The sequence below is a fragment of the Streptomyces sp. NPDC037271 genome (assembly GCF_055603605.1).
The window spans coordinates 94572-138438 of the sequence record NZ_JBVJVN010000021.1; the positions used below are offsets into that span (position 1 = coordinate 94572).

Here is a 43867-nt window from a genome sequence, read left to right on the forward strand (position 1 = left end):
CCCCGACGACTGGGACGACAACGGCGGCCCGTCCGGCCGGGGCCGGTTCGACTCGACCCTGACCAGCCCGGCGGTGGCCGTCCCGCCCGGCACCCCCACCCTGCACCTGGGCTTCGACTCCCACTACCGGCAGGAGAGCCCGCAGGAGGCCGAGGTCACCGTCGAGTTCGATTCCGGCGGCAAGGTGCGGCTGCTCCACTACAGCGCCGCGACCTCCGGGAACACCAACCAGGGCCGGGACCAGGAGAACCGCCTGGTCCGGCTCTCCTGCCCCGTCCCGGACGGGGCCACATCGGCGAAGGTGGCCTTCCGGGTCTTCAACGCGGGCAACAACTGGTACTGGGCGATCGACAACGTCCGCCTGGGGACGGCCCCGATCACCGACGCCTGACCCGCCCACGCGGCCGCCGAGGGCGGGGTGGGAGGTGGGACAGGGCAGCACCCCTCCCGGCATGCAGAAGAGGGTGCCGAGGGAGCCGGCGGGGGAGCGACAGGTCCACCGCCGCGCCCGGGTCGGAGACGACACGAGGCGGAGGCCCCGGCGGGTCGTGCCGTGGTCTGCTCCGGGTGAGGGCGGCGCAGGCCGGTGGCGAACGGTGCGGTCGGGCGTGCGGTCGGACAGCTTCGCACCCAGACGCATGACCGGAAGCGGTATCCCGGCCGGCGGTGCAGCGGGAGCGCGGTCCGCGGGCTCGAGCCACGCCGCGGGGCCGTCTCGGCCTCGATCGGGCACCGGTGGGACCTGCCCGGCCCGGGGCGCCGGGCGGGAGCTCGGGGACGGCCCCGGGCGCCGGCCCGGTGCCCTCAGGAACGGCCACCGCCCTCGGGCCGGTGCGTCACGCGGATCTTGGACTGGCCGTGCCCGAGGTCCTCCCAGTCCTCCATGAAGCGCGCCGCGAGGCCGTGCTCGGCGGCCAGGGCGATCAGCGTCTCGGTCCGGTAGTAGAAGTCCTCCCGCAGCACGTGATGTTCCTCGCCCTCTGTCCGGTCGAAGGTGAAGTCGAACCAGCCGCCCGGCGCCAGGACGCGGCCGATGTGGGCGAAGCACTCCTCGATCACCGGTAGCGGGGAGTGCGAGAACACGCTGTGCGCGTGCACCACGTCGAAACGGCCCTCCGGCAGGAAGCCCAGCGTGAGATCGCGGACCGGCGTCAGCGCGGGCAGCCGGTCCTGAAGGCCCTGGGCCTTGAGGGTGTCCTGCGCGGAGACGAGTATGTCGGGGGAGATGTCGACGCCGTAGTAGTGGCCGGCGTCGAGGTACTCGATGAAGCGCCAGCCCGCCCGCAGGTTGCCGCAGCCGATCTCCAGCATCCGGTGCTCCGGACGCAGCCCGTGGCGCAGCAGGTAGTCGAACTGCATCTGTCCCAGCGCGAGCCAGCGCTCCCGGCTGCGACTGCCCACCGCGGCGTCCGGGTCGCGGCGTGTGTCGGACCGCATGACCGCCCGGTAGTAGGAGACATGGTCCGGCGAGCGGTACCGCAGCCACGCGTCGCGAGCGGTGCGACGCAGGTGGCGCGGCACCCGGCCGGGGTGGCGCACTGCGTAGGACAGGCGGTGGGTGAGGGAGGCGCGGTTGGCCGTGAGGTTCATGGGCATGCGGTGCTCGATCTCCGTAGGGGCCGTGCGTGTCCCAGCAGTCTCACCGCTGTGCCGGTCCCGCTCTTCGGACGTACGGCTGGTCCGAGGAGCCGGCGGGACCATGCGAAGATCAGCCGATCGGATGACGCGCCTCACAGGGTGCGCCTGTATCTGTGGTGAGACGGGGATCGGCGAGACGACGGGGACACGGTGGAGCGAGACGCCATACGGCCGGATCCCGAGGCGCGGTGGCTGACCGCCGCCCTGCACGTCGCCTTCGTGCTGCTGCTCGGCGGCGCGATCGCCCGCCTGCTGACCCACGACCGGGGCGACGGCGCCCGCACCGCCGTGACGCTCGTCCTGTTCCTCCTGTTCGGGGCGCTCTACCTGCTCGGACTGCGGTGGGCGCCCGCGCCGCGGTACGGGGAGCGCCCCGCCACCCGGCATCTGCTCTGGCTGAGCGCGGTACTCGCCGTCTGGATGGTTCTGCTCGCCCTGGAACCGAGCGCCACGTGGTGCACCATGCCGCTGCTGTTCACCGGACTGCACCGTTTGCCGGTGCGGCTCGCGGTGCCGCTCGCCGCCGTGCTCGTCGCCCTCGTGGTGGTCTCCGAACTACGCGTCCTCACCGGCCCGTTCAATCCCAACCTGGCGATCGCCCCGGTCGCGCTCGGTACGGTCGCCACGGCCGTCCTGGTCGACAGCAGACAACTGACCGTCCGGCAGCGCCTGCTCATCGACGACCTGGTGCGCGCCCGCGGCGAACTGGCCGCCACCGAACGGCACGCCGGCATCCTCGCGGAGCGCCAGCGCCTGTCGGCCGAGATCCACGACATCCTCGCGCAGAGCCTGTCCAGCCAGCAGATGCTGCTGCAGGCGGCCGACCGCCGCTGGCACACCTGCCCGGACACCGCGCACGGGCATGTGCGCGACGCCGCCGCGGCAGCCGAGCGTGCGCTCGCCGAGGTCCGCCGGTTCGTCCGCGACCTGACGCCGCTGGACCTCGCGGAGAACACCCTCGTGCAGGCACTGCGAGCCCTCGCCGCGCCGGACGGCGGAGCGGAACCGGGACCGGCCGTCGAGTTCCGGCTGGACGGGACCCCAGACGCCCCCGGCTCTCTGCCCGGGCCCGTCGAGGCAGCCCTGCTGCGGGTCACCCAGCAGGCGCTGGCCAACGTACGGGAGCACGCCGGGGCGGCCCGGGCCGTCATCACCCTGACCTGTCTGGAGGACCGGATCACCGTGGACATCGCCGACGACGGGCGCGGCTTCGACACGGGCCGGCCGCCTCGCCGGGGCCGGGCCTCCACCCGCGGTCACGGCCTCCCGGGCATGGTCAGGAGGGCCCGACAGGCGGGCGGGACGCTCGCGGTCGAGTCGGCGCCCGGTGAGGGGACGGTGGTCACGATGTCCGTGCCGCTCGCCGAGAACGGCGCCGGAAGGCAGGCGTGGTGACCCCGGCCGCCGCCCCCGCAGTCCGTGTACTGCTCTGCGACGACCACGCCGTCGTACGCGCGGGACTGCGCGCCCTGCTGTCCAGCACCGGCGGCATCGACGTGGTCGGCGAGGCCGGCAGCGGCGAAGAGGCCCTGGTGATGGCAGCGCGGCTGAAGCCGCACGTGGTGCTCATGGACCTGCAACTGGGCGCCGGCATGGACGGGGTGGCGGCCACCGGCCGGCTGACCGCCCAGAGCGGTCCGGACGGACCCGCCCCGCGCGTGCTGGTCCTCACGATGTTCGACACCGACGCCGACATATCCCGTGCCGTGGCGGCGGGTGCCACGGGCTATCTGCTCAAGGCCGAGCGGCCGGAGCGGCTCTTCGCGGCCGTCCGGGACGCCGCCGCGGGACGCACCGTGCTGTCGGGACCGGTCACCGACCGGGTCGTCGCCCGTCTGCGCACCCCGGGCCCCGCCCTCACCGAGCGCGAGCGCGACATCCTGGGCAGGCTCGCCGAGGGCCTGGGCAACCGGGAGATCGCCCGGGCCCTGTTCCTCAGCGAGGCCACGGTCAAGACCCACCTGGGGCGCGTGTACGCCAAGTTGGGTGTGCGGACCAGAGCGGGCGCGGTGGCGGCCGCGGCCCGCCACCGTCTGCTGCCGTGAACGACGGCGGGCATGGGACGCACGACATCCGCGACCGCCGCGCTCACCGGGCTGTTGTCCGCCCGGCGCGGCCGGCGACATGGAACCGAGGCTCCTGGAGGGAACGGACATGGGATACAACGGGGTATCGGAAGAGCGCCCTGGGCGTACGCGTGCCGAGCGGGTGACCGAAGGACTGACCGTCGCCGTGGCGTCGGTCCTCTCGTCGGTCCTGCTGACCGGACCGGCCGTGGTGTTCGGTACGACCGCCTGGCACCTGGTCACCGACCCCGGTACCACCGCGTTCAGCCGGTTGTTGACGCCGGTGCTCTTCCTCGCTCTCGTGGCGCTGCCGCTCGTCCTGGCCCGTGTGGCCTACCGCGTGGGCCGGCGCAAGGGCAGGGAGCGGCTGACGGCGGCGGTCCCGGCGGTGCTGACGCTGCTCGGCGCGTCAGTAGTGCTGTTCGCGGCCCTGTGCCTGGTCGTCGTGTACGCGGACTGACGGTGCTGTGGCTGTTCCTGCTGGTGACGACCTGCGGGGCGCCACAGCACGCCGCCGGCATACCTCTGCCAGGTCCGGCTCGACGCGGAGCCGTGATCAGTGCGGCGCCGACGGCGCAGGAGCCCGTTGACGGTGCTGACCACGACACGGTCCGGACGCTCGGCCCGGCTGGTCCGGATCCCCATCGGTACGGCCGTACACACACCGTGCGCCGGTCGTGGTGCCGGGTGGGGCGGAGGTCCGGCGGCCCGGCGATCCGGGCCCGGCGGGCAGGGGCCGGTGCTCTGGCGGGGCAGGCGGCCCGCGGGCGCGGGTACCGAAGGCCGCCTGGGACGCGGGCCGGGTGAGCCCTTTCGGCGGGCTCGGCTTGCTCCCACGGCGATGGCAGGTTGGCGGTGGCCGGGTCGGCCCCCGCCGGGCGCAGCCGGGCGAAGACGGCGATCACCGGACAGGTACACCGGCCGGCCGCCTCGGGAGTGGGGACCTTCGGCCGTGCCCACCCCAGTGTCCGCCCCAAAAAGCCGGATGGTGTGCTCAACGTCGAAGCGCCGCCACAAGACACGCCTTACCGGGCCGACCTGGGGGTTCGATGGCATCGGGCCCCGATCACCACGACCACGACGGCTTCGGGCTCGCGCCGCCGGCCGGATTTCCGCCGGGTGGTGACGGTGGCGGCGCCGTCCCCCGGCGCACCATGAGTCCAGCGGTACGGTCCGGCAGCTGCCGCCTGCTCCCATCGCGCAGGTCCGCGCCCGTGTCCGCCCCCGGCCGCCCGCATGGACGGTCACCGCGATGACGAACCGTACGGCAGGACGCTCGGCCCCCTCGCAGCACAGGTGCCTGTGCGTCACCGGCGGGTGCGAGCCGCATCGGGCAGAGTTCGCAGGGCGGTCAGCCTCTGCCGGGGGCACTGTCGGTCGGTCCTTGCGGGCACAGTGATCGGCTTGGCTTGCTGTACTTCGAGTAACAAGATCACTGTTGTGTGTGCCTCGCGCGACCAGGCGGGGCAGCCCTCCCGTGTGCCCGCGAACGTGGTGCCCGGACCACCAACAGGAAGCCGAATGAAGCCGTCATACGACCGCCTGGAGCAGGCGCGCGCGGACTACGACCACCACCTGCGGACCTGCCGCCAATGCGAGGCGGACGGGGCGAGATGTCCCGCGGCCAAGCACCTGAGACGCCTGTACAACAACCTGCTCCGGACGACATGACCTCGCATCCGGTGCTGCCGGGCCCGGCATCCTGAACGCAGCCCGGGTCGCCGCCGGTCACCTCCGGCAGAACCCGGTAACCGCCGGCGCGCGGAGCGTGAGCCGTGGCGACTGCCCGAAGGCTGCCGCCGTCAGGGCTGACGGCCTGTCGAGCGATGCCCTCGCTGACCGCGGGAGCGGCAACAGGGCGATGTCACCGACCGAGGCCGTATCCGCGAACGTCACGTGTCTTCCGGTGCCGGCGTCGGCCGGTTCACCTCATGCCTTTGTGCCGTGCACGGAGTGCCGGGGCGGGTGGCTGCCGAATTGCTCCTCGTACATCTCGACGATCATGTCGGGATGCAGGCTCGGCCACGTCGTGACGCGGCCGTTGCGGCGGTCGATGATCCAGTAACTCCCGCCGGCGGACCGCGGCGGGCCGCCCGCGGCGTCGCGGTCCGGGGAAGGCGGGGGGTGGACCAGCCAGCCCAGGCCGAACAGGTGGAGTGCCACGACGGCGTGCCGGTCCGCCCCGTCCCCCACCACCATGCGGCGGGCCAGTTCGGCCGCTTCCGCGGCGTCCATCGGACGCTCGGGCAGGGGCGCTCGCGGCGGTGCCAGGTGGACCCGGGCAGGGCGGCGACCCTGGACCAGCGCGCTCAGCGCGGCGTCCATGGAGTCGGCGACCCGCCACAGGTCGCCCCACCACAGGTAGACGCCACCCTCCTCGTCCATCGCCAGTCGGCCGCGCCCCAGGTCGTACTCGCCGAGCGGCGTCAGCGCGGTACCCAGTGCGGCTCCGTAGCCGGCCAGCGTGGCCGCCGCGTGGAGACCGGTCATGGGGTCGATCCGGAACGGCATCCGGGACATGTCCACGCCCGGCCCGTACTGGTGCACCGTCATCCCCCCGAACTCCCTCAACGCGGCGGCAGCGGCAGGGGGCATGTCGGAACCCGCGGCCTTCAACGCCCGGAACCACCGGAGGGTTTCGCCGTCGTCGACACGGACGCCCTCGTACCGTCCGGCGGCGGAGAGTACGGCCGCGACATCGGGCGGGAAGCGGCCGTCCCCGCTCCGCCGCGAGCCCCCGGCGGGCCCACCCCGTGCCGCGCTCACCGGGGGTGCCGGCCCGTCGAACCGGACGCCGAGCGCGGTGAGGGCGGGAGCGCAGGAGGAGCAGGGCGGGATCGGCCGCCCACCTGAGGAATCGTGCGGCTCGCGCACCAGCACCGCCGTCAGCAGCGAATCCCGCAGCAGCGAACGCATCTGCTCCAGCACCGCCCCGAAGGCCGGTGCCGGGTCCTCGGCGGCCAGGGACGCCTCCGCCTCGGCCGCGACGCCGGAGAGCAGCGGCACGTCCGGGCAGCGCCCGTGGAAGACCGAGCGCATCGCCGGCTGTGTGCGGTCCAGCAGGGCAAGGACCGCTGGGTGCGCGACGACCGCGTCGGAGTGCGTGCTCACGGCGTGTTCGGGGCGTCGGCCCGGCCGGTACAGCGTGGCTCCGACTCCCGGAGGCATCGGCCGAACGTCCATGACAGCGCTCACCTCTCCGTTCTCCCGAGGGGGGCAAGGCGTGGTGGGAGTATCGGGCAGTGAACCGCGTGGCGTCCATACGATCGCCGTCGATCTCTCTCGGCACACCGTCCAGAGCCCTCCGGGCCGGCCTGCGACCATGGCCTCCCCGCTCACCGGGGCAGGTTCTCCTTCGTCCGTTCGGGGAGCAACGGCAGCGACCCCGCATCGCCGGCTTCGAGCCGCGCGGAGGAATGTGAAGTCGATGACGCAGCCTACGACGGCTTCCTCCAGTACCCCCAGTCGTGAATGCCGTTGATCCGCTGCCGGGGGAGTGGGGCGCTCATGAGATCGGCTCTTTGCCCTCGGTGGGTACTGATTGCGGGAAGGCGTCCGGTTCCGCGAGTCGGCGCCAGAAGCCGAGCCGGTGTTCCAGGGCGTAGTCGATCGGCCCGACACTGTCCGGCGCCAGGTACTGGGTGTGCGGTACGGCTCGGGCCGGATCGAACCGGGGCCACCGCGGAAGACCCGGCCGGTTCGGCGTGCCGGTGCGGGCGAAGTGCGCCCAGTGGTCGGTGATGATGTCGGACAACCGCACCTGGGCCCGGGTGAAGTGCTTCTGGGCGTCAGGGTCCTCGAAGACGTACGGGGTGTCACCCGCGTGATAGGCCCCGAAGTCGAAATCGCCGGCAAAGGGGAGGTACATGGGGGCGTCCCGGTCGGCGAACTCATAGGCGTAGGTGGGCGTGTGACGCCCGAACGCGACTGCCTGGGCGTAGGTGCCCCGGGCCCACATCCGGTCGGTCACCACGGTGGCCCAGGCCAGGGCGGGCGAGGGGAAGTCCCCGACCGGGTACTGCGCCTTCACCGTGTCCGCCTGGCGACCGAAAGCCGTGACGAGCGCTCGCTCGTACTGGTCGGCGGTGAAGGGGGAACCGACCGCGTCGTGTGCCATCCCGACGAACAGCCGGTGTTCGTCCCTGGTGCCGCCCGACATCAACGGGATGCGCGGGAAGCGGCCTTCCGCCAGAACCTTCTCCGGCAGTTCCGGAAGCACCTCGCTGCCGTAGGCGAACGTCTGGAAGGCGTTCATGATGTCCGGGACCGCCAGCAGTTCCTCCACCGGCAGTGCGCGCAGGCACCGCAGCGCACGCTCGGGGTCGTGCCCGGCGCAGCCCAGTGAGGCGGTCATCTCGACTCCGGCGTCGCGCACTTCCTGCTCCGTGCGCCAGGTGTAGTACGGGTACGCCGGTATCCCCTCGCCCATCGCGCCGGCGGGCATGTCCATCATGCCCTCACCGCTGGCCAGAACGGCTCGGTGGAACAGTCCCCGGGCCCCCGGTGAGGTGAGGTGCCCGCTGATGGCGGCCGCGCCGAACGAGGACCCGGCCACCGTGACGTTGCCGGGGTCGCCGCCGAACGCGCCGACGTTGCGCCGCACCCAGTCCAGTGCTGCCTGCTGGTCCTGGAGGGCGAACGTCCCCGACCCCTCGAGCCCTGGATAGCCGAAGCCGCCGAACACGCCGAGACGGTAGTTGACCGTGACCACGACCAGGCCGCGGTCGGCCAGGCGCCGCGCGTCGAAGAGGCTCCCCCCGCCCACACTGCCGTCACCGTGGATCCACACCAGGACGGGGGCGGGCCGTTCCGCGGAAGCCGGGGCCGGCACGGTGACGTTCAGGACCAGGCAGTCCTCCTCCGGACTCGGAGCGCCCGCGTAGGGCGAGGCGACCTGTGCGCACAGCGGGCCGGGCTCCGTCGCGTCGCGTACGCCCTTCCAGGGCTGTACCGGACGTGGTGCGGCCCAGCGGTACGCGCCCTCGGGCGGTCCCGCGTAGGGGATGCCCCGGAAGAGGGTGTGGGTGGCCGTCCGCAGGCCCCGGACGAGGCCGCTGTCGGTGCGCACCGTGGCGGCGGCACTCGCGGACACCGGCGCCCGCGTGAGGTCCGGGGCATTGGCGTACACCATCAGGAAGGCCGTGCTCGCGAGGGCCGCGATCACCGCCGTGCGCTTCACTGCCATGGCTGCCTGTCGTGTGTCGAAATCACCGAGAACACGGAAGGGATACGAAACACATCTACAGCCGAATCACTGGGAGTGCGCGCCCATGACCGGCCGAAGAAGGCAGACGCAGCCGCGCATCCGAGCGAAACGAGCCACGCCACCGGCATACGGGCCAGGGGGCACGGAGGGATCCGCCTGAGCGGCGGAACGGGCCGCGGTTCGGACTGGACGGCGTACCGGCCCGAGATTCTCCGAGGACATCCCGGCCGGGTCACCGCCTCGGCCGCCCACGGATCTGGACCCTCTTCGAGGCCGGCACGACGAGTGTCCTCCCTGTGGGTGACGCTGCTCAGTACGGCCTCCTTCGCGCTGGGGAGCGGTTCGGCCCACGGGGATGATCCCTCGTTGTGCCTGCTTCACGAGGATGAAGCCATGAAGCTGAAGATCCTTCACACGCCCCCGCCTGTCAGTGACACCGAGCGGCCGGTTCCCCGCTGGGCCGTGCGCCTGGCCTACACGCTTCCCCTGCTCCTGCTGCCGTCGTGCCTGTGGCGGCTTCCCTTCGCCCTGCACTTCGAGATGGGGCAGATCCAGGAGCTCGGTATGCCGCCCTATTGGGTGAGCATCCCGTACGTCCTCGGGCTCAGCGTGTTGTCGGAAGTGATCGCGATCTTGGCCATCGGGCTGGTCAGGGGCTGGGGAGAGGTGGCGCCCGCCTGGATCCCGGTCATCGGCGGCAGACCCATCCGGCCGATGGCGGCCTTCGCCCCCGCCGTCCTCGGCGGTCTGATCCTCACCCTGCTGTTCACCGACGTCCCGATCGGTGACGGTCGCAGGCTCACCCTGTACGGCGTCGTCGACACCGTCGAATACACCAATGACGTCTGGCAGACGCTTGCGACGGCGTGCCTTGCCCCGCTCGCCGCATGGGGACCCATCACCATCGCGCTCGCGATCGCCTACTACCGTCGCCGCACCCGTGCCGTCGCCGGGTCAGACCGGTGAACTTGCCGGGGCGCCCTCCGCACCCTCTCGGCAAGGCGGTCAGAAACAGGCATGGAAAAGGCGCTCTGTCCCACCAGGGTTGTCCGGTCCGAGGTTCGGGTGTCGCGCCGGTTCGGGGTGCCATCTCGGGTGAGTCGACGGCTCACGGGGACGATCACCGTGACGTGGATCGCGGCTCCGGAGGCCGGCGCCCGCCCGCTCGGTCAGGTCGCTGCCGGTCGTCCCGGCGTCCGCGAGGCCTGGGGCGACGGCGCTGTCGCACCAACGGGGGCGACTCGACCGGCGTGTCCTCAGGGCTCCCGGCCCGGCTCCGTCGGCCTGGCCTCGCCCGGGTCGAGGGGCGCGCGCGGCGGGGGAGCAGGGGAGGCGGTGCCACCCCGCCACACCGGGCTCACCCGGACGCAGGTGAAGCGCCAGTCCCCGCCCTCCCGGCGGTAGGTGTTGTCGTACCAGCCGCCGACCGACCACCAGTGGGCGAGGTCAGACCCGTCGGGCACGTGAACCGCCTGAAGGTAGGAGCGTGATACCGCCTCCTCGGCCCGGACGGTGATCTGATGGTTCGCGCTGAGGTGATGCGTACCGTGGTAACGGCCCAGATCTCGCCTCACGAACGCGGCGAGCCCCGCACGGCCCCGGTGCGTGGCGCGGGGCAGCACAAGGATTCCGTCCTCGGCGAAAAGAGCCGCATAGCCTTCGAAGTCCTTCTCGTCCAGGCACCGGGCAAAGGTGAACAGCAGGTCGCTGATGGCCGCGCGGTCCATGAGCAGACGTACGTCCTTGTCGAGGGACATCGCGGGGGTCTCCTGAGCAGCTCGGGTCAGATCACAGCGGACAACGCGCGACTTCGGGCGCCTGGCTGGCGAGGGTGCGGCCCACGGCGTTGTGACTCCCAACGCCGTCAGCACAACACACTCATACCCGGGACCGGTCCGTGATTCTCATCGATGCTGCCATCTGCTCCCGGCGGTGACCATGTCTCGCGGAAGGTCCGGGGCGCGGGCGATGTGCGGGAGCACCGCTTCAGCGTCCGTGTACGTGCCGTGCGCGGAGCCCGGCAGCGTCACACAGCGGAGCCACGCGCTGCTGTGGCGGGCCGGAGCGGCCCAGGAGGGCACGGTGGCAAGGTGGTTGCCGTCCTTGCCCATCAGGGGGAACGGGCGGTCCAGACCGTACCGCGCCACGGGTGAGCAGTGGCCGGGGGCGCCGGCCTCCTGGACGTACGCGAGCACGCCGTCCAGGTTGGCGCCTGCCTGTGGCCGGCGGTCGTCGTGCATCGTCTTCAGGGCTGCGAACCCGCCGGCCGAGTGGCTGGACATCCCGGCGCGGGACAGATCTGCCACACGGTGAATCCCCTTCGGCAGGGCGGAGGCCAGCACGTCACGCCGGGCCCCTGTCGCCGGTGCGGAAGCGTATGAGCTGGAGGCCTGAGGGGAGGGCCGTACGCCGGTCGTAGGCCAGCCCGGCCGTCTCCGCTGCCGCCCTCAGCTGGGCGAGGCTGCGTTCCTTGCCGCCCAGCAGGAGGAACATGCGCAGATCCATGGAGGTGATGGCGCGGGTGTCCGCCTCGTCGGCGAGTCGCTCGCCCACGATCACCGTGCCGTCGGGTGCGGCGGCCCGCGCGCAGTGGCGCAGCAGCGTGACGGCCTGTTCGTCGCCCAGGTTGTGCAGGACGTTGACGAGCGTGTGGACGTCGGCGCGCGGCGGAGGAGTGTCGAAGAAGCTGCCGGGCGAGGGGGTGAAGCGACCGTTCAGGCCGGCGCCGGTGATGCGCCGTGTCGCGGCCGCCACCGTCTCCGGCAGATCGACCAGCGTCGCGTGCAGGCAGGGGAAGCGGCGCAGGAGTGTTTCCAGCAGGACGCCGGTTCCGCCGCCGACGTCCACCACGTGGCCGACCCGGTCCCAGGGGAAGGCGTCGGCGATCTCGCCGGCGAAGCCCTCGGCGTGGGCCTGGCGGAGATCGTCGAACGACGGGCCCGAGGACCGCGCGGCCAGATCGGCGTAGAAGGAGCCGCCGTGGAGCCGGTCGTAGGGGCAGCGGCCGGTGCGTACTCCCTCGGAGAGCGCGCGGACCGCCTCGTCCATGCGGGCGCCGACGCCCCGTTCGTCGAGCCAGGCACGCAGCCGCGCGGGGTGCCCCTCGAGCAGCAGGGCCGAGAGCGGCGTGAGGGCGTAGGTGGCCGGGACGGATTCACCGAACACTCCCCGGGCGACGAGGAAGCGCAGCAGACGCTCCAGCACGTCCCGGTCCGCCCCGATCCGGTCGGCCAGACGGGGAACGGTGTCGAAGCCGGCCGCGATGTGATCGGCCAGGCGAAGGGTGGCCGCCGTGCGCAGCGCGACCGGAGCCAGCCCGTCGACCGCCTCGGAGAACTCGGTCTCGAAGCTCACGTGATCCCCTCCTCGGACCGTCGCGGATCCCCGCCGTCCTGGAATCGGTTGCCGAGGAGCCGCCGGTAGCGGGGGCTGGTCCGCGCGAGTTCCTCGTGGGTTCCCGAGGCGACGATGCGGCCGTCGTCCATCACCAGGATGCGGTCCGCGTCACGGACCGTGGAGAGCCGGTGCGCGATGACGAGCACGCCGGTGGTGCGGGGAAGTGCGCGCAGGGCGTCCACGACGGCCGACTCGTTCTCGGTGTCGAGACTGGAGGTGGGTTCGTCCAGGAGCAGCAGCGCGGGCCTGGTCAGCAGGGCTCGGGCGATGGCCAGGCGCTGCCGTTCGCCTCCGGAGAGCGTTGCGCCGTGTTCCCCCACCGGCGTGTCGATGCCGTGGGGCAGGGACGCGACGAGTGTGTCCAGGTTCACCTGGCGCAGCACGCGGGTGATCTCCTCCTCGTCGATCGTCCTGCCGAGCCCCAGGTTGTCGCGCAGCGTGCCGTGCAGGACGGGCGCGTCCTGCTCCACGAGCCCGAGCAGGCGGCGGCACTGGGCCCGCGTCAGCACCGAGGAGGGGCGGCCCAGGTAGGAGACGGTCCCGCCGGACGGCTCGTGGAAGCGGCAGATGAGAGACAGGACGGTGGACTTCCCCGCACCGGAAGGGCCGACGACGGCGACGCGGGAACCGGCGGGGACGTCGAAGGAGACGCCGCGCAGCGCGGGCCGGCCGGGCCGGTAGGAGAAGCGGACGTCCGCGAAGGACACGACGGGCTGCCCGGGGCGAGGGCCCGGCAGTGGCTGCGGCCGTGCGGGTTCCTCGTCGGGTTCCACGGCGAGCTCCAGGCCCTCGCGCACCCGTTGCAGCGCTCCAGTCGCCCGCTTCATCATCGTCAGCCCCTCCAGCAGGTTGCCCAGCGGCATCACCAGGTATGTGGCGTACAGCAGGACCGTGACGAGGTCGCCGATGCCGAGGTCGCCCGACGCGACCCGCATACCGCCCAGGACCAGCACGAGCAGGAACGATCCCGAGGCCGCCAGCTGGATCGCCGGCTGTGCGGCCGCGGCGAGCCGCGCGCCCCGCACCCCGGCCTCGTACGCGGCCCGCGCCGAATCGGAGATCAGCCGCGTCTCGTGCTCTTCCGCCCCGTGTACGCGGATCGCGCGGACGGCCGTCAGCCCCCGCTCCAGGTCCGCGCTGAAGGCACCCACGGCTGTCTGGGCCTGCTCCCCCGCCACGCGGATGCGGTTGAGGACGAGGGCGACTCCCGTCCCGGCGGCGGCGAACACGCCGAGCACCACCACGAAGACCAAGGGGTCGACCATCAGCATCAGCACCGTGGCGCCGACGACGGTCAGCGCACCGACGCTGACGTCGACCACGCTGCGGGTCAGGCTGTCCCGCAGGGCGCCGGTGTCGTTGCCGGCGCGGGACATGAGGTCGCCGGTGCGGTGGCCGGCCAGGACCGCGACCCGCACGCGCAGCAGCCGGTGGACGAGAGCCGTACGCAGCCGCAGCACGACGCTTTCACTGGTGCGTTCCAGCAGGTACCGGCCGACGGTGTCGACGGCCGTCTGGGCGACGAAGAGGGCGGCCAGCGCGATCGCGTAGGGCGCGACCGGGGACGACGTGCGGACGCGGTCGATGATGTGGCCGGCGAGGACCGGCTGGGCCAGGCCCAGCCCGGCCGCCACCAGGACCAGGAGCAACGCGGGGACGACCACGGGGCGGTGCGGCCGCAGCAGGCGCAGCAGGTCGGGCAGCCCGACCGCGGGCCGAGGGGTGTCAGCCGCCAAGTCCGGCCTCCACCCGCATCAGGGCCCGGTACGCGCCGGGGGTACCGGGCTCGGCGACGATCCGTCCGTCGGCTTCGAGCCAGGCGTGGGCGGTGAAGGGAAGGGTGACGCGTACGCCGGTGCACCAGGCGGGCCAGGTGCCCTCGGTGCGGCACAGGAGGCAGACGGCGATGGACCGTGGCAGGCAGCCCTGCCAGCCGGCGCAGTGCGGGCTGGCCGCCGCGACGGCGTGGTAGTGGGATTCCGCCTCCGTGTATCCCGCGGGCCGGGCCCCGGCCGCCGCCCTGCGCAGCACGCTGCGCAGCCGGCGGGGCGAGAGTCGTGCCAGCACCAGCGCGACCAGCACGACGGCCCTGGTCCTCACCCGTTGCCACGGGCCGCCGGCGGCGCCGTCCGGCATGGTCATTCTCACGCTCACGACTGCACCAGATTCCTGTCCCGCAGTGTCCGGACGAGGACGGCGACGTCCTCCCTCGCCTGCCCCTCGTCCACGTCGTACTCCTGTGCGATGCGTTGTGCGATGGACTCGAGGGAAGACCGGTCGGCCAGGCCTTCGGCGACGATCGTGGCGGTCTCGTTGAGCTGGAAGTACATTCCGGACTTCTCGTCGAGCAAGACGGAACCGTACTCGGTGTGCACCAGCGAGACGTGGTCACACAGCTGCGGATTCATCAGTACGTGCTCCCTTTCGTGTCGGGCCCTCACAGGGTGCGCAGCCATGTTTCGCAGGCGACCGTGGTCAGGAGCCCTCCGTCATCGAACTCGGGTGAACCGGGAACCCGGCACAAGGACTTCAGACGCGCCGCGTCGACCAGTCCCAGGTCGGCCAGGCGGGAGTCGCTCCACATCCCCACCAGCGTGTGCGAATGAGTGCGCAGGCCCAGCGCCTGGGCCAAGTTCCCCACGCCCTTCGTGGACCGGCGCAGCAATGCCTCGGGAACGACGTCACGCATCGCTTCGGCGAGCAGCGGTTTGTAGCGGTGGGGCTGGACCTTGTCCTGTATCCGTACGCGCAGGGCCGCCTCGATCACCCGGTCGTCGAAGAACGGCGCGGAGAGGGGGAGGCCGGCGCAGGCCGTGATGTCGGTCAGTGCCCGCACCAGGCGGGCCCCGTCGCGCAGCCCGTCGAGTTCCAGGTGGCGGCCCGGCCCGGGCGCCAGTGCGCGGGCCGTACGGGCCTCCTGGCGGATCGCGTCACGGATGAGGCCGGCGCCGTGGGCCGTGGTCCAGGGCGGGATCGTCGCTCCCAGCCCCCAGGTCAGGATCGGATGGCGGGGGTCGGCTCCCGTCCCGGAGACGCCGTGGGAGGCCAGCCATCTGCGATACGGAACCCGCAGGAGGAGCTGGCGCGCGATCTCGGTTCGCGGCCACCGGAACATGCCGCGGTAGGCCCTGATCCGCCGGGCGGCCAGCCAGGGGTGACGGGGCAGCAGATCCGCGCACAAGGTCGCCAGGCCGACGAAGAGGTGGTCACCTCCGTGCCCGGTCAGGTGGACGTCCGCTCCCTCGGCGCGGCCCGGTTCGGTCATGGCCAGCACGCGCGCCCGGCTGGCGACGGCGATGGAAGGCTCGTCCAGCGGCTCGACCGCCCGACGGAGGTCCGCGTACACCAGCGGCACGTCGTGTGCCGGGACGACGCGGTGATCGACCCGCCCGCAGTGCCGCGCGGCCAGCAGGGCCCATTCCGTGTCGTCGTCCAAGGGGTCGCGGCTCGCTGCGGTCACCGCGACCACCGGCCCTTCCCGCGCCGCCAGGAACATCAGCGCGGTGGAGTCGAAACCCCCCGACAGTTCGCTGCTCACCCGTGTGCGGTCACGGACGTGGTGCCGCACCGAGGACCGCAGGGCCTCTCGCACCTCCCGGGCGCCGGCCGCGAGCGGAGTCTGCGGCTGAGGTGGCCGCCACCAAGGGTGTACCCGGGGTTCCGCGCGGCCGAGGTGGAGCCAGGTACCGGGGGGAACGGGGTGGACACCCGTCCACAGGGGTCGTTCGGCCAGGGGGTGGGGCACGGGTTCCAGCAGACGCAGGGCGAGGGCGGTGGTGTCGAGTGAGGCGTTCGCCAACCCGGCCAGGGTCCTGGCGCGGTCGGCCGCCCACCAGGCGCCGCGGCAGCGCGTGTAGAAGACCTGCTTGGTCCCCGAGGCGGTTCCCTGGACGCGTATCCCGTCACTGCCGATGGCGGCTACCACGTGGAAGAGACCGGGCAGCGCCGTGACCACCTGGTCGAGGTCCGCGGCCGTGCGGCAGGCCGCGATCGCGCGCGTGAGGGCCGGCGTGGTGGGATCGGCGGGACCGATCAGGACGACGGTGTTCCCGTCGGCCCGGATCCGGACCAGGGACGAGGACACGAGGCGGGCCAGGACCCATGGTCTGCCGGAGGGGTGGTCGATGGTGTGGGTCGCTTTCCAGGAAAGGCACCCGACCGCAGAGGCAGCTTCGTGATCAGGTGCCACCACAAAGTGTTCCATGACGATGCCGGGTGCCTTTCTCGATCATGTTGCGCCTTACGGGATGAATCGGCCGACCAGCTGGTCGGCGAAGAACCGGCCGAATCCGGCCGTCGCGGTCGCGAAGGCGCCGCGCTCGATCAGAGTCGGGGGCTCATAGGTCTTCTTCACGGATTTCACCTCCTTTCTGTTTCAGCGGACGCCCACGGAAGACGCCCGACGCTCAGCGTTCCTGAACGCTGTCTCCCCGTCGCCGCAGGCGCGTTAACGAATTGTCGGGCAGCGCGCGGAAGCATGGTGGTGTCCATTTCGCGCTCCCGGCACTTTCTTTCTTTACCTGTCCGCCCGCGGAGATCGGCCCGGGGTGCACGGAGGAAACGAACCGGCGCGGCGACCTCCATGGAGCTGGACAAGGAAACTGAAAATGCGTTCGAAAAGGTGGTGAGGGGATATCCTGCGATGCGCCGAGGTGAATGCGCGCCGATTTCGGGGCGGTAAGGAAAGGCCCACCGCCTCCGGTGGTGTCGGAACACCGCATACCGGCGATGTCCGTGCAGGGCCCTGCCCTGGGCCCGTATCGACCGGGCCCTTCACAGGGGAATGGGCAGCAGGACGGAGACGACGTCGGGATGGGCAGCGCGCAGACTGGCGTGGGCGACGCCGCCCGCTCCGGTCAGCAGCCCGCACCCGGACGGCCAGGGGCCGGGGTCGCGGTAGGCGCAGAGCGCGGTGGTCAGCAGGCGGTCCCTGACGGCGCGTCGCGCCGGGGCATGTGTCGGGGGGAGCAGGGTGAGCAGGTCGGCGAGCCCCGCGGCGCCGTGGCACAGGGACACGTCGTGACCATGGCGCGGGAACGCGGCGGCGGCCCGGTGGGTGGCCTGCACCGCGACGGCCGTCTCCTCCACGAGGGCGGGGTCCGTGCTCACCCGGGCGACCCGGGACCGGGCCAGGGCGATACCGGGTGCCCCGTAACACCACTGGTAGCGGTCCCGGCGTGCGCTCGCGAGCCCGTCTCCGGCGTCGCGCAGATCCGCCCAGTTCCGCTTCCTGGGGTCGAACCAGCGGCGCTCGTAGGCGCAGGCGGCCTCGGCGGCCTCGCACCACGCGGGGTCGCCGGTGACCTCGGTCAGTTCGGCCAGAGCCAGGGCGACGCCGGAAGCGCCGTGCGCCAGTCCGACCGGGGCGGGGCGCCCGCCGTCCGGGTCGTCCCACCGGAGTCCCGCACCGTCCCGGGATGCCGCCCGCACCATGTGGTGCCCCAGCTCCACAGCCACCTCCGCCGCTCCCGGCGCGCCGAGCCGGTGGGTGCCGAGGAGCGCGAGGACCGTGCCCGCCGTGCCGTAGAGCAACTCGCAACGGACCTCCCGCGCGCCGCCGAGGAAGCAGGTGGCCGAACGCCGTGTGAGGTCCGCGCCGGCCGTGAACAGCGTGTCGTCGGCCAGCTCCCGGGCGGCCAGGGCGACGCCCCATCCGACACCGGCGGTACCCGCGTACAGTCCGGGCGTCTCGGGTGCGGCACCCGCCTGGCCCAGTGCCGCGCGCAGGGCGCCGTAGGCGTGGCGGCGGTGCGCCGCGGAGCCGGTCCGCCGCGACAGCGCGGCCAGCAGCAGCCCGATCCCGGACAGCCCGTCGTACAGCTCCGGGCCGGCCGGCTTCCACATGCGGGCGGAGCCGGTGGCCGGTGCCCCCAGCCAGGTGCAGTGGCCGTGGTGCCACAGGGCCTGTCGGGTGATCCGCTCGCCCAGGGCGTCCGCCTCCGCGAGCCAGTCGGGAGTGCCGCCGCGCCGCTCCCCGTGGCCCCCGCCGAGAGAGGGCCGGGGGTGGGGGAGAGCGCTGTGGGGCCGTGTCTCCCCGGGGGTGGGCGGTAGACGGGTCGGGGTACGAGGAGGCCGCGGCCCCGTGGCGCGGGAGCGGCGGAGGAAGTCCAGCCCCGGGCTGTCCGGGTTGAGGTAGGGGGCGTGCAGGGACAGGCCGGCCTCCTCGAACGCGTCGGACACGGCGCCGACACGGCGGGGCAGCTCGTCGTGTCCCGCGCGGTGGGCGGCGACCAGGCCGCGGGCGACGAGGCGCGAACGGTGCATGCCGAAGCTGGTGTCGTGACCGGGGTCCTCGGCCACGGCCAGCCCCCGGCCCAGCCGCAGTGTCAGCGCGGGTGCGGCTGGGCGCAGCCACGGCCCGACCCGCTCACGGACGTCCTCCAGCAGCGGCCACGCGGCTTCGGCGTGCGGGGCACTCAGGTACAGCACGGCCGGGTCGGCCCGCCGGGGCCAGGGCTGGTCGGTGTGCCGGACCTTGAACTCGAACGGGACCGCCGCCGTGTTGAGGGTTTCGGTGAGGGCCGCCACCAGCTCGGGCGCGCCTTCGGCGGTGACGTTCCAGTAGAAGCGCAGGACGCGTTCGGCGTGCCGCGGGCGCGGTCCGGAGTCGCCCAGGAACAGCAGGTAGCCCGGGGAGGTCAGCAGGACCCCGGGCATGTCCAGTTCCAGGCGGCCGTCGTCCCCGGCCGTTTCGGCGATCGTGCCGGGCACCAGGAAGTCCACCCCGGCGCATCGCACGACGCCGTCCCCGTCCGCCTCCCGCCGCAGCAGAGGTGCCTTCCAACGCCAGGTGCCCTTGCCGGCGTTGGCCCGGACGAGCCGTTCACAGAAGCGGGCGGAGGCGCTGCGGGGTGCCGGGCGGTCCACCTCCCCGAGGTCGGCCAACGGCTCGCCGAACACATAGAACGCCTGGTACAGCAGCTGGGACAGGTGCAGCGTGAGGGCGTCGTCGGTCACCGCGGGATGCGTCACGCGCAGCGACTGCGTGGGCGCGCCGCACCAGGTGACACGGTCGTCGTCACCGATACGTACCGCGCCTGCCGCGGCCCTCACCTGCCGGACGTGACCAGAGTGCGTCATCGTCCCTCCGGGGCCAGTCCGAGGAGGCAGTGGGCGGCGGCGGCCGGCCGGGCGAAGGTGTTGGCCGCCAACTGCAGGAGCTGGCGCGCCGCCGCGGTGACGAAGGCGGTCTGCTGCACGGTCTCGAACGCCGCCTGGACCAGCCGCGCGGCGCACCACCGCATAAGCACCAGCGGGTCGATGTCCTCCCTCCGATGGCTCCGATAGGTCCCGAGGTAGGCCGCCGTGAACCGGCGCACCGGCGTCAGCGTGGTGACCGCCTCCGCGCCCGGTACCCACAACTCGCCGTCGGTCAGCCACCAGCAGAGGCGTTCCGCCAAGGGGCCCGCGAGGTCCCAGTACGGGTCTCCCCGACCGCCCAGCTCCCAGTCGATCAGATGGACCGTGCCGTCGTCCGGGTCGACGACGAGGTTGTCACTGCGCAGATCGTTGTGCGTCAGTGCGCTGGGTCGCCAGTCGCGGCTCAGCGCCGCGAGCGCGTCGCACAGGGCCGGGTGTTCTTGCAGCAGGCCGGTGAGTGCGAGCGAGGCGCTGCTGCGGTAGCCCACGCTGTCCAGTCCGGGCCGGAAAACGGTGAGTACCGGGGGCGCCGGCTGAGGAGGCAGCAGAGCGGGATCGTGCCAGCGGTGCGTCCTGGCCAGTACGCTTCCCAGGGCGCCGGCGAGACGCGGGTGCGTGTCGTCGGAGCCGCCGAGCCGGTGCTCGGCCTCCCGAAGCGGCAGCCCGTCGAGGTGGGCGACGACGAGCAGCGAGCGCCTCGGGTCCGCGTGTACGAGCCGCGGTACGGGCAGGCGCGTCGTCCCTCGGGCGAGAGCACGGTAGATTTGGATCTCGTGCCGGACCGCGCCCGCGGTGTCGGCGGTCGTGCCCTGCTTGAGCACCCATCCCCGGCCGTCGGCGCGCACGATCAGACATCGGCTGCGCCGAGAACGGTCCTCGACCGTGAGGTGAGGGCTCAGCACCAGTCGGGTGCCCAGCTCTCCCAGCTCCACCAGCAGCCGGAGCGCGGACAGTTCGTCCACCAGGTCCGTCCCGGAAGGGACGGGGACGCCCAGCCGCTCCCTCCCGGCCGGAGACGGGAGAGTCGTCGTCTTCGGCGCCGCCGGCCGTGTCACGGCGCCGGGCACGGTCCGTCACCCCTCTTCCGTCGGAGCCGGCGGCCGGCACCAGCCCGGCGGAACTGGCGTCGGTTCAGCATCCGAAGCAGCTGAGCACGACGGAGCAGGACGTCAAGGTGAGGATCGTGATCGACACGGTGCCGCACAGAGGCTGGACATCGGCGGCCAGTTCCAGCAGCCGTTCCCGCTCCACGCTCCGGTCCGAGATGTCTCCCCGCAGGAACGACATCATCTGCTCGGTCGCTTCCTCCTTGCTGATCTCGCCTCTGACGAAACGATCAGCGGCGTTGGTGAACTGACCGATTCCCGGAGCTGCTCGAAGCTGTTCGTCGAGTTGCTCCAAGATGTTCACGGAGTTCGCTCCCGCGGACTGTGCATCGGCGCTCATCTGTCACCCTCCTGATTCTCTGACGCTCCTGGACGGGGCGAGCGGTCGGGTGAGCCGGTGCAGTGCGAAAGAGCGGGAACGCGAGGGGATGGGGCCGACCGCGAATGAGGCCCGAACGGCATGAGCCTTTCGCCTTTATCAATTTATCCGGCCATGGAGAAACAAGACCAGACGATGAGGGAAAGTCATATTAACGACCTCGCGTGAGGTCGGCGGTGGGACGTCGAGGAGCACGTTCGGTTGCGTCCTGGTGTTGTTGCTGTTGAGTGTGGTGAGGAGCGTGTCACGTATGCCGAAATTAATGCTGGTGCGAGCCGTGTTGCGCATTGGCTGCGTGAGCAGGGTGTCGGTCCTGATGTCCTGGTCGGTGTGTGCCCGGCGCTCTGTGGAGCTCGTGACCGGTCTGCTCGGTATTCTCAAGGCGGGTGGCGCTTATGTGCCTATCGACCCGGACTACCCGCGGGAGCGTATCCGTGCCCTGGTTGCGTATTCCGGTGTCGTATCGTGCTCAGCCAGTCCTGTCTGCCGGCGGGGTTGTTCGCCGGCGCGGGTGGGGGTGAGCGTCTGCAGGGCGTCCACCTCGATACCGGTGAACGTGCCGGGGACGGCACGCAGTTGCTTGCCGGCCGTCCCGAGGACGACCTGAAGCGTGCCGGGTTCGGTCTCACTCCCGAGCATCTGGCCTACGCCGTCTTCACCTCGCTCCCAGCTCGCGGGCCTGCCGGCCCGCACCGCGCTGCGCACCGACTACCGGCGGCCCGGGACCAAGTCGTACCAGGGCTCATCGGTCGAGGTGGACGTCCCCGCCGCCGTGCTCGACCAGCTCAAGCGGGTCGGCAACGAGCACGGCGGCACGCTCTACCTGACGCTCCTGTCGGCGTACGCGACGCTGCTCGGCGCCCGTACCGACGACCGGGAGCTCGCCATCGGCTCACCGGTGACCAACCGGCCCCGCCCCGAGCCGGAGCGCCTCGTCGGCTACTTCGTCAACGTGCTGGTCATGCGCCTGGACGTGCGGCCCGAGCGGGCCTTCGGTGAACTCCTCGCGCAGGCCCGGCAGGTCACCGCGGCCGCCCACCAGTACAAGGACGTCCCGTTCGCCGGCCTCGTCACGGCCCTGGTGCCCGAGCGGGACCCGGCGCACTCGCCGCTGTTCCAGGTCATGTTCAACCTGGTGCCCGCCGCCGACGCCGCTCCGGCGGATCCCGCAGGCCTCGGCTTCCTCCCCCTGCCCACCGACAGCGGCACGGCGAAGTTCGATCTCAACCTCGTCGTCCGGGAGACCTCCGAAGGGCTGCGCGGCTACCTGGAGTACAGCACCGACGTGTATGCCCGGAGCACGGCCCGGGAGCTCGCGGCCATCTACGAGAGACTGCTGCTCAAGATCGTCACGCAGCCCGCCGCGAGCGGAGGGCTTTCCGCCCGACGCGGTCCTCGGCCACAGCCTCGGCGAGTACGTCGCAGCCACCGTCGCCGGGGCGATGTCCTTCGAGGACGGCCTCGACCTCGTGATGAAGCAGGCCCATCTCCTCGAGTTGCGCTGCTGCCCCGGCGGCATGCTGGGCGTCCTCGCCCCGCCGTCCCTGTACCGGCGGCGGCGCGTCCTGTTCACCGGTCTCGCCCTGGCGGGCGTCGACTTCCCCACCGAGACCACCGGCAACTTCGTCATCGGCGGGGAGGCGGAGCGTGTCACCGAGGCCCGCGCCGTGCTCGACCGGGAAGGGGTGATCGCCGTCCGCCTTCCCGTGCGCCACGGTTTCGACTCCGCCCTCGTCGACGGCATCCGCCACGCGTGCCGGAGCCTGGGACACGCGGTAGCGGTGAAGTTGCCCAGCCTGCCGGTGTATTCGTGCGCGTACGCGGGAGAGCTGGACGGCGCGGCGCTGCCCGGACAGGACGACTACGCGTGGGACGTCGTCCGAGGGCGCGTGCGCTTCGACGAGCTGATGGCAACCGCGTTCCGCGACCCGGCGCGCCACTACTTCGTCGACCTGGGCGCCAGCGGCTCCTTCGTCACTTCCTCAAGCACGGCTACGGCCCCGACTACCGGGGCGCGTCCGCGATCAACCAGTTCGGCAACAACGCGGCGTCTCCTTCTGACGCCGGCTCTCCGGCCCGCTGGAGTCGACGTTGCGCACTTCGACCGACGCGCCCGAGCGCGGCAGGCCGAGCACGTCCTCGTACCGGGTGACCACCCAGAACCCCAGGGGGTGCGGATGGATCGGGCGGTCTCGCGGAGCGTCGCGTACTGCGGATACGGATTCGGTGAACCCCTCGGCGAAGGGGTTGAACAGCGGTATCTGTTCCTGGGGGAGAACGTCTTCGGTCATCCCGTGCTCCTTGTAGTGGCACCGGTCGCGGGGACCCCCGGCGGCCGGTCCCGGTGGAACCGCCGCGGCTGCCATCGGCCCCGGCTGGATAAGAGTTCGCAGGTCACAGTAGTGCGGCCGGAGGCACCAGCGGCACGAGACGAGGAGGGAAGCAGGAGAGTACCCGGCGTAGCCGGGCGGGGAGGGACACGTCAGGCGGCTTGCGGGAAGCCGGTGGCCGCTGCGGCGCGTCCGGGGCCCGGCACCACCGCGGACGCGGAGGCCTGGCGGGACTCCGGCCTGACTGCGCATTACGAGGGCGCCAGGCCCCGGAGGCCCCTGCTGCCGGGCGGGGGACAAGGCCGGACACCGCAGGATCAGAGCCCGTGTGGAGCACGCCTTCCGCACGAAGCACTCAAGATGCTCCGCGACGCACGACAGCGCGGCACCGGCCCCCACGACGCCGTCCGGGCCGTCGCCCGCCTGCGTGGCCTTGCCCTCGCCGCGTGACCGGACCGGCTCCGGCAGTCTGCCCGGGCCTGCCCGGACGCAGCCTTCCGCAACACGCTTCAGGCCGCCCAGTGCGACGGGCGCTCCAAGGGGTGGGGGACCTTCGTGCGGGCGTCGCCCCGCGCGGCGTTCAGCTGAGGCTGGGTGAGGAACAGCGCGCCGCGCAGGTCTGCCCCGCACAGGTTGGTGTCCCGCATGTCCGCGCCAATCAGGTCGGCGTCGCGCAGGTCGGCGTCGGACAGGTCGGCCGCGATGAGGACAGCACCGCGCATGCTGGCGCCGCGCAGCTTCGCGCCGTGAAGCCGCGAGCCGATGAGGTTGGCGCCCCGGTGGTTCTTCTTGCGCCCCGGGACCGCCGCGCGGGCCAGTTCACTGGCGCGCAGGAGCAGCGGGTTCACTTCGCCGCGCAGCGCGTCCACGTCGACAGCGAGCAAGGTCTGGGCCGTGTCCCGGGTGAGCGCGTCGATCTGGTCGTACGCGCGGCGCAGGTCCCGGTGGGCGGGCCGGGCCGAGGGCAGGTCCAGGGCCTGCGCGGTGTACTTCAGGAGCTCCTGGAGCTGACGCACAACGGGGAAGACCTCGTACATCGCGCGGGCCGAGTCCGGATCCTCGCGCCAGCTGACGCCCTCGAAGGTGACCTGGGAAACCTTCTGGCCCGCGCCGAAGCAGTCGAACACCGTGCAGCCGCTGTAGCCCTTGTCACGCAGCCGCTCGTGGATCCCGCAGCGGAAGTCCTCCTGGAGGTTTCCACAGGGTGTGCCGGCGGACTTGTTCACCGGGAAGTCCGACGAACGTGAGAAGGGCAGCGCCACGCAGCACAGACCGAAGCAGGCGCCGCAGTCGGCTTGCAGGTCGGGGTGGGCGGCGTACGAGGTGCGCTCGGACAAGACGGTGACTCCTGGTTCGGCCTGCGGCGGGGGGCGGCGTGTGCGTGGCCCCACCCCTCCATTGTCCCTCGTCGGCAGATTGTGCTCGTGTGCGGATCGCGACAGGCGGTCCGCGGAGGGCGGAAACGAGAAAAGGTGACCGCTGACCCGGGGGCACCTCGGGGATGAGAGTTCCCACGGCCCGGCGACGCCGTTCGCCGCGTCCGACGACCGGACCGGATGGCACTGCCGGGCCGGCCGGGACCTGCCCCCGAGTGGTGGACACCTTGCAGCCCGGGCTGCCAACGACCGCTCAGTTCCCCCCGGGAGGCGGCCGGTGGATCTGCTGGCCGCCGTCACACTGCGTATCTCGGGGACTGGTTCATCCTGGTCAGAGCGCTGGGAGGACCGCGTCTGCGATCTCCGGAGTCCCGCTCGGCGTGGTGATCGCACAGGCGTCCGACCCGCAGCGCGGCCTGGGACAGTGCGTGCCGCTGCCGGCCCTCCCCGGCGCGAGGAAACTTCCGGTCGCCCGTGCGACGGCTGCGCGGGGCACGCTGAACGGTCCGGCCACGCCGTATCGTGGCCGGCCGGCCGGCCGGTTGATCAGACCTCGTGTGCCCGCGATGCCTGTCCGGCCGGGCGGCTGAAGAGACACCCGGGCGGCGAGGCGGGACGCCCGGGCGAGCTGCCCGCCGGCTTCCGCGTGAACAAGACGGTCCCCGTCGCTTCCGGGAGGTTCGGCGCCCGGGGCATCAAGGGCAGCGACGCCGTCGCTCGCGAGCTCGACGAACTCGCGAGCGGCATCGCCACCCCCGTGACCGCCAAACGCGGCTGGATGGCGCGCCTGCACTACCTCACGAAGTCGCCCCAGCCCCTGAGAACCGCGCAGGACGCCGGACTCACCGTGACCCACCGGACGCTGAAAGCCTGGCTGAAGGGCGAATGCCGCCCCTCCAAGACCAACCTCGAACGCATCGACCAGGCCTACCGAACGGTGCGCCGGCACAACGTCGCCCGTCACCTCCTCAGGCGCCTCAACCGCGACGGACGCGGGACGCGAGTGGAGATCCACCCGATCAACCAGTCCCAGGTACCACAGCCGCTGCAGCGCGTGGTGGAACAGCGGACGATGAACGTGTGCCGCTGGGACCGCATCGTCGGCTCCTGGGCAGCCGGCGACCACCGGAGTCTCGACGCCGCATGGCAGGACACGATCGTCGACCTCGGGTCCCAGTGGGGCCAGTACGAGTACGTCACCAACGTCGGCTTCGCCGCATAGAAGCCCTGCGCCGGAAGATGGTCTTCGAAGCCTGCCGGGGTGGCGTAGCGTGGGGGATACCGACGCGGGGTGGAGCAGCTCGGTAGCTCGCTGGGCTCATAACCCAGAGGTCGCAGGTTCAAATCCTGTCCCCGCTACTGCCGAAGAAGCCCGGATCTACACGATCCGGGCTCTTTCGCGTTACCCGGCGCCGGGGGAGTCGGCTGTGTTGGTGCCGGCCGCGATCACCAGCGTGTCTGTCCCGGTCGAAGCGCGGACTCTGTCCGCAGGGAGGCACCCCGAGGCTGTGGACATGACTGTGACCGGGGATACGCTGGTGTCTGCTCCTGTCGCTGCTGTTCCGGTGGCTGCGCCGGGTTCGGTGTGAAGTACCAGGATGTCGCGGCCGAGGCCACCCGCACCAGCAATCGGATACGCGGCCTGCTCACCCAGTTCCACCCCAGCCTGGAACGCGTCCTCGGCCCCCGCCTGGGCCATCCGGCAGTGACCTGGCTCCTCGAGCGCTACGGATCCCCGCAAGCACTCCGCAAAGCGGGCCGCCGCAAGCTGGCCGAGGTCGTCCGGCCCCGAGCGCCGCGCATGGCCGAGCGGCTGGTCGACGACATCTTCACCGCACTCGACGAACAGACCGTCGTCGTCCCGGGCACCGGCACCCTCGACGTGATCGTCCCGTCGCCGGCCAAGTTGCTGGCCGTCGTCCACGAACAACGCCGGGCCCTGGAAATCCGGATCGAGGATGTCGTTGTCCAGGCCGCGGAAGCCGAGGTCGGCCAGCGCCCCAGGCCGGCGGCGCGCAGGTGGGCCAGGATGCGGTCGTGGCGGGCGGCGGTGTTGTCGTGGGTGCGGCCGGGCCGGGCTGCGGATATCCAGATCAGGCGGCCGTTCTCGTCGGTCAGGGCGAGGACGTGCAGGCCGTGGCTGCGGTGCTTGCCGGAGTAGTTCCGTCGGTCGGCCTTGCCGGTGCGGCGCCTGGTGCGGATGAGGGTGCCGTCGATCAGGACCACTTCCCCGCCCTGCTTGGAGACCTTCTTCAGGGCGCGGTCCAGGCGCGGGGCATGTGCGGCGAGCAGTCCGATCAGTTCGTCGCACCAGCGGCGGACGGTGGACTCGGAGACGTTGTTACCGCCAGCTATGTCCGCCAGGCGCTGGTCGTGGCGCAGTACGGCCAGGACGATCACCGCGATCTTCCCCGGCGGCAGGATCCGCCACCTGGACCCGATCGCCTTCAGATGGCGCCGCAGCAGATCGGCGAGGTGGTTGACGGTGCGCGTGGACAGCGGCAGACAGCACTGGTAGACAAGCGGGCAGGTGTCTTCGGCATGCTCTTTGGTATTCGTCACACAATTCCAATGGCTGCCGGGGGCACCCCGGTTACGCCCGTGCCGAGCTGCTCCGAGTGGCGGTGCTCCTGGTCACAGGCGGGTGGTGAACCGGCCGTCGGGCAGTTTCCGGAGCCGGCCGCGATCGACGAGTCTGACCAGCTTGCTGCGTAGCGGTTCCAGCTTGGCCTTCACGCTGATGTCCACCCCCACCACCTCGCCGACCTCACGGGCCATGACGGGTCCGGCAGCGTGCCGCACGGCGGCGATGATGCGCTGGTAGTCCCACGGCAGGGCATCCTCCTCCATGCCCGGCTCGCGGCGCGGGATCAGCATCACTGGCCGTCCGCCCACCTGCCCCAGCATAGGCCGGTCTGAGGAGCGCTCCTCAGCGAGCTGTCCGGTCATCCGTTCAAGGACGCGTTCGGCGACGGCGAGTTCGTCCCGCTCGCCTCGCACTTCCGCCAGCCGGCTGGCCAGCTGTTCTTCGAGTTCGTCCAGTTCCGCGCGCCGCGCGGTGATTCGTTCCAGTAGCCCGGGATCCAGCATGCACCGGATCGTAGAGGGCCGTCCGGCCTCAGTGGTCAGGAACAGGAATGCGCCCGTGCTCCGCGCTGGAGAAGATTTCAAGCAGCTTGTCGTCAGTGCGCCCAAGGCAGACGAACCGCCTCGATTTCACTGTCGTTCAGCAATGTGTTGATGAGGGCTGAGGGCCCGGCGACCTTGGTGGCCCACAGATCGTAGTCGGTGCACAGAACCCATGAGCGGTCATCGGCCCAGAGGTTGGACGGGCTGAAGTCGGCCTCAGACTGGTCGTACAGGATCTCGGCGTCGCCGATCCGGCCCGCACGCACGTGGAGGTTGTCGAAGTCGACGGCCTCCAGCATCAGCGGATTGTAGTAGGCCAGGCAACGGGTGTCCGGGCCCGCGGGACTGCACTGGGTGAGGATGGCGATCAGACGGTTCCAGGTCTCACGGTCCAGGCTCCCCTCGGTCGGCGGGACCATGCCCAGCGGCCAGCTGCCCTCCTTCTTGGCCGTGGGAAAGCAACGGTAGGAGGGCATCAGCCCATCGGGCACGACCGGGTCGCCGGTTCGCCGGGCCAGCTCGGCCCAGCGCAGCCGCCGCCAGCCGGGGCCCGGATGCTGGGCACGGCCCAGTCCTCCTCCCGTGGCGATGCTCACGGCGTCGAGGTCGATGCCTCCAACGACGTGCGGCTGGACATTCCCGTTCGCCAGCCGCGCCTGGTGGTACTCGTGGTACGACACATCGGCCGGCCTCTGCTTGTGCTCGTACATGGCGTTGAGCACCCACACGGCGTCAGGCATCGCCGGAGGCATGAACCCGGTGATGCCATCGCCGCACAGCTCCAGCAGCCAATCGGTGGCCTCGGAGGGCACGAGCGGCCACAGGCTTGACATCAGGTTCGACTCTTCGGACATGTGTCCATGATCCCAGGTGCGAACCGCCCTCCCGCAGAGGGTTGGCACTACGCCGCCCGAGCTCGCCACCTGGGCACGTTCCCGCGTGCCTGGCCAGGATGCCGAGGCGCACCTCGAACACCATCGAGCCGACCGCTGACGAACGATCTTCTCCGCAGACTCCCGCCCACGACCAGCACGAGTACCCCGAGAGTCAGTCACACCAGCCCTTTGACCTGCGACTTCACGTTAGCGGCAGCTCACTGGAATCCTCGATACGTCCACCGTCGAGTGGCAGTCGGTGATCGCTTCGGATCTGGCAAGTCAGTTCCACGCGCTGGGAGTGCTCACTCGCCTGCTGTTCCGGGATGGGGTCCTGATACCTCACACCACACGGGATACAGCCACCACCCCCGGCCCATCAGGAACTTCACCGGAGTTCACCCTGAGGAGCCGACGTCAGTAATGCGCTAATTCAGGCAACGGCACCGGGTGCCGGGCGGCAGGTGACACACGGTGATCTCCAGGCCGGTCTCGGCGGCGAGGTCGGCCAGGTGGGTCTTCCAGCCGCGGGTGCGGTAGCCGTTGGAACCCCCGCCGTCGGCGGTGATCAGATGACGGTCACATCGTCGACGAAGCAGGACCCCATGGTGGCGCCCTCGCCGTCGAGGAGTTCGACCCGGGCGTTCCCCGCCACGGCGCGACGACTGCCGACGCGGTCGACGCTCTTCAAGAGGCCACCCCGGCGCCGGCTCCGTGGTCGGCCTCACCACCGCCCACCTCGACCACACCCCCCCGAAGACGTACGAGATACTGGCACGTGCGGCTGTTGGGACGCGCGGAATACCCAAGGGGCTGGGGGTACGCCGACAGGACCCGCAGCCGCTGGCAGTGTCTGGCCCCCATGCCCGTGCCGCGCCACGGCACCGCTGCGGCGGCGGTCGGGGCACCGTCTGCATTCCCGGCGGCCGCACAGCCGCCGGGCCCCTGCCGCCGTGGATGACGCCTACAGGCCGCCCCGGTACTGACCCGGCAGCCTCCCGCAGCGTTCCGGGGGGCCGGGGGCGAGCGCCGTCCGCGCCCGCAGCGGCACCGGAGCCCTCAGGAGTGCTACGAGTCGTTGGCGCTGCGGCCGTAGCGGGCGAGCATCGTCGTGACCGCCTCGTCGACCGCGTGGCCGACGTCGGCAGGTGCGGGGCTCCAGTCGGCGAGTAGCATCCGCGGCCACAGGACGTAGTTGGCGATCATGCCGAGGAACTGGTTGGTGGCGCTCTCCGCGTCGGGTACCACCGCATTGCCCGCGGCGTGCTGGGCCTCCAGGTAGCGCTGGACGGAGATGAAGTAGGGCAGCTTGCCCAGCTCGAACTGAGCCCGTCCCAGTTCCGGGAAGCGCGGCAGTTCGGCGATGACGATGCGGAAGAGGGCCGCCATCGCGGGCCGGCCGATCAGGTCGGCGTACTGGCGGCCGATCGCGCTCAAGCCGGCACCCAGGTCACCGGGCTGCGTCGCGGGCGCCGCCGGGTCCGGCCCACCCTCCCAGTACTCGGTAACGATGGCCTCGAAGAGCGCCGCCTTGGTCGGGAACTGCTTGAAGAGCGTGGACTTCGAGACGACCGCTTCCTGCGCGATCTTCGCCAGCGAGGTCCCGTCATAGCCCCGTTCCAGGAACAGCTTCGTGGCCGCTGCGGTGATCGCCTCGCGCTTGCGCTGAGCGAGTCGCTGATGGTGCGCGGAGAGTCCTGCGGTCATGGGCCCAGTATGACCCATCCCGAGGCGAGTCACTTGACTCGCCACTGCGCAGATGTTTACGTGAAAGGGAGGCGAGTCGCACGACTCGCATTCGGTCGACGGGAGCACTCCCGTCGGCGTCCTTCCGTTCTCGCATGGAGAAGCACTCATGGAGACAGGCAAGATCGCATTGGTGACCGGCGGCAATCGCGGGCTGGGCCGGGCTACGGCCCAGTCGCTGGCCCGGCACGGGCTGCGCGTCATCGTCACCTACCGCGGCGACGCTCAGGAGGCCGAGGAGACGGTCAAGAACGTCCAGGAAATCGGCGCCACGGCTGCCGCGCTGCGGCTGGATATCAGTGATGTGGCTTCTTTTCCCGCCTTCGTCTCCCACCTGGCCGCGCAGTTGGAGTGCTGGGACGCGACCCGGTTGGACGTCCTGGTCAACAACGCTGGGGTCGGGTTGTTCGGGCTGTTGGAAGCGGTCACGGTCGATGACTTCGACGCGGTGATGGACACCAATGTGCGTGGCACGTTCTTCCTCATCCAGGCGCTTGTGCCCGTGCTGGCCGATGGGGGGCGGGTCATCAACGTCTCTTCCTCTCTCAGCCGCCATACCAGTGCCGGTACTTCGGTGTACTCGGCTTCCAAGGCGGCGGTCGAGGTCCTGAGCCGGACCTTGGCCGTGGAGCTGGGGGCGCGCAAGATCCGTGTGAACACCGTCGCGCCGGGGCCGACCGCTACCGATTTCAACGGCGGCGCCATGCGGGACGACGCGCAGATGCGTGAGGGCTTGGGCGCGCAGACCGCGCTCGGCCGTGTCGGTGAACCGCAGGAGATCGGCGACGCGGTTGCCGCGCTCGCCTCCGAGGATCTGCGATGGGTCACCGCCCAGCGCCTCGAGGTGTCCGGCGGCGCCCTGTTGTAGGGACTCGGGCCCACACCGTGTGCCCCGCCCCTTGCCTGGCGGAACCGGGGGATGCATCAGACGTGGTCCGCCCCTCGGGCCTGGTGGGCGGCATAGCGGGCCTCGTCGCCGCCGCTCTCGGCCCTCCGGTTCGCGGCCGTGTGCTCGCAGAAGCCGAGCAGACGGCTGAAAACGAACTCGGGAAGCTCAGCGGCCGAGTTCATGAGCGAGGCGTTCCTGGTGGGCCGGGGCCGGGGCCGGGGCTGGGGCCGGGGCTGGGGCTGGGGGCTGGCCGGCTGCCGAGTGCCTTGAAGTCTGTGCGACAGGCTGACCGGTTCCATGGGCCGGCCGGCCCGGGGACCGGGGAACAGTCACCGCCTCGGGCCGGGTTCGAGGGCGGTGGGCCTTGCCGACCGGGTGACGCACCGGTTCGCGGAGCATCCCGTCCAGCGGCGGCGGGGTCTTTGCCGGGTGTGTGCCCAGGCGCAGCCGCAGCGTGGTGCCTTCACCGTGCACGTCGTCGCGGGTGAGTGCACAGATCCGGGGGGGGGCTGCGCGAACAGCAGCAGGAGCAGTCCGGCCGATCAGCTGGAGTTCCGCGACGGGAGCGCGGCGGAGCACTGCCAGACCCGGACGGTCTCCCAGGAGAAGGTGATCGCCGTCTTGAGTGGCTGGGCTGAGGAATGTCCGGGGGAGGGTCTGTCGAATGGGTGGTGTGATCGGGTGGGCTGGGGTTGTTGGCGGGCTGTTGTCTGGCGGCCGTCGAGGGTGATGGCGAGGGTGTTCGGTGCGGTTTTCCCGTGGATGGTCCAGCGGGCCTGGCCCTTGCCTGTGGGGTTGAGAGACATGATGGCCGTGTAGGCGTGCTTCAGGGTGGTCTGCTCGTTGGGGGAGTGGCCGCGGGTCTTGACCGCCTGCCGGGTGCGGGTGTTCACCGATCCGGTTGCGCTGGTGGTGCAGACGGTGCGCAGGTTCCAGGACGCAACCTGCTCCGGGAGCGCCGTCTGCAGAAGCGCCAGGCGCCGGCCTCGCCGCGCTTCCTCCGACTCCCCGGGAACGGGGGAGGGGTCGCGGATCTCCAGGACGTCGATCTCGAACCCGGCGAGGATTCCGTGCTCGATCGCCTCGCTCAGACCGAGCTCCGCGAGCCACGCGCCGTACGTACCGGCCGGGTCATCGGCCATGGTCGCGAGCTCCGCCTCCTGGCCCTCCGCGCCCTTCTGCGGTCGGGGAGCGGCCAGGATGCGCGGGGTCGCGGTCAGGTACAGCCGGAAAGTCCGCCGGGATCCTCTGGCTGTCGTGGATCGCCGCCACGGACGACCGAGATCACCAGCGGTTCCATGCGCCTTGTCCGTTTTACCGGGTGGAGGCGTGTATGCATCGTGGTTGGCCTGCTGCTTTGCGTGACATACATGTGCGCGTCGGCTGGCCGTCCTCTGGCCGTGCGAGGCACTGACTGGTTGCCAGGTCTCGCTGGGAGTTTGAGGTGTGGCATGGCCGATGGGTCTCGGGCTACCTGCTGTTGCACATCTGCTACACCTCGGGATAGCGTTGTCGCGACCATGGGCACTCCTGGGCCGCGTAAGGCTGTATAAGGGATTAGATTTGGGAAATCATCCAAAATCGGACATTCGTAAGGCGTTGGGCGCGGCCAAGTCGGAGGGCTTGTCAATATCAGAAAATATTAATGGACATCGGTGGGGGGAACTTACCTGTTCGGGGTGTGGTCAGTCTCTCTCGATTCACCACTCTCCCCGTAATTCGAGTGTGTTCGCTCGTCGCGTAGACGAGTTCGCAAGGCGGCATCGAAAGCACTAGGACTGGCCGGCCTTGGGTGTAAGTCCGAGGCGGGCCCTCCAGTGGGGCGCACTTTCTGGCAGGAAAATGGCGCCATGCTGGAGGGCCCGTCCGAACCACGCCTGAGATGACGTGAAATTGGGCCGGGTTCAAAAGAAGGAGAATATTGTGCCTGCAGAATGGACATTCACTCTAGCCCTCAATCGGCAGTTGACGCGGGACGAGGCCGACTTTATTGACACCAGTGGCGGTGAGGATCTTCCGCTTTTTGCGGACGGTTCCGTTTCCTACACAATTGGTGGTTCAGGTGTCTCGGAGCTGCATTGCGATGTGGTGGCTGACACGATGCTTGAGGCCGTCGCGTTGGTGTCCGGAGAAATCCGCAAGATAAACGGGCTTCGTGCCGCGCGTGTAATCCACGATGACATCGTGACCCTGGATATTGCTGCGCAGCGAGCTGGGCGAAGCCGACAGTCGTTGGTGCAACTGTCGAAAGGCCAGCGAGGGCCGGGGGGATTCCCGCAGCCAGAGGAGAAAGTGGGCGGGACTGCCTTCTATTCATGGCCGAGAATTGCGAACTTCCTTAGGGGCTTGGGTGATGAGATCGCACCTGTTTCACAAGACCTCGTTATCGCCGACCGAGCGCTGCGTCTCGTCGACGAGGTCGAAAATGCGGGGTGTGCTGTATCGGCGTCGGTGTGGAGGGCGTTCGGGCTATGCGCGGCATAGTCCCGCCCTTCGGGCTTACCCGCGCAAGAGATCGGTTTGATCCCCCAGAGACCGCTGGGGGAGACGAGCGTGGGGCGGAGGGAGCGTTGATCTCTTGACCGGTGGTGCCCCAGCAGTGTTCGCAGAACGACTGCATACCTTCATGACGAACCCTCAGGCCGTCGCGGATCTGCGGCATTACTTCGGCACAGGCGTGCCGCCCGGCGGGACGCCGTTCACCGGCCGCCGGTTCGAGCATCTGGCGGGCAGGGGAGACCGTCCGGGGATCGCCGACCGGATCACGGCGGAGGATCTGGTCGCGGTACAGACCTTGTCCGTGACCGTTCCGGCACCTGTCGCGCTGGACATTCTTGAGGGCCGCCTCGGCGCACGGCTGTCCGGTCTGCTGCAGGCCATCTCCAGGGACATCGACATGGCTGATGCTGATGCGTCGGTCCTGGCAGACGGCTCGCCGGCGGACCAGGCCTGGCATCTGCTGTGTGCCCAGCACAGAGTCAACTGGGTCATCGCTGGGAAGCTTCTGGCGCGTAAGCGTCCGCGACTGCTCCCGGTCTACGACCGCGTCGTCCGCTGTGCCGTTGGCCGGCCGCCGTCCTTCTGGCTCGCTCTTCATGCCGCGTTGCGCGAGGACGACGCCGCGTTGCACCGCCGACTCCTCGAACTGAGGCAGGCCGCGGGACTGCCGGAGACGGTGAGTGCGCTGCGAGTGTGCGATGTCGCGGTATGGAGGAACCACCGGGCCGTCGACCATGCCTGCCCTTGAGGATTCCTCCCGCCAGCGCGACCCGAGGGGGTGTTCTGGCGTGTGAGGATGACGGGCTCTACCAACTGTCCCCGGGTGTGTGTGACGTTCACGTGGAGTGGTCCGTGGGGGTGGGGTGGGGACTCGGGGCCAGGGTGCCGCCGGCGGGGTGGTTCCCGGTTCGGAAGGGGGCGGCACATGACGGATAGCCGACTGGTGGTGGGCGACTTACGAGTGCAGGAGACCGTCCGTGTCCACGGCCGGGTCTGTTACACGGCCGTGGACACGGACTGCACCGTCGTGACCGAGGCGGACGGGTTCCCGCGCGCCTGCGGTGGCTGCGGTTCGCGGGCCTGGACACGGCGTCGGTGTCGCTTGAGGATCTGCGGCACTACATGGCGGCCCTCGGGGCGGATTACCCGGGGCCGTTCGGTTTGCCGTGGCGGGAGGGGAAACGCCCGTACGGGCATAGCGCGTTGAAGACCGCGGCGGCCTGCCTGAAGGGCTTCTACCTCCACCTGGGCACCCGCGGCGTGAACCCGGCACTGGCGGAGGCACTGCGTGTGACGCGGCTGCCGACGCGGGCGGACCGGCGGCAGGCGATGCCCGGGCACGTCCTGCACAGCATGCCGGCGAACCCCCTGGCTCCGGCGGAGCGGGTGCGCCGGCATCCGAAGATGCTGCCCGAGGGTGCCCGGGATCTGTTGCTGGGGGCGGCCTCGTACGCGCGGGACCGGATGGTGGTCACGTGGCTGGCTGACGGCGGTTTCCGGATCGGTGAGCTGTGCGGGCTGCGCCTGGCCGGCCTGCACCTGCGCGAGCAGGCCGCGCGTGTGGTCAGTGCCGGGGGCCGCACGTGCACATCTGTCACCGCCAGGACAACACCAACCGGGCCCGGGCCAAGACCAAGACACCCTGGACCTGGCAGGACAACGCCGTGTGCGGGGGTACGGTGCGCCGGGCGAGCCCGGCGATGATCCACACCTACTTCGAGTACATCACCACCCAGTACCCGCCCAGAGCGCCCACGGAATGCTGCTGGTCAGCCTGCACGGCCCCTCCCGAGGCCAGCCGTGCACCACCGCTGCGGCCCGGGGCATGCTGCGCCGGGCCGCAGCCCGTGTGGAGACCGGCCGGGTGGTCCCGCACGCCTTCCGGCACAGCTACGCGACCGCGGTGCTGGACGCCGCACGGGGCCAATGCGGTGATCGCACGGAAGGCCGGCGGCTGGGCCCCGGCCGCGACCGTCGAGCAGGTCTATGGCCAGTGGACGTCCACGACCCGGTCTTCACCGCGGCGCTGGAACAGGTGTGGGGGACACGGCCGTGATCCCGCTGACGCTGCTGCCCGGCCGCACCGACACCACCCGCATCGGCCGCGACCGGCTCGAACTGCTCACAGCCCTCATCAAGGCCCCCGCATTCGACCCGCTCTTCCACGACACGCTGATCTTCATCTCGCCCCACCACCCGGTCTACGCCTGGCAGTGCGCCGTTGACGGCTGCAAACGCATCCGGCCGATCAGCCACAACCTGTGCAGCACACACAACCTGGAGCGGGAGCAGACCGAGCAGACGGGGCAGACCAAGCGCGCCTTCATGGACACGGCCACCGCCTTGCCCGCCGCGCGGGGAGTGGACTACGGCCGGTGCCTGATCTGCCCCGACCGCCCGGCCGTCAGCCCCGCCACCCGGCTGTGCCAGCAACACCAGACCAGGGGGCAGTACGGCGAGGCCGCCGACATGGACCGAGACCAGTTCGAGCAATGGGCCCGCACCCAGCACCCACTGCCCGGCCACGGCCTGTGCCAGGCACGGCGCCCCTTCCCGGCCTGCACCTCACGGGGGCTGTGTCTGCAGCACCTGAACCGGTACAAGACCGACAACCGTCCGGGCGCAGCCCGGTCGCAGAACTCACGCGGCCCCCTCAAGGACGGCCAGCCGCTCCCGGTGACCTACGGCGACGAGAAGGCATTCCGCGCCCGGCACGCCGCTGCGGAGCCTCACGCAGCCAGGGCTGGTCAACCTCCATGGCCCGTCCCCGCCGGTGCGGGGCGAGACCCAGTGGGGCCTGCACGCCCATGCCCAGTCCGCGCAGCACTCCGAGTGGACCACCAACGGCATCAGGAATCTCGCCAGGTACTGCTGGCGGGCAGCATCGCCTCCCTGATGGATCTGCACGACGGAGGCTACACAAACCTCACGCACAAGCAGACGGACTCTGAGGTTCACAAGATCATCTGGGAAATCGTCAACGGCCTGCGCTGCGTCTCTTACAGCCCCTCGGACACCAAGGACGCCGGCTTCCTGGAGACCGATCACTCCGGACGGCGCTTCAAGAAAGCCCAGAGCAACTTCGACATCACCGCCGTTTCCCAGAGGTGGCTGCGCGACCTGCTCTGGGACCATCTCGCCGAGTTACTCCGCTCCCCGCAGTGCCCCCGCTCCACAGGCCCCTTTCGACCAGACGCGCCGCCCCGCCGTCGAACTGGGCGTCTTCCTCCAAGCCGACGCCCCCGGACGCCGGCCACGACCCCACTGTGCTGCGCCGTGAGCACGCCGAGCGGTTCGTCGCCGACCAGCGCCACCGCACCCGCCACGGTCTGCCGTCCCTGGGCATGGTCCTGGTCGACGGACGATCCCCCCACCGACACCGATCTGAGCTGCCAATCCGTCTTCAACCCATCCCGCAAACTGCTCTGCAGCGCCATCACCGCCGGCCACGCGGAACGCCTCGGCACCGACACTGGCTTCCTGACCGCCATCCCCTTCGACGGCGGCACCGGTCTCAAGCAGCGTTCCCGCAACCACTTCAACGACGACGTCACCCGCGCACCGACCGACGAGACCAACCTGCGCAGCCTGGAGGAACTCGATCTCAACGACCGAGGCCTGCGGGACATCTGGGAGACCATCGCCGCCACCGGGCGCCGTTGCAGTGAGGTCGTCGGACTGCGGCCGGACTGCGTCGGCCGCTACCACGCCTCTGGCCATGCTGTGGCACGACCAGACCAAGGTCGGCAACTACAACGAGGGCATCCGCATCCCCGAGCCCGTCTCCCAGCGCCTCCACACCCGCCGCACCAAGACACTCCAGCTCTTCGAAAAACGCTACGGCCGCGTCCCCACAGCCGCTGAACGTCCCTGCCTGGCCCTGTTCCCCTCCCGCATCCGCAACCCCAACGGCCGACAGCCGATCTCCTACGGACACTTCAACCAGCGCTTCATGACCCGGATCGCCGGCCTCGACCCCGGCGGCGCCTACGTCGCCCACCAAGCCCGCCACACCCTGGCCACCAACCTCCTGCGCGCCGGCGCCACACTCACCCACATCCGCCGCTACCTCGGCCAGCTCTCCGAACGCATGGCCGAGCACTACGTGAAAATCACCAACAGCGACCTCGAAGACGTCCTGAACACCATCTGGGCAGCCGGGCCCGGCGCCCCCAACCCAGGCACACTCCTCTCCGGCGACACCACCCCCATCAACCGCGAGACCGCCCTCGCCTTGGCCCTGGACCTCTCCCGCCGCAGCATCCCCGCCGACGGGGGCTTCTGCACCTACCAACCCGTCGTCGACGGCAGAGCCTGCCCCCGGAAACTCGACTGCGAGAACTGCGACAACTTCGTCCTCTCCGGCGCAGACCTCCTCTACCGGCGACGCAAAGCCGAACAGTGGCGCCCCATCGCCGAGAACGCCCCCGACGACGCCACCGCCGACTACCTCCACACCGTCTTCGAACCCACCGCCCAGGCCATCAAAGGACTCGAGCAGGCCCTGGCCGCCCTCGGCATCCTCGACGAAGCCCTCACCCCCGACCTGCGGCGCCCCCAGGACTACTTCCACCACACGTGGAGCACCGCCTTCCGCGCCCGCGATCTCGCAGCACTGCAGGCCCCCGACGACGCCACAGGGCAGACATGAGCAATTCCCGCACCGACGCGGCCGTCCGAGCCCGCCGCCAAGCCACCCAAGAGATGCTTCAACGCCTCCCAACCGCCCTGGCGGCCACGGCACGCGACCATACCCCTGTCACCGTCGCAGCCCTTGCCCGAACCGCTCGCGTCTCACACACCTTCCTCTACCAAAACCAGCAGGCCAGAACCCTGATCGAACAGGTCACCCGCACAAACAGACCCCAACCCGGCATCTCCAGCAGCCGCAGCCACACACAGCCTGCCTGGAAGGAGCGCGCCCTCAACGCCGAAGACGCACCCACCCAGACCCAGCGCGAAATCCGCACCCAGCGCACCCGCATCGCAGAACTCCTCGGCAAGATCCGCGACCTCGAACACGATCTCCCCGAAGGCTCACTTCAGCGCATCGTCACCGAGAACACCACGCTGAAGCAGCACGTACGACAGCTCACCCAGGACAACCAGCGCCTCCAAGAACGTCTGGCCAGCGCCCGCCAGAACAACCGCTTCCTGGACAAACACATCGCAGATCTTGAAGCCCAACTCGCGCCGTACCTCACCACACCACCCCCGCGTCCCTGACCCAGCCTCGGATCGATGCCAAACGAGAGGAGCCCGGCCGGCGATCGTCAGATCCACTCAATGCCCAGCCTCCGCAGTGCGTCGAGCTGGTCCGCCGTGAGCTTGTCCCGCCTCGACTTGGTGTTGGAGACCCATACGCCCAGCTTCACGCTCACTGGCTCCGCTTCGTCGTCGATCACGATCTCTTCGGCATGACCACGCGGGACGGGCCGCTGGGCGCCCTCCTGTTCGACCCACTGGGCGAGGGCGGCCAGTCCGCGTTGGAAGGCCTGCTGTGCTTTGCCCGGACCCTTTGCCGAGCGCTTAGCCGTCGGAGCCGGAGACGGAGCTTCCACAGGCTTCAGGCCCAGCTTGGTCAGCCGTTCCTGCTGTTCGGCGGTCAGCAGTCTCCAGTCCCGGCGTTGCCGTTGGAGCCATCGCCCGAGGTCATCGCCATCGATCTGCACGCCGCGTGCGATGTCGGGAAGGTGGCCGCCGGGCTCGTCCTCCGCGAGGTGGGCGAGGTGGCGGTAGTGGCGTTGCCAGTCAAGGGGCCAGGGACAGTTCCAGTCGGGGTCGATCGCGGTCAGCTGCGCGGCCCGCGTCTGCGCGCGTTCGGGGTTCTTGCCGAGGCCGCCCTTGCGTCGGAGATTCGCCAGTAGCTGACCGATGGGGACAGGCTTGTCGTCGGCGGGGTCGTCCCACAGGGCGTCCTGTCGTGGAGCCAGGTGCCCCGTGGCGCGCCGGTACGAGCGCAGCGCCGCCAGCTTCGTCTCCCAGGCTTCCTCGCCGGGCTCCCAGACCATGCCGGCCTCCGGTGCGTCGAGGAGCTTCTTGCGCCGCGGTTCGAGCTCCCCGGCCCGCAGTGCCTTTCGCTGCTGGTGCACCCATCGCCCCAGCGGAAAGGCCTTCGTGACGCCGACCTCGGTCTCCGTGTCGTAGGGGACGGCGTAGAGCCCGGTGATCTCCTGCTCCTTCCGCCACCGCAGCAGCGCCTGGTAGCCCTCCAGCCAGACCAGAGACTCGGGCCGGTAGACGCGGGTGCGCAGGAACGCCGAGATGGTCGCGGCGTCGCGTGGGCTGGAGAAGTGGAGCAGGGCCGCTTCGGCGGCGGCCTGCGTGTCGTCCTCCTGGTCCTCGCCGTCGCCCTCGCCGCCGGCCCCGACGATCCGCCCGTCTTCGCCACGCCGGACGTGGACCTTGCGCTTACCGCTCGTGAGCGCGCGGGAGGCCAGCTGCTCGACGAGTCGTTCATCATGCGAGCGCAGGCCCTGGAGGACCGCGACAAGGGGACGGAACGAGGCACTGGCGACCATGTCCCGCGAGTCCTCACCGGGCTCCAGGAACACCGGCACAATGATCCGCGCGACCTTCGTGGAGCCGTCCTTGTTGAGCCGCAGCGCGCGGCCAATGTTCTGCACGATCTCCACCTGTGAGCCGCGGGTGTCCGCGAAGCAGACGGCCTCGACGCCTCGCTCGCCGGTGATGTCGACGCCTTCCCCGAGCACGCGGCAGCTGGCGAGGAACGCCCGGTGCACTCTGCGGCCGTCGGCGTCGATGCCGTTGGCGAACTGGCGAAGGGCTTCGCGGCGTTCGGTGACGAGGTGGTCGCCGCACAGCCACGCCGACCACACCCGCTCCGGCGGCACATGCCGGCCGGCCTCCAGCTCGTACAGCTGCGCGCCGATCGACGAGACGGGCAGCTCGCCCGCGGCCGCCAGGTCCTCGTCCGAGGCATCTCGCGCGTACAGCCCGGCTGCCGTCTTCGGCAGCTTCTCCGCGAACGCCGCCGCCTCCTCGACCTTCTGGTGGAAGGTCATGACCGTACGCAGGCTGTACGCCGCCGCGTGCTCCAAAAGTGCGGTCTGCAGCAGCGCCAGGCGCCGGCCCCGCCGCGCCTCCTCCGACTCCCCGACGAGGGGGGAGGGGTCGCGGATCTCGAGGACGTCGATCTCGAACCCGGCGAGGACGCCCCGCTCGATCGCCTCCGCGAGTCCGAGTTCGGCGCCGGGAAGCCACGCCCCGAAGGTGCCGTCCGGATCGTCGGCCATGCTCGCCAGCTCCGCCTCCGTCCCGCCCGCGCCCTTCTGCGGGCGGGGCGAGGCGAGGATGCGCGGGGTGGCGGTGAGGTAGAGCCGGAAGTTCGCCGGGATGCGGGCGTTGTCGTGGATCGCCGCCCACGGCCTACCAAGATCACCCGCGGTTGAGTGGGCTTCGTCCACGATGGCCAGGTCGAACGGGGCCATCTGCTGGCCGTAGAGCCGTTCCCCGCCCGCCAGGGCGGCTTCCAGCGGCCCGCGGACCGTCCGCCGGCCCGTCGGGTCCTCCGGGTCCTCGCGGTCCACCAGGGAGGCGTAGGTGGCGAACACGACCACGGGCCCGGTTCGGGCCCACAGCGCGAGCTGGATCGCATTCGTGGTGGTGCGCACCCCCAGCGCGTTCAGCACCGGGTCGTTCTCCAGCGAGCACACCGCCACCATCGGCGCCCGGTGACCCACCGCCCGCCACGCCTGGGCAGTCTGCGCGAGCAGGTCTAGGGTCGGCACGGTCACCAGGATCCGCCCGCCCGGGAAGCACTCCAGGGCGCTCGCGGCAGCAGTGATCGTCTTACCCGACCCGGTCGCGGACACCAGCGTGCCCCGCGCCCCCTGCTCGGGAACAGGCGATCTTGCAAAGAATTTGACCCATTCCCGAATGGCCGTTTTCTGGGTCACCTGATGTTCCCGGAGGCTGATCACAGATTTCGACCTTTCCTTTTTCCGCGCGAGATCAGGTTCTTCCACCACCTGCCCGTGCTCGAAGAGACCGCCCCCCTCGAGAACAGGAGCGGGGCGGGGGTACCTGTCGATCCCGCCGCGTGCAGGCAACTCGTCCTCGAAGCCGCAGGTGGCTACGGCCTTGAAGCCGCCACGCCACAGCGCTTCGAGCACGGCCGTGACGGCCTGCACCACCTCGGCCGGCATCCCCGCGGAGGCCTCGCACTCCAGCACGGTCGGCCACAGAAGGAAGTCGGAGGGATGGGCGTGCCGGCCGGTGACGTAGTCGTTGGGCTCGCCTTCCACGCGCACCGGCCCCATGGTCAGCTCCGCACCGCTGCCCTCGAGGCCGAGGGTGTCTCGAAGCCGGCCCACGATCCGCGGGGCGGCTTCTGCGTCCACGTAGACCGAGGCGTTGCTGTAAGGGGAATCCGGGCCGAGTGGCGAAAGCCCCCGATCATTCGTCACGCGTGCTCCCTGCGGATTTGGCCGGGGTGAGGGCGAGGAAGCGCTGGAGGAGTCGCTTGATCGGTTCGTGGTGGTAGTACCCGGCGACCTGCAGGGGAGTCTCGCCGTCGATGGCCGGCAGGTGTGGGTCGGCACCGTAGGCCAGCAGGATCGCCGTGGAGGCCGTGTTCAGCGGGTAATCCATCTGCACATGGCCCTCCCCTTCCCGGCCGATCGCGTGGGTCAGCAACGTGTCCCCGAAGCACACCTCATCCGGGTCGGCCCCAGCGTCCAGGAGCGCGGTGAGGGTCTCTCGTAGTCACTCATCTCCACGGCTCTACGCGCGGGCGCCCACGACTCCACCTCAACAGAAGACCCGCGATCACATCCACGCCCGCTACCTGGAGCTTCCGCCGGTGCGAGGAAGCGCTGGAGCAGCCGCTTGGCCGGCTCGTGATCGTAGCTCTCGGCGAACTGCAACGGAGTTTCCCCGCTGGAAGACGGCCGGCGTGGATCGGCACCGTAGGCCAGCACGATTGCCGTGCCGGCCGTGTGCAGGGGAACCCCCGACTGCAGGTGACTGTCCCTTTCCAGGTCGATCGCATGAGTCAGCAGCGTGAGCCCGAAGCACACACCTCGTTCGGATCCGCCCCAGTATCCAGGAGCACGGAAAGGGTCTCGTACTCACTGATCTCCACGGCCTGATGCGCCGGTATCCACGGCTCCACCTCAGGCCAGGAGCTCGGCCTCAGCGCATCGGAACCCATGGCGCCCTTCCCCTCTCCACCGGCCTTGCTGGGCCTTGGCTGTCAGATAGCAGACGGGCCACGGACCTAACGCGCCGAGGCCGATACGCCCCCGACCTCCGCTGCCGGGTGCCCCCCGCTATCAGCCAATGCTACATGCTGCATCACATTGAGATGCAGACTTGCGAGAATCCTCGACAGAGCCCCCACTCAAGATCTTGTCCGACCCCGGTGGGCATCGCGCATCGGGGTACACGGTGCCGCATGGCACCGAAGACCGAGCGCATCCAGTTCCTGCGGGCCGTGCGGCAACTACGCCGTATCCGCTCCTTCTACGCTGCGGCCATCCTCTTGTGGGCAGGGTCCGCGGCCTGGACCGGCTGGCAGGCCCCGGGGAGCCGCCAAATGTGGGTGTCTGTCCTCCTCCTGGCTGTCTTCACCGTACTGCTCGTCACCGCGATCCTTGCCCTGCAGCGCCTCGCCGTTCCCGCGACAGGCCGGCCCATGCACCACGCTGCCTCGCACAAGCTGCCGAGTACCCGCCGTCACGCTCACGCCTGAGGACTCGTCACCCTTACCGCGGGTCAGTCGGGCCCGATGGTGCCCGCCACGGGGCGGAGCAGGTGGTCTGCTGACAGCCCGTTCCGGATCACACGAGCCCGAACCCTGCAGGTGCACGGGCCGCAGGCCCGTTGGCCGGCCCGCGCAGCGGGCCCGGCCTTTGTGGCGCGTAGCGCCACCAGGTGGCTGGAGCACAGCGGAAGCCACCCAGCCCCGGGAGCGCAGCGGACGGGGCGTCACCAACCCGGCGCAGCCGGGTTGGTGAGCGGGACGCGCAGCGTCCCGCCAGCGCTCACGCGGAGCGTGAGCGCAACACCCGCGCGCAGCGCGGGTGTTCGCTTGCCCATCGCGCAGCGATGGGGGACCCGCTCCGCGGG

At 70.7% G+C, this 43867-nt stretch carries 39 protein-coding genes, 1 tRNA gene and 6 pseudogenes (1 of these 46 running past the window's edge); 20 read left to right on the forward strand and 26 right to left on the reverse strand.

All coding sequences use genetic code 11. The annotated features are described in order from the left end of the window. Nucleotides 1-391 carry the final stretch of a phosphocholine-specific phospholipase C gene (locus ACZ7G3_RS27785; RefSeq protein WP_470928688.1) on the forward strand. Its footprint begins 3050 nt before the window's first position, so 391 of the gene's 3441 nt are visible here — the last part of the coding sequence; its start codon lies beyond the left edge, outside the window; it ends in the stop codon at nucleotides 389-391. A gap of 413 nt (nucleotides 392-804) precedes the next feature. Here ACZ7G3_RS27785 and ACZ7G3_RS27790 read toward each other — a convergent pair whose 3' ends face one another. Then, nucleotides 805-1596 carry a class I SAM-dependent methyltransferase gene (locus tag ACZ7G3_RS27790; RefSeq protein WP_470928689.1) on the reverse strand — a complete coding sequence of 264 codons (792 nt, stop codon included), beginning with the start codon at nucleotides 1594-1596 and terminating at the stop codon, nucleotides 805-807. A 192-nt stretch (nucleotides 1597-1788) separates the two neighbouring features. Here ACZ7G3_RS27790 and ACZ7G3_RS27795 point away from each other — a divergent pair, with 192 nt between their 5' ends. From ACZ7G3_RS27795 to ACZ7G3_RS27810, 4 genes are all read left to right on the forward strand, one after another. After that, the gene (locus ACZ7G3_RS27795; protein ID WP_470928690.1) at nucleotides 1789-3033 is read left to right on the forward strand and encodes a sensor histidine kinase; all 1245 of its coding nucleotides are present in this window, start codon (nucleotides 1789-1791) and stop codon (nucleotides 3031-3033) included. Continuing rightward, nucleotides 3027-3683: a response regulator gene (locus tag ACZ7G3_RS27800; protein WP_470928691.1), complete on the forward strand. Its 657-nt coding sequence runs from the start codon at nucleotides 3027-3029 to the stop codon at nucleotides 3681-3683. The genes ACZ7G3_RS27795 and ACZ7G3_RS27800 overlap by 7 nt, the downstream gene beginning before the upstream one ends. A 109-nt stretch (nucleotides 3684-3792) precedes the next feature. Further along, nucleotides 3793-4164, forward strand: coding sequence for a hypothetical protein (locus ACZ7G3_RS27805; protein WP_470928692.1), 372 nt, complete (start codon nucleotides 3793-3795; stop codon nucleotides 4162-4164). 1061 nt (nucleotides 4165-5225) lie between these two features. Further along, nucleotides 5226-5375 (forward strand): hypothetical protein, encoded by a 150-nt coding sequence (locus ACZ7G3_RS27810; protein WP_426601438.1) that lies wholly within the window; start codon nucleotides 5226-5228, stop codon nucleotides 5373-5375. Nucleotides 5376-5633: 258 nt separating this feature from the next. On the opposite strand, the gene ACZ7G3_RS27815 is transcribed toward ACZ7G3_RS27810, so the two are convergent. Together ACZ7G3_RS27815 and ACZ7G3_RS27820 are read right to left on the reverse strand one after the other, a co-directional pair. Then, entirely contained in the window at nucleotides 5634-7028 is a 1395-nt protein-coding gene (locus ACZ7G3_RS27815; RefSeq protein ID WP_470928717.1) for an SUKH-3 domain-containing protein, read from the reverse strand. Nucleotides 7029-7209: 181 nt separating this feature from the next. Continuing rightward, a complete protein-coding gene (locus ACZ7G3_RS27820) occupies nucleotides 7210-8889 on the reverse strand; it encodes a carboxylesterase/lipase family protein (protein ID WP_470928693.1) in 1680 nt (559 codons plus the stop codon). 321 nt (nucleotides 8890-9210) lie between these two features. Between ACZ7G3_RS27820 and ACZ7G3_RS27825 the strand changes: the two genes are divergently transcribed. Next, nucleotides 9211-9876 carry a hypothetical protein gene (locus ACZ7G3_RS27825; protein ID WP_470928694.1) on the forward strand — a complete coding sequence of 222 codons (666 nt, stop codon included), beginning with the start codon at nucleotides 9211-9213 and terminating at the stop codon, nucleotides 9874-9876. 290 nt (nucleotides 9877-10166) lie between these two features. Here the strand turns inward: ACZ7G3_RS27825 and ACZ7G3_RS27830 are convergent, their stop codons facing one another. The 11 genes from ACZ7G3_RS27830 to ACZ7G3_RS27880 all read right to left on the reverse strand — a co-directional run bounded on the left by ACZ7G3_RS27830 (nucleotide 10167) and on the right by ACZ7G3_RS27880 (nucleotide 20892). After that, nucleotides 10167-10667: a nuclear transport factor 2 family protein gene (locus tag ACZ7G3_RS27830; protein WP_470928695.1), complete on the reverse strand. Its 501-nt coding sequence runs from the start codon at nucleotides 10665-10667 to the stop codon at nucleotides 10167-10169. Nucleotides 10668-10814: 147 nt separating this feature from the next. Then, nucleotides 10815-11216, reverse strand: coding sequence for a hypothetical protein (locus tag ACZ7G3_RS27835; protein ID WP_470928696.1), 402 nt, complete (start codon nucleotides 11214-11216; stop codon nucleotides 10815-10817). 37 nt (nucleotides 11217-11253) lie between these two features. Beyond that, nucleotides 11254-12264, reverse strand: coding sequence for a methyltransferase (locus tag ACZ7G3_RS27840; protein WP_470928697.1), 1011 nt, complete (start codon nucleotides 12262-12264; stop codon nucleotides 11254-11256). Further along, the gene (locus ACZ7G3_RS27845; protein ID WP_470928698.1) at nucleotides 12261-14042 is read right to left on the reverse strand and encodes an ABC transporter ATP-binding protein; all 1782 of its coding nucleotides are present in this window, start codon (nucleotides 14040-14042) and stop codon (nucleotides 12261-12263) included. The genes ACZ7G3_RS27840 and ACZ7G3_RS27845 overlap by 4 nt, the downstream gene beginning before the upstream one ends. Beyond that, nucleotides 14032-14460, reverse strand: a complete 429-nt coding sequence (locus ACZ7G3_RS27850) for a lasso peptide biosynthesis B2 protein (protein ID WP_426601447.1) — start codon at nucleotides 14458-14460, stop codon at nucleotides 14032-14034. Before ACZ7G3_RS27850 ends, ACZ7G3_RS27845 begins: the two co-directional genes overlap by 11 nt. Beyond that, on the reverse strand, nucleotides 14457-14714 hold the full coding sequence (locus tag ACZ7G3_RS27855; RefSeq protein WP_426601448.1) for a lasso peptide biosynthesis PqqD family chaperone: 258 nt from the start codon (nucleotides 14712-14714) through the stop codon (nucleotides 14457-14459). Before ACZ7G3_RS27855 ends, ACZ7G3_RS27850 begins: the two co-directional genes overlap by 4 nt. Before the next feature lie 29 nt (nucleotides 14715-14743). Then, nucleotides 14744-16390: an asparagine synthase-related protein gene (locus ACZ7G3_RS27860; protein ID WP_470928699.1), complete on the reverse strand. Its 1647-nt coding sequence runs from the start codon at nucleotides 16388-16390 to the stop codon at nucleotides 14744-14746. A 156-nt stretch (nucleotides 16391-16546) separates the two neighbouring features. Further along, nucleotides 16547-16660 (reverse strand): lasso RiPP family leader peptide-containing protein, encoded by a 114-nt coding sequence (locus ACZ7G3_RS27865; protein ID WP_426601450.1) that lies wholly within the window; start codon nucleotides 16658-16660, stop codon nucleotides 16547-16549. Between the two features lie 419 nt (nucleotides 16661-17079). Continuing rightward, complete coding sequence (locus ACZ7G3_RS27870; RefSeq protein ID WP_470928700.1) at nucleotides 17080-19386, reverse strand: lanthionine synthetase LanC family protein; 2307 nt, start codon at nucleotides 19384-19386, stop codon at nucleotides 17080-17082. Then, nucleotides 19383-20408 (reverse strand): phosphotransferase family protein, encoded by a 1026-nt coding sequence (locus ACZ7G3_RS27875; RefSeq protein ID WP_470928701.1) that lies wholly within the window; start codon nucleotides 20406-20408, stop codon nucleotides 19383-19385. Before ACZ7G3_RS27875 ends, ACZ7G3_RS27870 begins: the two co-directional genes overlap by 4 nt. Before the next feature lie 169 nt (nucleotides 20409-20577). Continuing rightward, nucleotides 20578-20892 carry a hypothetical protein gene (locus ACZ7G3_RS27880; RefSeq protein WP_426601453.1) on the reverse strand — a complete coding sequence of 105 codons (315 nt, stop codon included), beginning with the start codon at nucleotides 20890-20892 and terminating at the stop codon, nucleotides 20578-20580. Nucleotides 20893-21247: 355 nt separating this feature from the next. Between ACZ7G3_RS27880 and ACZ7G3_RS27885 the strand changes: the two genes are divergently transcribed. The 3 genes and pseudogenes from ACZ7G3_RS27885 to ACZ7G3_RS27895 form a co-directional block, all read left to right on the forward strand. Continuing rightward, a complete protein-coding gene (locus tag ACZ7G3_RS27885; protein WP_470928718.1) occupies nucleotides 21248-21538 on the forward strand; it encodes an AMP-binding protein in 291 nt (96 codons plus the stop codon). A 3-nt stretch (nucleotides 21539-21541) separates the two neighbouring features. Further along, nucleotides 21542-22237, forward strand: a pseudogene (locus ACZ7G3_RS27890) (condensation domain-containing protein); the annotation flags it as partial. Next, a pseudogene (locus ACZ7G3_RS27895) lies at nucleotides 22221-22829 on the forward strand (acyltransferase domain-containing protein); the annotation flags it as partial. The pseudogenes ACZ7G3_RS27890 and ACZ7G3_RS27895, both read left to right, overlap by 17 nt. A gap of 126 nt (nucleotides 22830-22955) precedes the next feature. On the opposite strand, the gene ACZ7G3_RS27900 reads toward ACZ7G3_RS27895, so the two are convergent. Further along, a complete protein-coding gene (locus ACZ7G3_RS27900) occupies nucleotides 22956-23222 on the reverse strand; it encodes a hypothetical protein (protein ID WP_470928721.1) in 267 nt (88 codons plus the stop codon). Nucleotides 23223-23770: 548 nt separating this feature from the next. Further along, a complete protein-coding gene (locus ACZ7G3_RS27905) occupies nucleotides 23771-24598 on the reverse strand; it encodes a pentapeptide repeat-containing protein (protein WP_470928702.1) in 828 nt (275 codons plus the stop codon). 685 nt (nucleotides 24599-25283) lie between these two features. On the opposite strand from ACZ7G3_RS27905, the gene ACZ7G3_RS27910 reads away from it, so the two are divergent. The 3 genes and pseudogenes from ACZ7G3_RS27910 to ACZ7G3_RS27920 all read left to right on the forward strand — a co-directional run. Then, nucleotides 25284-25859, forward strand: a complete 576-nt coding sequence (locus ACZ7G3_RS27910; protein ID WP_470928703.1) for a transcriptional regulator — start codon at nucleotides 25284-25286, stop codon at nucleotides 25857-25859. A 63-nt stretch (nucleotides 25860-25922) separates the two neighbouring features. Beyond that, nucleotides 25923-25996 (forward strand) — tRNA-Met (locus ACZ7G3_RS27915). 235 nt (nucleotides 25997-26231) lie between these two features. Continuing rightward, nucleotides 26232-26594, forward strand: a pseudogene (locus tag ACZ7G3_RS27920) (IS110 family transposase); the annotation flags it as partial. Nucleotides 26595-26704: 110 nt separating this feature from the next. Here ACZ7G3_RS27920 and ACZ7G3_RS27925 read toward each other — a convergent pair. The 6 genes and pseudogenes from ACZ7G3_RS27925 to ACZ7G3_RS27950 all read right to left on the reverse strand — a co-directional run. Then, nucleotides 26705-27199, reverse strand: a pseudogene (locus ACZ7G3_RS27925) (transposase family protein); the annotation flags it as partial. A gap of 72 nt (nucleotides 27200-27271) precedes the next feature. After that, entirely contained in the window at nucleotides 27272-27727 is a 456-nt protein-coding gene (locus ACZ7G3_RS27930; protein ID WP_470928704.1) for a hypothetical protein, read from the reverse strand. Between the two features lie 92 nt (nucleotides 27728-27819). After that, nucleotides 27820-28620, reverse strand: a complete 801-nt coding sequence (locus tag ACZ7G3_RS27935; RefSeq protein WP_470928705.1) for a hypothetical protein — start codon at nucleotides 28618-28620, stop codon at nucleotides 27820-27822. A gap of 470 nt (nucleotides 28621-29090) precedes the next feature. Continuing rightward, nucleotides 29091-29219: pseudogene (locus ACZ7G3_RS27940) on the reverse strand (ISAzo13-like element transposase-related protein); the annotation flags it as partial. After that, a complete protein-coding gene (locus ACZ7G3_RS27945) occupies nucleotides 29210-29332 on the reverse strand; it encodes a hypothetical protein (RefSeq protein WP_470928722.1) in 123 nt (40 codons plus the stop codon). The pseudogene ACZ7G3_RS27940 and the gene ACZ7G3_RS27945, both read right to left, overlap by 10 nt. A gap of 377 nt (nucleotides 29333-29709) precedes the next feature. Further along, a complete protein-coding gene (locus ACZ7G3_RS27950; protein ID WP_470928706.1) occupies nucleotides 29710-30348 on the reverse strand; it encodes a TetR/AcrR family transcriptional regulator in 639 nt (212 codons plus the stop codon). A gap of 148 nt (nucleotides 30349-30496) precedes the next feature. On the opposite strand from ACZ7G3_RS27950, the gene ACZ7G3_RS27955 reads away from it, so the two are divergent. Next, the gene (locus ACZ7G3_RS27955) at nucleotides 30497-31255 is read left to right on the forward strand and encodes an SDR family NAD(P)-dependent oxidoreductase (protein WP_470928707.1); all 759 of its coding nucleotides are present in this window, start codon (nucleotides 30497-30499) and stop codon (nucleotides 31253-31255) included. A gap of 56 nt (nucleotides 31256-31311) precedes the next feature. Here the strand turns inward: ACZ7G3_RS27955 and ACZ7G3_RS27960 are convergent, their stop codons facing one another. Both ACZ7G3_RS27960 and ACZ7G3_RS27965 read right to left on the reverse strand, forming a co-directional pair. After that, a complete protein-coding gene (locus ACZ7G3_RS27960; protein WP_470928708.1) occupies nucleotides 31312-31458 on the reverse strand; it encodes a hypothetical protein in 147 nt (48 codons plus the stop codon). Between the two features lie 729 nt (nucleotides 31459-32187). After that, nucleotides 32188-32586: pseudogene (locus ACZ7G3_RS27965) on the reverse strand (DEAD/DEAH box helicase); the annotation flags it as partial. A 613-nt stretch (nucleotides 32587-33199) separates the two neighbouring features. Between ACZ7G3_RS27965 and ACZ7G3_RS27970 the strand changes: the two are divergent. The 6 genes from ACZ7G3_RS27970 to ACZ7G3_RS27995 all read left to right on the forward strand — a co-directional run bounded on the left by ACZ7G3_RS27970 (nucleotide 33200) and on the right by ACZ7G3_RS27995 (nucleotide 39001). Further along, nucleotides 33200-33760, forward strand: a complete 561-nt coding sequence (locus ACZ7G3_RS27970; RefSeq protein WP_470928709.1) for a hypothetical protein — start codon at nucleotides 33200-33202, stop codon at nucleotides 33758-33760. A 115-nt stretch (nucleotides 33761-33875) separates the two neighbouring features. Further along, nucleotides 33876-34523, forward strand: a complete 648-nt coding sequence (locus ACZ7G3_RS27975; protein ID WP_470928710.1) for a DUF6308 family protein — start codon at nucleotides 33876-33878, stop codon at nucleotides 34521-34523. 1011 nt (nucleotides 34524-35534) lie between these two features. Next, on the forward strand, nucleotides 35535-35831 hold the full coding sequence (locus ACZ7G3_RS27980) for a hypothetical protein (RefSeq protein ID WP_470928711.1): 297 nt from the start codon (nucleotides 35535-35537) through the stop codon (nucleotides 35829-35831). Beyond that, the gene (locus tag ACZ7G3_RS27985; protein WP_470928712.1) at nucleotides 35828-37639 is read left to right on the forward strand and encodes a hypothetical protein; all 1812 of its coding nucleotides are present in this window, start codon (nucleotides 35828-35830) and stop codon (nucleotides 37637-37639) included. The genes ACZ7G3_RS27980 and ACZ7G3_RS27985 overlap by 4 nt, the downstream gene beginning before the upstream one ends. Beyond that, the gene (locus ACZ7G3_RS27990) at nucleotides 37545-38426 is read left to right on the forward strand and encodes a tyrosine-type recombinase/integrase (protein ID WP_470928719.1); all 882 of its coding nucleotides are present in this window, start codon (nucleotides 37545-37547) and stop codon (nucleotides 38424-38426) included. Before ACZ7G3_RS27985 ends, ACZ7G3_RS27990 begins: the two co-directional genes overlap by 95 nt. After that, complete coding sequence (locus ACZ7G3_RS27995) at nucleotides 38423-39001, forward strand: DUF6262 family protein (RefSeq protein ID WP_470928713.1); 579 nt, start codon at nucleotides 38423-38425, stop codon at nucleotides 38999-39001. Before ACZ7G3_RS27990 ends, ACZ7G3_RS27995 begins: the two co-directional genes overlap by 4 nt. Nucleotides 39002-39048: 47 nt before the next feature. On the opposite strand, the gene ACZ7G3_RS28000 is transcribed toward ACZ7G3_RS27995, so the two are convergent. Both ACZ7G3_RS28000 and ACZ7G3_RS28005 read right to left on the reverse strand, forming a co-directional pair. After that, a complete protein-coding gene (locus tag ACZ7G3_RS28000) occupies nucleotides 39049-41718 on the reverse strand; it encodes a helicase associated domain-containing protein (RefSeq protein ID WP_470928720.1) in 2670 nt (889 codons plus the stop codon). 475 nt (nucleotides 41719-42193) lie between these two features. After that, a complete protein-coding gene (locus ACZ7G3_RS28005; RefSeq protein ID WP_470928714.1) occupies nucleotides 42194-42388 on the reverse strand; it encodes a hypothetical protein in 195 nt (64 codons plus the stop codon). An 805-nt stretch (nucleotides 42389-43193) separates the two neighbouring features. Between ACZ7G3_RS28005 and ACZ7G3_RS28010 the strand changes: the two genes are divergently transcribed. After that, nucleotides 43194-43490 (forward strand): hypothetical protein, encoded by a 297-nt coding sequence (locus tag ACZ7G3_RS28010; protein WP_470928715.1) that lies wholly within the window; start codon nucleotides 43194-43196, stop codon nucleotides 43488-43490. The last annotated feature ends 377 nt before the right edge of the window (nucleotides 43491-43867 follow it).

What these genes read in the sequence shown, in the direction of transcription:
- ACZ7G3_RS27790 (WP_470928689.1), bottom strand. Translation starts at nt 1,596, where the DNA reads ATGCCCATGAACCTCACGGCCAACCGCGCCTCCCTCACCCACCGCCTG.
- ACZ7G3_RS27805 (WP_470928692.1), top strand. Translation starts at nt 3,793, where the DNA reads ATGGGATACAACGGGGTATCGGAAGAGCGCCCTGGGCGTACGCGTGCC.
- ACZ7G3_RS27810 (WP_426601438.1), top strand. Translation starts at nt 5,226, where the DNA reads ATGAAGCCGTCATACGACCGCCTGGAGCAGGCGCGCGCGGACTACGAC.
- ACZ7G3_RS27815 (WP_470928717.1), bottom strand. Translation starts at nt 7,028, where the DNA reads ATGGTCGCAGGCCGGCCCGGAGGGCTCTGGACGGTGTGCCGAGAGAGA.
- ACZ7G3_RS27820 (WP_470928693.1), bottom strand. Translation starts at nt 8,889, where the DNA reads ATGGCAGTGAAGCGCACGGCGGTGATCGCGGCCCTCGCGAGCACGGCC.
- ACZ7G3_RS27830 (WP_470928695.1), bottom strand. Translation starts at nt 10,667, where the DNA reads ATGTCCCTCGACAAGGACGTACGTCTGCTCATGGACCGCGCGGCCATC.
- ACZ7G3_RS27855 (WP_426601448.1), bottom strand. Translation starts at nt 14,714, where the DNA reads ATGAATCCGCAGCTGTGTGACCACGTCTCGCTGGTGCACACCGAGTAC.
- ACZ7G3_RS27870 (WP_470928700.1), bottom strand. Translation starts at nt 19,386, where the DNA reads ATGACGCACTCTGGTCACGTCCGGCAGGTGAGGGCCGCGGCAGGCGCG.
- ACZ7G3_RS27880 (WP_426601453.1), bottom strand. Translation starts at nt 20,892, where the DNA reads ATGAGCGCCGATGCACAGTCCGCGGGAGCGAACTCCGTGAACATCTTG.
- ACZ7G3_RS27885 (WP_470928718.1), top strand. Translation starts at nt 21,248, where the DNA reads ATGTCCTGGTCGGTGTGTGCCCGGCGCTCTGTGGAGCTCGTGACCGGT.
- ACZ7G3_RS27900 (WP_470928721.1), bottom strand. Translation starts at nt 23,222, where the DNA reads ATGACCGAAGACGTTCTCCCCCAGGAACAGATACCGCTGTTCAACCCC.
- ACZ7G3_RS27930 (WP_470928704.1), bottom strand. Translation starts at nt 27,727, where the DNA reads ATGCTGGATCCCGGGCTACTGGAACGAATCACCGCGCGGCGCGCGGAA.
- ACZ7G3_RS27935 (WP_470928705.1), bottom strand. Translation starts at nt 28,620, where the DNA reads ATGTCCGAAGAGTCGAACCTGATGTCAAGCCTGTGGCCGCTCGTGCCC.
- ACZ7G3_RS27950 (WP_470928706.1), bottom strand. Translation starts at nt 30,348, where the DNA reads ATGACCGCAGGACTCTCCGCGCACCATCAGCGACTCGCTCAGCGCAAG.
- ACZ7G3_RS27955 (WP_470928707.1), top strand. Translation starts at nt 30,497, where the DNA reads ATGGAGACAGGCAAGATCGCATTGGTGACCGGCGGCAATCGCGGGCTG.
- ACZ7G3_RS27960 (WP_470928708.1), bottom strand. Translation starts at nt 31,458, where the DNA reads ATGAACTCGGCCGCTGAGCTTCCCGAGTTCGTTTTCAGCCGTCTGCTC.
- ACZ7G3_RS27980 (WP_470928711.1), top strand. Translation starts at nt 35,535, where the DNA reads ATGCTGCTGGTCAGCCTGCACGGCCCCTCCCGAGGCCAGCCGTGCACC.
- ACZ7G3_RS27995 (WP_470928713.1), top strand. Translation starts at nt 38,423, where the DNA reads ATGAGCAATTCCCGCACCGACGCGGCCGTCCGAGCCCGCCGCCAAGCC.
- ACZ7G3_RS28005 (WP_470928714.1), bottom strand. Translation starts at nt 42,388, where the DNA reads ATGGATTACCCGCTGAACACGGCCTCCACGGCGATCCTGCTGGCCTAC.
- ACZ7G3_RS28010 (WP_470928715.1), top strand. Translation starts at nt 43,194, where the DNA reads ATGGCACCGAAGACCGAGCGCATCCAGTTCCTGCGGGCCGTGCGGCAA.